Genomic DNA, 57,671 nt, shown 5'->3' on the forward strand with positions numbered 1-57,671 from the left:
AGCGACAACGGCGGGGATGTCGAGTCCGTCTTCACCAGGGACGATCTGCTGACCCACGCCACGATCTACTGGGTGAACAATTCCATCGCCACATCGATGCGGTACTACGCCAACGCCAACCGCTACCCGTGGGTCCCCGCCCACGACCGCACGCCGGTGGTGGAGGCGCCCGTGGGGGTGACGCTGGTGACGTACGAGAATCCGCCCGGGGTGCGTGGTGCCGCGGAGCGGGTCCGGGGGTTCCGGGGTGGCCCGCAGGGCGAGTACTTCCGTCATGTGAATGTCAACGCGCATGAGCGGGGTGGTCACTTCATTCCGTGGGAGATCCCGGACGCGTGGGTGAGCGATCTGCGCCGCACCTTCCGCACCCGCAGACCGTGAGCCCCGGGGCGGGGCGGTCCCGCGGCGCGCGGGGCCGGAGCTGCCTCGGGGAGGGGTGCCTCCGGGCAGGTCGGGTTCCTCCACCGGACGGGCCGAGGCAGAACCTCCGACCCGGCTGGCGGGCCGAGGCAGAACCTCCGGCCCGGCCGGCGGGCCGAGGCACGAGAGCCAGCCCCACCGCCGGGCCAAGGCACAAGAACCCAGCCCCACCGCCGGGCCAAGGCACAAGAACCCAGCCCCTCCGGCGACCTGAGCAAACCCAGCCCCTCCGGCGATTGAGGAGCGGGGGTTCGGGGGCAGGCCCCCGACCGTGGCCCGCACTGTGCGGGGTCCTGTGGCACAGGGGCCGTCCTCAAACTCCCCCAGAGCTGCCTCCGGGAGGTACCCCCAGACCGGCTGGGTTTGCCGGGCGGGCTGGGATTGTGCAGGTGTCCTGTGGCGCGGGGTCCGTCCTCAAGCGCCGGACGGGCTGGTGGTCGCAGGGTGCGGCACCCTGTGGTGCGGGTTCCATCCTCAAACTCCCCCAGAGCTCCCTCTGGAAGGTGCCCCCAGACGGGCTGCATCTTGCACGGTGCGGCCGTCCGTGACGCGGGGTCCGTCCTCAAGCGCCGGACGGGCTGGTGGTCGCAGGGTGCGGCACCCTGTGGTGCGGGTTCCGCCCTCAAACTCCCCCAGCCCGGGCAGGGCCGGCCGCACCGGGGGCGGGTGCGGGCTCATGTGGTGGCGGGGGTGGGCGCCTCCCCGTCGGCAGTCGGGCGGAGGTAGTGCCGGACCACCCCGCACACCTCGCGGCGCGTCACCCGCAGCAGCGCGCTCGGATAGCGCGCGCTCTCCTCCGGGTCCAGCCCTGCCACCGCGTACCCGCAGAGCCGCTCCGTGCACCCCCGGGCACGGTGCTCCGCCCCGAGGTACCGAACCATCAGCCGCTCCCTCGCGGCCGCGAGAAGCCCCCCGGCGAACTCCCCGCGCCCCAGCCCCCCGATCACCGCCACAGTCCGCGCCGCCACCTCCTCCCGCGCCCCTTCCGCGCAGGTGGCGACCGTCAGCCCGTACCCCCCGGCCGCGAACTCCCGGCTGAAGGCCGCCAGCGAGTACGTGAGGGCACGCTCACCGCGCAACTCCCGGTCGAGCAGCCCGTCACGGCCGCCCAGCAGCGCCCACGCCAGATGCACCGCCGCCTTGTCGGGGCTGCCCAGGCCCACCCCGGGGGTGGCGCGGAGCTGGTGGACGAGGCCGGTGCCCGCCGGGACCGAGACCGTCACGGGGCCCGCCACGCGCGCAGGCCCGGGGGCGGGGCGGGCCACCGGCCGCCGCCCGGTGGAGAGGGCCGTGAGCAGCCCCGGCAGGTCCGCCGGGTCGGCGTGGGAGAGCGCGAGCACGGGTGGCGCCGCCCCCAGCACCCGGCCGGAGAGCACGGCCGCCTCGTCGGGTCCGCAGCCGGCGAGCGCCCGGACGCGCTCGGCGTGGCCGATGCCGTACCGGTGCGCCGGGCCGAACAGCGCCCGCCGCACCCCGTCCGACCGCTGGTCCTCCGCCGCGAGGCGGGCCAGGCACGCGGCCCGCACCTCCTCGTACCCGGACTCCGGCACCCGCGCCGCCCCGGCGAACCACTCCGGCAGCGAGCGGAGGCACGGATGGTCGGCGCGCAGGCTCTCCACCGTGACGCCGGCCCAGTCCGGCGTGGTCACGGGGTCGGCCCGGACGGCCGCACCGGCCCGCCGGGCGGCCCGCGCCACCTCCCGCGCCCAGCACGCCGCGAGGAGCGGCGCCGCGACGGCGGCGGGCCGGTCGTCGGTGAGCGGCACGGCCAGGGTCGCGGCGGCCACCGCGCTCCCCCGCTCCCGGGCCGCGATCACCCTGCTCCCGCCGGCGTCGCCGACGACCACCGGCCCCTCGCTCACGGGATCTCCCCGATGTGCCGCTCCCACGACTCGGTCACCGCGGCGGCATCGGCCGCGCGCACCGTCTCGGGAGCGGCCACGGCCGCCCCGGCCGCGCCGGCCGCGACGGCGTCGGGGGCGTCGGCCGCCCGCAGGGCGGGTATCAGTGCCCCGGCCCGCAGCAGCCGCTCACCGTCCGGGCCGAGCAGCCGCTCCCGGGTCCGGAGCAGGGCCCGGCGCAGGGCCAGGGTGCCGGCTTCGGCGTCCGGCGCGGCGAGCATCGCCCACACGCACGCGTACCCCCCGAACTCCCCCACCTGGACGTCGAGTCCGCTCTCCGCCCGCACCGCGCGCCGGGCGAGGTCCTGGCAGGCACGCAGATACGGGTCGCGGGGCCCGGCCACGAAGGCCAGCCCCACCGTCCGGCGCCCCGCCGGACGGGACGGCGGGCGGGACGGCCTCGGACCGGGCGGCGCGGCGGGGAGGGCCAGGCGGACACCGCGCGCGGCGGGTCCCGCGCCCCGGGCCGCCGAGTCGGCGGGAGCGCCGTGCCCGGCCCGGTCGCCGGGCCACGCGCCGGCGGCGGCGGTCAGCACCTCGCCCGGCCGGTCCGCCACCACCACCGCCGTGGCGCGCGACGGGTGGTACCAGCGTGCGTGGAAGCGGCGCACTCTCTCCTCCGTGAGGGCGTTGAGCACGGCGGGGTCGCCGAGCGGCGAGTGGGCGTGGGAGGTGCCCGCCCAGAGAGCCCCCAGCAGGGCCTCCTGGAGTCGCCAGCGCGGGTCCGCGTGCCGCTGGGCGGTCTCCTGGCGGATTCCGGCGAGTTCCGCGCCGAGCGCCCCGGGCGGCAGCCGCAGTTCACCGAGGGCGGCGGCGAGGGTGACCAGGGCGGCCGGGGCGTCGGCGCGGCGGACCAGGGCACTGTACGCGGTGTGCTCGCGGCCCGTCCTGGCGTCGGCGAGCACACCCGGGCCGGTCCGTCCGCCGGCCGGCAGGGAGCGTACGACCAGGTGCTCCACCACATGGGCGAGACCGTGCTCACCGGGCCCCTCGTCGGCGCTGCCCACCCGCACCTGGAGCCGTACGGCCGCGAGCCGCGCCCCGGGGCGCTCGACGCCGATCGTTTCGGGGCGGCCCCGGCCGGTGGACCGGGGCCCGGCCGGGTATGCGCGCCCGGCCGCGCTCAGGACGGCCACGCGGCGGCCTCCGCGGGGGTCAGCGCCACCAGGGTCTGGGCGAGCAGCCGCCCCTTCTCGTCGGTGGCGATGACCACCCAGTCCCCGGGGGCGAGGCGGGGGTTGTCGTCGAGCGGCATGTCGTGGTGGACCCGGGGCCGCCCCGGGGTGCAGACCAGCTCGGTGGTGTGCACCAGCCCGGACGCCTCCCAGGCCACGGTGACCGGTTCCGGCGCGTCCAGCCCTTCGAGACCGACGCACCAGCGGGCCACCCGGCGCCCGGCGTTATCGCGGACCAGTCGCAGCTCGGCCCGGTCCACCCGCAGCGGTGAGACGTACTGCCCGGTGAAGGCGTACTGCACATGCCGGCCGCGCCGGTCGAAGACCACGGCGTGGGTGGCGAGCAGCCGGTTCTCCGCGTCGTAGACCGAGGCGTGGCAGTAGTCCCGCTCCTGCCCCTCGGGGAGCAGGACCAGCAGTTCCGTGGTGGCGGAGGGCTGCTGGGGGGTGAGTTCGTGCAGCCGGACCCGGCACTCCTCGCGGTCCACGAAGAAGAACTTGTGCGCCACGACCGTGCCCGGGGCGGGCGGCGCGGCGCCCACCGCGCTGGTGAAGGTCAGCCGTACCCCGCCGCCGACCGCCTCGGTGGCGATCGCGCACTCCAGCGGGGTCGCTCCCGGGGGCAGTTGCCGGCTCTCGGTGTGCGCGCCGAAGACGGCGGCGATGTCGGCGGTGCCGCCGAAGTCCGTGTTCCGTACGACGGACATCGCGGGGGTGAGGGTGAACGACGCGGACATGGCGGGCTCCTCCACAAACGGGGTGCGGGTGCTCACGGCAGCGGATGCGGATAGGGGTTGTCCGGCGCGGAGTCGTGGCCGAGCCGGGCCACGACCTCGCGCAGCCGGCGCCCGCCGAGCATCCGGCAGCCGTGGCTGCCCGCCAGATGCTGGAGGCCGGGCACCAGGACGCGTACGACGCGCACACCGAGCCGGCGGACGTCGGGGGTCGTCAGATCCACCGCGTACACGGAGTGCCCGGCGGCGCGCACCGCCTCGACCAGGGTGTCGAGCGGGTCGGCGGGCGCGGCGGACTCGTCGTACGGGGGGCGCGCGGGGCGGGTGCGGGGCGCCGGCGACGAGGGGTGGACGAGGTAGCCGGCCCGTTCGCGCAGGGCCGGGTGCTTCGTGTAGAGAACGGCGTGCTTGTTGAAGTCGTCGACATCGGAGAAGTCCTCCGCGACCTGCCAGTCCTCGTACCGCCGCAGCAGCCGGCGGACATAGGTGAGCCCCTGCGCGGCCTCCAGGAACGCCTTCTCCACCGCCTTCACGGGCGAGAGCCGGCAGGCGCTGCCGAAGGACATCACCCGGTCGGCACCGCTGCCGTGCTCCATCACCGCGACCACGGACGAGGGCGCGAGGTCCAGGGAGAGGTCGTGGAACCGCACGCGCCAGGCCGTGGCCTGCTCCAGCAGATACGAGACGCGGGAGGAGGCGGCGACGACCTCCGGGGCGACCGGGCGCGGGGGCAGCCGGTGCAGCCAGGAGATCGCCAGCGCGTCCCGCTCGATGATCTCGCAGAGGCCGCCCACCAGCGCCTGCCGGTAGGTGGGCGCGGCGGCGAGACCGGTGGAGACGGAGGGGGCGATGGGGCTCTCCCCGGGCAGCCGCCGGTAGTGCATATGGACCTGGGAGGCCGGTACGAGGACGGGGGCGCCGGTGGCCAGATCGGTCGCGGACGTCCAGCGGACCGGGGTGTCCTCGTCGAACGGGACGAAGGGGAAGCCGGGTTGGGCGTACTGCTCCGGGGCGAAGAGCGCGAACGCGTCCGGGGCGACCGCCGGGACGTCGAGTTCGCGCCGGCGGGCCAGCCGCAGCCGGGAGGGCCGGTAGAAACCGGCGGCGTACCGCTCCAGGGACTCCCCCAGGGTCGCCTCGACCGCCTCGCTCTTGGAGAATCCGGCTCCGCCGTTGCGGGTGACCCGCAGGGAGGGACGCAGCAGGGAGAGATCCGCGGATGTGCTGCCGCTGAGATAGACGGGCGGACCGCTCTCCGCGCGGCGCACGCTCGCCGCGTGGACGATGCCGACACGGTCGTCCTCGGCGTCCCGCAGGCCCGGGGACGCGGGACCGGAGGCGGAAGGGAAAGGGGAAGGGGAAGCGGAAGCGGAAGCCGGTGGTCCCGGGGGCTCCGGCGATTCCGGCGGCTCGGGCGATGGCGGCCCTCCGTCGCACACCGGGCAGTTGGGCACGATCGCCAGATGGCGTTCGACCCGGTCGGGGCTGCCGGGGTCCTGCCACAGGACGGTGTCGCGGGCCCGGGCCGGATCGGCGGCCCACTCGGCGATCCGGCCGGCGGCGGCACCCGCGAGCCGTGCCGATGTCCAGGGCCGCACCTCGTGCTCGTACGGCCGTCCCCCGGTCCGTGCCAGATGGCGGGTGTAGGCGCGCCAGGTCGTGCCGTGCGGCGAGTTGGAGCTGACCCGCAGGCGCAGGCACTCATGGCAGGCGACGGTCCGCCCCGGGGTCCACAGCGGTCCGGTGAAGGTCACATCGGCGCCGGCCGCTCCGTACACCAGATGCGGCAGGCCCGCGCGGACGCAGTGCTCGGCGGCGCGTGCCGTCCGGGGGTCGAAGAGCGAGAGGGTCGCGATGACGGCCAGCGGGGGACGCGGTCCGTCCCCCGGGGTGATGAGGGGTTCGGGTTCGCTGTCCTCGTCCGCGATCCGGGGGGACGGTCCCGGCACCTCCGCGAGGACCGCGCCGGCCTGGCGGGTCAGCGCGGCCGGGCCGAGGACCAGGACGCCGCCGCCGGGGCTCCCGGGTCCGGTGCTCGGCGGGGGCGGCGCGGCGGCGGACCGCCCGGCGAGCCGGAGCAGCCCGGTGCCCCTGATCCGGCGCACCTCGGCGGCCGTCTCGATGAAGCCGTTCTCGTCGTCCAGCGGGTGGAGCACGCGGGGCGCCTCGGTGGTCATACCGTCTCCTCGGTGCGGGAACGGGGGCCCGCGGGAGGGCCCAGCAGGGTGAGGTAGAGGACCGCGTCGTCGACGCCGTCCACGCCCACCAGGTCGTTGAAGTAGTCATCGATGAAGGCGATCATCGGGTGGGCGACCAGGCCGAGCGCGGTGGCCGTGAGGACGACGCTCTGCGCGAGATGGCCGCAGTCGAGCAGGACGGTGCGGTAGCCGCGCTCCCGGTACTTCCACTGGTTGCGGCGGAAGGCGCCGGTGTAGATGACCATCGCGGCGGCCTGGTCCGCCCGGTCCCGGTAGCCGGTCCGCGCCGTGACCTCGGACCAGGTCCGGTCGGAGCGGACGAGTTGCAGGCACTGGCGGCCGGGGTGCACGTAGTACAGCCCCGGCTCGATACCGGTGACCCGGTTGACCAGCAGGAAGAGATCGCAGGAGTAGAGCCCGCCCGCCGACGGGGTGGCCCGCAGCGGCAGTCGGACATCGGGCCCCGCGACCCCGCTGCCCGTGGTCCCGCAGGTGAGACTCACCAACCGGGCCAGTTGGTCCCGGGTCAGCGCGCCGCCGCCCATGGCCGCCCAGGAGCGGCGGCGGCGCACACACTCGTCCAGCGGCGCGAGAGCGGTGCTCCGCTCCCCGGTGGCCGTGGCGGTCGCGGGTGTGCCGGTGAGGTCGTAGGTGCGGGCGGTGTCGCGGAAGTCCCGGTGGGCCCGGCCGATGAGCCGGCGGGCGCCGGGGGCCATGCCAGCGATGTCGACGGCGGGCAGGGTGCCGAAGGCGGTGCGCATCTTGGAGTTCTCGTGGAAGATCCGGCTGAGCCGCACATCGCCGGGCCGGTAGGAGAGCGAGAGCTGGCGCGGGGCGCGCAGACCCGGGGGCGGCGGGGCGTCGGTGCCGGTGCCGGTCCGGGGCTCCTCGGCCGTCTCCGCGCGCGCGGGGGTGATGCGGCAGGCCACGACGGTGACACCCGCGCCGGCCGGGCTCAGGGTCCGGACCCGTGCGCGCAGCCCGTGGCGGGCCAGCGCGGAGCGGAGCAGCGCCGTTTCCGTCCCGGGGGCGGGCCCCTCGGGGAGATCCTCGTGGGCGATCACACCGGTCTCGATGATGTCCCCGGGCCCGGTGATCCCGCCGGTCCGGCCGGCACCGCCCGCCGGGGGGACGGAGCCCCGCACCGGGTCCGTCGGAGCCGTGGGGGCCGTCGGAGCCGTGGGGGCCGTGGGGCCGGCGAGCGCGGCCAGCTCCGCGAGGGCCAGCAGCCGCAGCACCGCGCGCACCGCGCGCCGGACGCCCCGGCGGGGGTCGAGATCGCAGACCTCGGCGCGCAGTGGACGGGCCAGCCGGGGAAGGCGGAGCACCGCTCCGATGACCGGCACCGAGGCCGTTTCCCCCAGCAGATGGCATTCGATACGGGCGCCGGTGCCGCGCAGGGCCGCCCGGGCGGGCTCGCAGCCCTCGATACGGATGCCTTCGACAGGGGTGCCCCCGACGGCGCCCGCGCGGTCCAGGCGGCGCGCGAGCCCGGTGGTCACCGCCCGGGCCAGGGCCTCGTCGCGGCCGGCCCCGGCTCCCGTGTCGGCGGGCTCCCCCGCCCGTGCGAGCCGTGCCCGGGCCGCCGCGGCGACGAGCAGGAGCGCGGCCCCCGCCCGGTCGGCGGCGACGGCGACATCGAGCACCGGAATGTCGGCGGCGGCGAGGTCGAGACGTTCGTCCGCGTGCCCGAGGGGGACGAGCGCGGCGGCGTGGGCCCGTACGTACAGCGGAAGGGGCAGGGCGCGGACGCCGTAGCCCAGCGAGGTCACGGCCGCTTCGGCCGGGAGGGCGAGAAGGTCGGCCATGGGTCAGAACTCCAGCCATTCCTGGGCGGTGGGGCCGGTGGCGGCACAGGAGGCGCAGTAGGGGTCGCGCCAGGCGTGCACGGTTGTCTGCTCGCAGGTGGCGGGGTCGAGGGTGACGATCCGTCCCCATGGGTGCTCGCTCCCCTGGGGCAGGAGGGCGCGCAGGGTGAGCTGTGCGGCGAGTCCGGCGGCCCAGTCGAGGCAGCCGGACTGGAGCGTGGGCCAGCTGTCGCGCGCGACCCCGCTGTCCCGTGCCGTGACGGTGGTGTCGTACGGCTCGGAGCAGCGCGGGCACGCGGACTCGCCGGGCATCGTCCAGGGACCGAGCCTGATCGTCGCCGGGGTGACCAGCACGGGGAGGAAGGAGCGCCCCGCCGCGCAGAGTTCATGGCAGGACCGCAGCAGTCCGGCCTCGTCCGCGAGGGAGACGACCGCGCTCAGGGCGCCCTCCTCGCCGTCGCCGGCCCGCACCCGCAGTCCCTGCCGCAGCAGCGCCGCGCCGAGCGCGTCGGTCACCCGGGCGGGGCCGGTGAGGCCGATGGCCCTGCGGACGGACGCGTACACCGCGTCGGGGGCGGTGGTGCGACGGGCGATGAAGGAGTAGAGGCGCAGCTCCGCCTCCGTGCCGATCGGCTCCTTCGGCCGGAGCAGTACGCCCATGGCGGTGAGCTTCTCCGCGTAGGGCAGCAGCCGTTCGATCTCGGCCGCCGAGAGCTGCTCGCGCAGGGTGGCGGTGCGGGTGAGCTTCGGCAGCACATCGGCTATCACGCGACGGAGGCCGGCCGCCTTCTCGCCGCTTGTCTCGACAACGAACTTCCGGGCACCCGCCAGGATTTCCCAGCGTGATTCACCCAGCTTCCTCCATTCGACATCGACCGCTCCGACAATGGAGTCCCCTGCCGCTTCGACTTGGGTCATGCTCCCAACCTAGCGACGATCGACCGGCCTCCCGATACCGATTTCCCGTAGTACGGAACCACGGAATTCCGGGGGTTCTCCACCGGCCCCACCGGCCGGCTGCCCCGGGGTGGGAACAGCACGGAAGCGCGCCCACGGTCCGCCAACGGGCGGATGGTGGGCGCGCTTTCGCCGAGATGGGTCCGACTACTCGAACTCGACCTCGGAGATGTCGAGCGAGGAGCTGCTGGACGAGGTGGAGCACCCCTCGTCGACACCGATCGACTCCAGGCTGGACACCTGTTCCTCGACAATCTCGAACGTGATGTCTTCCATGGCTCTTCCGTCCTTTCGTCCGGGAATTCCTTGGCGTACGGCAGAAGATTATGCGGAGCGGTACCGAGGTCACATCCCGGATAGCCGTAGTCTCCGTGTCTCCGCGGGGAACGCCGTTTCGGGGGAGGCCGGTCCGGGCGGGCGACGGCTCAGGGCGAGCGCCGGCTCGGGGCGGGACCGGCTCAGGCGCTCAGGAACTCAGGCGAGGCCGAGTGCGGTGGCCCGTTCCACGACCTCCACCCGGTTGCGCGCGCTGAACTTCGTGAGGAGATGGCGCATGTGGTATTCGACCGTGTTCTCGCTGAGAAAGAGCGCCCCGGCGATCTCCCGGTTGCGCAGCCCTCTCCGCAGCAGATCGAGAACGTCCCTCTCCCGGCGGGTGAGATGGGGCGCGGGCCCGGCGGCGCGGGCCCGCAGCGCCTCGGAGAAGACCCCGTCGATCACATTCACGCCGAGGGTGTGCGCGGCCCGCAGCGCGGCGATCGCGCGCTGCCCCGTGACGGTCTCGTCCAAATAGACACGGCACCCGCGCCGCATCCAGCGCTCGCACCGCCGCCAGTCCTGTCCCCGGCCGAGGATCGCCAGCCGGACGCTCTCGCGGACCGTGTTGGCCCGGGTGGAGAAGTACTGGATGTCCCCGTCGTCGAGTTCCGCCCCGGCCAGTATCCAGTCCGCCCGCCGGGCGTGCACGGTCGCCAGCAGGTCCTGGCGATCGGGACAGTGGTGGACACCCGCCCCCGCGCCCTCCTCGATTCTCGCGGCGGCATCGGCGGACCAGGGGCCGACCAGCACGATCGAGCAGGCACTCGGTGCGGTTCCGGTCGACGCGGGCAGGAATTCCCTCAGGGATGAGCGTGCCACAGAGACCCCTTCTCACGAATGCGGGACATCAGGAAACGGCCGAGCTGAGTTCATCCGCGCCTGGCCGGCGCCGCCTTGGCCCGAGCATAGGCAGGGGTCCGGCGCCGCTCCGGAATGCCCTGGTCTTCAACTGTCCCGCGCACGGCGGAGACCGGCCGGAGACCAGGGCGTGACCGGACGGGACCCGGCCGGCCCCGGCGCGGCCGGGAGGCCGGAGATCATCGCGTCCCGGGCGGGCGGCCGGCCACAGGGAGACGGCGGGGACGGGCGCCGTCCCCGCGGACACCCCCGGCACCGCTCTCGCGGGGCTCCCGGCTCTCGCGGCTCTCCCGGCTCGCCCGGTACCGGCGTTGCTGGCACGCGCGCGAGCAGTATGTGCGCCGCCGCCCCCGCGCCGCCCGGGCGACCGGCCCCGCACAGACGGCGCAGCGCGGCGGAGGCACCGGAATTTCCTCACGCTGCGGCGGCGTTTCATCACGCTGCCGGCGGCCCGCCGCACGGCGCGGGATCGACCGCGCCGCGGCGACGAGGCCATGGGTCGCGACGCGCCCGCGCGGGGTGTGGTCGACCAGTTCGAGATCGAGATCCGGGCAGAGCCCCACGATGTCGTCGTCGGGGCACTCCACCAGGTGCAGCAGATACGCGTGCGCGCTCCGCAGCTGTCCGATCTTCTCCTCGATCAGCCGTGCCTGGTCCCGCACCGTGCTCTGCCAGTGCTGTTCCCTGCCACCCGCGGTCACGACGGCGGCCTGTTCGAGCGGCATCGCCCCCACCACACAGCAGAGGTAGGCCAGGCCGACGCGGCGGAGTCCGGTCTCGGTGTAGACCCGTTGACCGTTGACCCGGGGCGGCTCGGGAAGCACCCGTTGGGACTCCCACCATCGCAGGGTGGACGGCGCGAGTCCGAAGAGAGCCGCTGCCTGGCCGATCGAGACACCAAGAGGATTGTTCATGGGGCCAGTTGACATCATGTCGCCTTGATGTCTCAACAGGAGATCGCGACCGGGCCCGCCGCGCCCCGGGACGCCGGTGGCGGCGGGTGTCGGGAGCAACGGGGCCGCGGTCCCGGCGACGCCGCCCGCCCCCGGGGGGAAGAGGAGGCATGGCCTCCGACACGACAGACGCCCGCGCGGCGGCGCACCACCGCCCCACCCGCCGGACGCGGACCGGCCGGCCGGACTCGCGAGTACCGGCGCCCTGTCGCGGCCGCTCGCCCCGGTCCGGACCCGCCTCGCGCTCTGCGCGCTCCTCTCGGCCCTGGGCGCGGCGGCGCGGGGATCGTGCCCTGTGGCGCCGCCGCCGAGATCGCGCGGCGGACGCTCGTCGACGCGGCGGCCTCCGCGCCCGGCCCCGAGAACGAGGCCGCCCTCGCGCGCGCCGTCGTCGGCCTCGGCGACGACCCGGAGCGCACCGTGATCGTGATCGCCCGCCCTCCCGCCACCCCGGCCGGCGCGGACCGGGTGGTCTCCCTCGGCGGCGGGCGGATCACCGGGTCCGGTACGCCCGGGGAGCTGCCGCGCGCGGGCGGGGCGTCCGCGCGGCTCAGCCGGCGGTACGAGCGGGCGCGGCACCGGCGTGTCGACAGCGCCGCCGGGGGGCGCCGCCGCTCCCCCCGGCGCCCGCGACCGCCCGCCCTTGTTGCACATGATTTGCAACTACCATGGCAGCGCAGTATGACCGTGTCGTGAGGGAGAGACCATGCCGCGAGGCCGGATCGTGCTCGGTATCGAGTCGTCGTGCGATGAGACCGGGGCCGGGATCGTGTCCGACGGGCGGCTGCTCGCGCACGCCGTGGCGTCGAGCATGGACGAGCACGCCCGGTTCGGCGGCGTGGTCCCCGAGATCGCCGCGCGGGCCCATCTGCACGCCTTCCGTCCGGTCGTGCGGGAGGCGCTGGACCAGGCGGGGCTGCGCCTCGCCGACCTCGACGCCGTCGCCGTCACCACCGGTCCGGGCCTGTCGGGAGCCCTCCAGGTAGGGCTCGCGGGGGCGAAGACCCTCGCCTACACGGCCGGGGTGCCGCTGTACGGGGTCCACCACCTGGCGGGCCATGTCGCGGCGGACACCCTGGAGCACGGCCCGCTGCCCGACCCGTGCGTGGTGCTGATCGTCTCCGGCGGCCACACCTCGCTGCTGCTGGTGCGCGATCTCGTCCGCGACCCCATCCTCCATCTGGGCGACACCGTCGACGACGCCGCCGGGGAGTGTTTCGACAAGGTGGCCCGGGTCTTCGGTCTGCCCTATCCGGGAGGTCCGGCGATCGACCGGGCGGCCCGGGGCGGCGATCCGTGCGCGGTGGCCTTCCCCCGCCCGCTGACCGGCGCGAAGGACGATCCGTACGCCTTCTCGTTCTCCGGCCTGAAGACGGCCGCGGCGCGCTGGGCCGAGGAGCGGCGCGTCCGGGGCGAGGAGCTGCCGCTGGCCGACGGCGCGGCCTCCCTCCAGGAGGCGGTCGCGGATGTGCTCACCCGCAAGGCGCTGGCCGCCTGCCGGGCGTACGGCGTGCGGACCCTGGTCGTGGTGGGCGGGGTGGCGGCGAACTCCCGGGTGCGGGCGCTCGCGGAGGAGCGGTGCGCCGCCGCCGGGGTGGAGCTGCGGGTGCCGCCGCTGTCGCTGTGCACCGACAACGGCGCGATGATCGCCGCGGTCGGCGACCTGCTGGTGCGCGCGGACGCCGACCCCGCCCAGCTCACTGTCTCCATCGACCCGTCCGCGCCGCTGGAGTACGCCGCGCTGCACCCGGTCGCGGAGCCCTCCGTACCGCGGGCCGCGTGACGGACCCGGCCGGCCCCGCCCGGAGGCGGGTCCGGCCGGAGGCGGGTCCGGCCGGAGGCGGGTCCGGCCGGGTCCGGGATCGGATTCGCGGGTCAGCGCAGGCGTTCGGGGTCGAAGGCCGAGATGTCCATCGACGAGCGGCCGTCGAGCGCGAGTTCCACGAGGATCTCGCCGATGCCCGGCGCGAACTTGAAACCGTGGCCGGAGCAGGCACTCGCGTAGACGACGCCCTCCCGTTCCCGGGACCGTCCGATGAGGAAGCTCTCGTCCCTGGACATGGTGTACACGCAGGAGGTGCCGCGCCCGGTGCTCCGGATGCCGGGCAGCAGCTCCTTGACGGCGTGCCACAGCTCCAGGCGCTCCGTGTCGGTGGGAGGGCGTCTGGCGCCGTCGATGTCGAGCGGCGAGAGCTGGCGGTTGTGGAAGCCCACCCGCAGGCCGCCCTCGGGGGAGCGCCACTTGGGGAGCCCGTAGACGAGGGTCCCTCCGGCGTCCTCGTGGAGGAAGACGGGAAACCTGCCGGGAAGGTGGTCGCGCTCGGCGGACTCCGCCACGTCGAACTCGTAGACGGGTATCCGCATCGGGGTGAGCAGGGCGCCGGTCTCCTCGGGCAGGAACCCGCTGATCCAGCCCCCTGCGGTGAGCACGACCGCGCCGGAGCTCACCCGCCATCCGTCACCGGTGACCGTGACAGCGCCGCCGCTCCCGGATTCCAGCGAGCGAACGGCCCGGCCGTGGACGAGGTGCGCGCCGGCGGACGCCGCCCGTGAGAGATAGCTGAGCCGTGCCCGTTCGGCGAAGAGCATCAGCGCGTCCGGCTCGTGGACGGCGACCATGCCGTGCCCGGGGCGGAAGGCGGGATAGCGGGCGGATATCTCCGCCCGGTCCAGACACTCGTGCGCGATCCCGTGCCCGGTCGCGGTCGTCCGGGCGCCGTGCACCAGCTTCGAATCGGACGGGCCGATGAAGAGACCGCCGGTCCTGAGGGCGACCGTGCCGTCGGTCGCGTCGTCCAGCTCCCACCAGCCGTCGTAGGAGCGGTCGAGGAGCGGGATGTACTGCCCGCCCTCCCAGTAGGCGCGGCGGAAGATCCGGCTCTGGCCGTGCGAGGAGCCCAGGTCGTGCATCGGGCCGCGGGCCTCGACTCCGAGGGCCCGCACCCCCCGGCGGCTGAGGTGGAAGAGCGCCGCCGCTCCCATGATGCCCAGCCCGACGACCACGGCGTCGTAGGTGGGGCGGAAGGGCCGGCCGCTGAGGCCGCTCATACGGGACGGGACGGTTGGAGGGGCTGGAGCGGGGGGCGGTCCGTTCCCAGGGCGTCCACGGTGACCTCCGTGATTTCGTAGAACCAGTGGATGGTCTCGCCCTTGGTGACATAGGTCGCCGCGTAGTCCCGACGCCCCTGCCGGAACTCGGCGAAGAGTAACTCGCGGGCCTCCAGCCACTCCTCGGTGTAGAAGAGCAGCGGGAATTCCAGACGTTCCAGGAGTTGCGAGCGGAGTGCGAGGCCGGCGCCCGGCGGACGGTCCGGCGGCTGCGAGGCCGCAAAGATGCTGGCGATGCCGAGCAGGGAGTTCAGGCCGACGATCGCGCGCCCGTGGGGCGCCAGATGGTCCGGGAGCTGCCGCAGGAATCGCAGCAGGACACTGTCCCCGTAGAACATCGCCTCCAGGTTGAGCGAGGGCTGTCTGCTCTCCAGTTGCGCCCGGAGGGCGTCCGACGGGGTGCGCCAGCCGGGCGGGTTGAAGACGATGAGGTCGTAGAGCTCCGGGGGCGCGGACGCGGGGCGCGGAAAGAGATCGCTCTGGTGGAAGTCGATGACCGAGTCGCCGAAGTTCACGCGTTCGTTGCGCCGGGCGGTGGAGACCGCCGCCGGGCAGACATCGGTGGCGACGACCGAGGTGAATCCCATGGCGCGCAGCAGCATGGCGATCGCACCGCTCCCGGTGCCGATCTCAAGAATCCGTACAGTGCTCTCGCTGCCGTCCAGGCCGCGGACGAGATGGTTGCCGAGTGCGATGCCCGCCCGGCTGACACGGAACGTTCCGGGGTCGTCGTACATCCGGAAGTGGCGTCCGCCGGCGAAGCGCACATCGTAGGTCTCGCGTCCCCGGGGTCCGGCGGCGCGGGGCGGCGCGACGGCGTCACCGCCGCCGTATGTTCTCTCAAACATCGGCGTCACCGGGACATCTGCCTCCGCTGAGGGCGGTGCCCAGCTCCGCCGAACGCTCCGCCGACGCGGTGAGCGCGTCGTGGATATGCTGTTTCATACCGACGTGGTCGAAGACATCCACCCCGCGCTCGGTGGTGCCGTTCGGTGTCATCACCTCGCGGCAGAGCTGCATCGGCGGCCTGCCGCTCCCCGCCACCAGGGCGGCGGTTCCGCTGAACACCTGGACCGCCATGTCCCGGCCGGCCTCCGGGGTGAATCCGCGCGAGACGGCGAACCGGCAGAAGGCGTCCATGATGTAGCTGACGAACGCCGGTCCTCCTCCGCAGAGCGCCGTGGCGTCGTCGACCAGTTTCTCCGATGCGACGCGCAGGGTCTTTCCGATGGAACCCAGCAGCAGATCGGCCTGCGCGATCGTTTCCTTCGACACCGCCGTGTCCGCGAAGTAGACGGACATTCCCTCGAATATCTCGGACGGCGTGTTGGGAATCGAGCGGACCACCTGTGAGGTGCCCAGGTCCCGAGCGATGGAGTCGGCGGTGAGACCGGCCATGACCGACAGCACGGGCGTCGTGGGGGTGAATGTGTGGCGCCGGCTCCTGACGAATGCCTCGAAGGCCTGCGGCGGGATGGCGAGGACGACGAAGTCGCCCTCGGCGATCTCCAGATCGGCGGAGACCGTCAGTCCGTCCCGCTCGGACAGGGTTGTGCGCCGCTCGGGACTGGTCTCGACGACGACGATTTCGGCCCACGGCGACCTGCCGTGAAGCCCTCGGACCATCGCATATCCCATGTGGCCGCAGCCGACCATGATCAAGCGCGCAGCACGCGTCATAGCTGAATTCCCCCAGTTGTCGACTTCCCGGGGGTGCCGCGAGCACGGTCGATCGAGCATCCCCCGGATATTGACGTGTCTTCTCGTCGGATGCGGACCGGCCTCTCGATCCCCTGGGCGAGGCGGTCGTTCACATCTCCGGCGGTGCCGGTTACACGAAAGCCGTCTCCACATCGGAGACCGTGGTGCGGTGCAGAACCCGGCGCTGCGCGAGGTCGTAGGGCCGGCCGCGGTGCATGGTGCAGCGGTTGTCCCACATCACCAGATCGCCGACCGTCCAGTCGTGCGTATAGACGAAACGTTCCTGCGTCGCGAACCGGATCAGCTCGTCGAGAAGCGCCTCCCCTTTCTCCACCGGCCAGCCGATCACATGGGAGGCATGGGAGGCGAGATAGAGGCTGGTGCGGCCCGAGGCCGCGTAGAAGTCGACGAGTCTCTGCGGAACCGGCGGCAGTTGTGCGGCGATGTCACCGTTGAAGTCATGGAATCCGGACTTCTTCCGGGAGGTGGCGATGCTGTGTTCCGCGACCAGCCCGGCGAGTTCTCTCTTGCGCTCGCCGGGAAGCGCGTCGTACGCCGCGCGCATATCCGCGTACTGCGTCTCCCCACCGGTCGGCGTGACCTCACGCGCGGAGAGCAGCGAGCACTTCGACCGGCGCGCCTTGAAGGAGCTATCGGTGTGCCACATCTGGTTGCCCAGGTTGTAGCGGTTCAGCCGGTCATCCGGGTCAAGGACGTTTCCGGCGTGGTCGAGGTTGGAGATGTCCGTGAACTCATTCCGCAGACGCAACTCCTTTCCGGCGTAGTTCGGTGCCGTCTCCAGCGGTCCGAAGCGCTTGCTGAATTCGATCTGCTGGTCGTCGGTGAGCGGCTGGTCCGGAAAGTACAGAACGGCGTACTTGGTGAAGGCCGCGTCTATTTCGGCGAAGACCTCATCCGAAAGCGGCCTGGCCAGGTCGCATCCCGTCACCTTGGCGACGAAGGACGACTGCACGGGTTCGATCACTGTTTTCACGCAGGTCTCCTAGAGCACCCTCGCTTGTGCACCACAGTTCACTGTTCGGCATTGCGTGATCGCTATTACCGCCGGGCCCGCTGATGCCGGAGTCCCGAAGACCGTTACAGACAGAGCGATTTGTGCAACCGGCGGTCGATATCTCCACAAGGTGCCATGTCCCTTCACCAACCGTCAAAGGGCATGTAAGGTGACACAGATCACTAGGGAGCCATCTTTCGGTTCTCTCCGCACAGAGGGCAAAATTTCCTGTTTGCGTTGAAGCGATTGATTTCCGTGTGCCCGGGGTTACTCGTCGTGACACGGCCGACGCGACGGGGATGTGCCGATCGGTATCGGAATTCTCCATTCCGCAGCAAGGGGGAACCTTTGATTCCTTGGCCGCGCGGCCTGCGGGAGAGCACGCGTGAAGATGAATGGGGTCGCCGGTGAACCCCGCGGAGTTCCTGTACGTGAAGAGAACGGAGGAGAAGAGATTGCGGTGGGTCGCGGGCTCGGCTGGAGGGGGAATGGGAGTTGCGTCAGAGCGCGGAGGGCGGCTCCGGTGCACGACGGGGGCCGGTCGCCGGGACGGGAGACCGGGCCCCCGGCACGGGGGAACCGTCACGGTGACGGGAGGGTCCGCATGACCGCGATCGAGCGGCACGGCGACCCCGGGTCCGCCGCCGGCTGGGATCGGCTGGCCGCCACCAGGTCCTTCTACCTCACCGCCAACTGGCTCCGCTTCGTGGACGCCGACGGCGGGGCGGAGCCGCACTATCTGTCCTCCCGCCGGGGGGACGGCCTCTCGGCGGGGCTGGTCGCGCACTGGAACCCGGACGAGGGGCACCAGGACTACCGGGCGCCGCGGGTCCTGGGGCAGCCCCGGGACGCCGGGCCCATGCTGCTCCTGGGCGGCAGGCGCGGCTTCCGCTCCGATGTGCTGCTGCCCGGCGTCCCCCAGGGGCGGAGCGCCGTCCCCGGACCGGGCCGTGCGACGGAGGAGCTGGCGGCGCTGCTGGGCGCAGCCGCCGGGGCCGTCCCGGAGGCCGGTGGCCGCTGGTGGTGGCCGAACCTCCCCACCGACGCGGCCACCGAGGTCATCGCCGCGGCCCGGACCCTCACCCCGGGCATCGCCCCCGGCCTCCATCTGCTGCGCGCCGACTGCACGGTGGAGACCGTCGGCGCGGGGCTGGACGACTTCGTCGGCGCGCTCTCCCCCAAGCAGCGGCGCACCAACGCCCGCCGCGAGATCCGCAGGTTCGCCGAGAGCGGCCTGGAAGTGCGGCGGATGAGCCTCTCCGACATCTGGGAGCGGGGTGCCCCGCTGCTCGGGCAGGTGCAGCGCAAATACGGACACGACATGTCGGACGAGCGGCTGCGCGGCTTCCTCGGACGGCAGGCCGAGCATCTGGACCGGGAGGCCGTGGTGTTCGCGGTCCACGACGGCGGCCGGCTGATCGGTTTCTCGCTGTGCTACGAGGCGGGCGACGAACTGGCGCTGCGGCTGATCGGATTCGACTACCCGCGTCTGCCCGGCGCGGACGAGTACGCGCAACTGCTGCTGTACGCGCCCCTGCGGTACTGCTACGAGCGCGGGCTGACCCGCCTCCACCTGGGCACCTCCTCGTACGACGCCAAGTGCCGCCGGGGCGCCCGGGTCCGGCCCCTGTGGGCGGTCACCTCCGGCGGTTCCGCGCCCCCGGGGCCGGACGGCGGCCCGTCCGACCGGATCGGGCGACAGCTCGCCGCGCTCACCGCGGGGCTGCCCGCCAGGGAGGCCGCGGCCCTCGCCGCCGAGGTCCACACCTCCCTCGCCGCCTGGAGCACACTCCCCGAGTCCAAGGAACGCCCATGACCACCCACACCGTTGTGCTCTGCTCACGCCGCCGCGCGCTGGCGGACCGGCTGTTCGACTCGCCGCTCCTGGACCGGGTCTCGGTCGTCACCGAGGAGGGCCACAGCCACACCTTCCCTCCCGGCGTGACCGTCCGCGAGATCGGCGACATCCAGGACCCCACCCAGGTGCTGCGCGCCGTGCTGGAGCTCGACCGCCGGCAGCCGGTCGGCCATGTCGTCGCCGCCGTGGAGTTCAGCCAGGCCACCGGCGGATACGTGCGGTCGGTGCTCGGTCTGCCGGGGACCGGGTTCGAGACGGCGCTGGCCTTCTCCCACAAGTACGTCATGAAGCGGCGGCTGGCCGACGCGGGGCTCCCCGTCACCCGGTTCGCCCAGGCCGCGGGGGTGGCCGAGGTGCCCGGCGCGGCCGAGCGCACCGGCTGGCCCTGCGTGGTCAAGCCCACCTTCGGCGGCGGGTGCATGAATGTGAAGGTGTTCCGCTCGCCCGAGGAGTTCGGCGCCTTCGCCTCCTCGCCCGCCGCGGACGGACTGCGCGCCGCCCGGTTCCCGCTGGCCGTGGAGCGCTTCGTCGAGATGGAGGGGGAGTACCACTGCGACGCCGTCGTGCACGAGGGCGCGGTCGTCTTCGCCGCCCCCTCCCGGTACTTCGCCCCGTCGCTGGGACAGCTCGACAACGTCAGCGGCTCCTACTGCCTCCCGGCCGCGCACCCCGATCACGATCCGGTGCTCAAGCTGAACTCCCGGGTCCTCCAGGCGCTCGGCCTGCGCTCCGGGGTCACCCATCTGGAGCTGTTCAAGACCTCTGAGGGGCTGCTGGTGGGCGAGGTGGCCTGCCGCCCGGCGGGCGCGGGCATCGTCGACGCCGTGCGGCTCCAGTACGGAGTGGATCTGCACGAGGCGTTCCTGGCCACATCCCTCGGCCGCGCGCCGGAGGTCACCCAGCGGCGGCGTCCCGACATCGTGGTCAACGCCAATCTGCCCATCCGTCCGGGGCGCATCACCCGCCTCGTCACCGGCGGGGAACTCGCCGCGCTCCCGGGCACGGTGGAGGTGCGCATGCTGAAGGCCGTCGGCGACACGGTCTCCACCGATCTCACCGCCGCGTCGGCCACCGGCCGGGTCTTCTACACCGCCGGTGACGAGGCGGAGGTCCTCGCCCGCCACCGGCTCCTCTCGGACGCCTTCTACCTGGAGACCTCCGAGGACGGAGCGGAGAGCGGATGACGGCGGGCACCGGCGCCGTCCCGCGCAGGACCGTCGTCGCGTTCCTCCTGGTACGCGGGTTCAGCTCGGCGGCCTACTTCACCCTGGTGCCCTTCCTCGGTCTCTGGCTCATCAGGACCCGGGACATGGACGGCGTGGAGGGCGGCACCGTGGTGGCCGCGTGCCTGCTGTTCGGCAAGGCCGGAGGGCTGCTGGTCTCCCGTCTGATCACCGCGCTCGGTCTGCGGCGCTCGGTGCTGGTCTCCTATGTCATCGCCACGGCGGCCCTGCTGCTGATGGTCGCCTACCAGGGGCGGGCGCTGCCGGTCTGGGTGGTTCTCGCCTCGCTGCTCGGGCTCTCCTTCTCGGCGGCGACGGCGGCCCTCAAGGCGCTGGTCGCGGCGGCCCACAGCGCGGAGGAGCGGCTGCGCGGCTTCTCCCATCTCAATCTGGCGGTGAACGCGGGTGCCGCTCTGGGCTCGGCGGCGGGAGGCGTCCTGCTGACCCACTTCCCGTCCACTCTGCCGGTGCTGGGCGTGGTGCTCTACCTCTGCGCCACCCTCGCCGCGCTGCGGCTCCCGCGCCCGGCCGCGCCCGGCACGGAGGACGCCGGGGCCGTGGAGGGGGCCGGCGGCGCGGGGCGGACGCGGCGGCCGTTCCTCGTCTTCCTCGGGGTCACCATGCTGACCTGGGTGGCGTACGCACAGGTCTTCGACGTCCTGCCCACCTACGCCGCCGACTCGCCGGGTCCGCAGCAGGTCTCCCTGCTCTTCGTGGCCAACGCGCTGCTGATCATCGTCCTCCAGACGCCGGTCACCTCGTTCGTCCAGCGGCTGGAGGCGCGCAGGCCCGGGGCGGTGGAGTTGTGGGTGGTGCCCGGTGCCCATCTGCTGATGGCGGTGAGCGTGGTGGTCTTCGCCCTGGTCGTCCGGTCGCCGGTCGTCGTGGGGTATGTCGCCGTGCTGCTGTTCACCCTCTCGGAGCTGGTGTGGGGGCCGATCTACCACACCAAGGTCGTCGAGGTGAAGGGCCGGATGACGAACGTGACCGCGTACAGTCTGGCCGGTCTGGCCTGGGGTGTCGCGGAGTCCGGGGGCACCTGGCTCGGGATGGCGCTGGTGACGGCCGCCGGGCTCTCCTGGCCGATGGCCACCGGTATGTACTGGATCTCGGCCCTGGCCATGGTCGCGGCCGCCCTCTACTTCGCCGTGCACGCCCGCGCGGCGGGCCGGCCCGCCGCCTCCGGGAAGCGGGCGACCGCCCCGGCCCACGCGCCGCCGGCCTCCGGCGGCGAGTCCTCCGGGACCAGGGCGGAGTAGCCGCCCGGGCGGCGCGGGCCGGGCCCCGCGCACACCCGCGGCCCGGGGAGTTTCTTTCGGATCGGGCCGGATCGGTGAGCGGGGTCCGGTGCCGTGGATCGCGAGGCGGAGGAGGGAGCCCACGCGGAGCGCCGGCGACGGACGACAACGCGGCGAGGCGCGGTGCCGGGGCTCGCGAGCCCGGCGAGAACCGAAGGAGACGACCTAGGGCGCCGCGCCCCCGGCGGCCCGGTCGCGGGCGGTGGCACAGACCCGCTCGACGGCGTCGCCGAAGAGCGCCAGCTCCGCCGGGGTGAGGCGGGAGAAGAAGGGGACGGTGATCGCCGAGGTGAGTTCCTCGGCCTCGACGCGCTGCTCCCGCACCTCCTCGGGATCACGGAACGGCCCCCGGTGCCCCATGCGTTCGGCGTATCCGGGGCCGGTGCGCGGGGGTGCGTGGGTGGCGGCGAGAATCGCGTCGAGCGGTGTCAGCCGGCAGGCCAGGATCGCGGCGATATGGGCTGCGCCCCGCAGTTCGCGCAGCACATGGAGGGTGAGCGCGGCCCGGCCGGGCAGCCCGTCGGGAGCCGGGAGCCGCCGCCAGCCGGTGAAGAGGGCGCCCAGCGCGTCGGGGGCCGCGCCGGCGATCCGGCGCCCCAGCCCGTCGACGGTACGGAGGGTTCCGGGGTCGACGGCCGCGAGAACCCGCTCCCCCCAGGCCGTGATGACATCCCGGTAGTGGAGCGCGACCTCGTAGTGGGTCAGCCCCGCCGGAACCCGGTCCCAGGCCTTCCGCACCTCCTCCAGGGGCTCGAAGGCGATCGCCGCCGCGGCGACCTCGGCCGGACAGCTGCCGAGGACACCGGCACGGCCCACGACCCAGAACTGCGCGCCGGTCGCGAAGCCCAGCCCCTTTCCGTACGCGTCGGTGGAGTCCGCCAGCATCCAGCCGCGGCTGTAGAGCTGGACCGGTTCCTTGAGCCGCTCGACTGTCTCCGCGGCCGTCGCGGTGGTGGCGGTCGCCATCTCTTCCCCTCTCGGTGGTCGGCCCGGCCGGTGCGGCGGGGCTCCTGTGGGCGCGGGGTCGTCCGCTCTCAGGCCGGCGAGAGCCAGGACCGGAGGATGCCGGCGAGGCGCACCAGATCGGCGACGGCGACCCGCTCGGTGGCCTGGTGGGCGTGGTCGATGGAGCCCGGGCCGAAGACGGCCAGCTCCCTGGCCAGGCCCGAGTACCGCAGGACGTTCGCGCCGAAGGGCGCGACAGCGGGCTCGGTGCCGGCGGCCCGGGCCAGGAACTGGACGAAGGCGGAGTCGGGGCGCTGGTAGAACGCCGGCGAGCCGGCCCGGCCGTCCGGCGTGGTGGGCAGCAGCGAGGTGATCTCGCAGGGGATGGGGCAGGCGGCGCGGGCGACGGCGGCCATCCGCTCCAGGACCTCGTCCGGGTCCTCGCCCGGGACAATCCGGCGGCCCACGGAGATCGAGCACCGGTCCGGGATCACATTGCTGCCGGTGCCACCCGAGATCTGGGTGACCGAGACGGTGCCGGTGCCCAGTTCGGTGGCGGCCGGGAGGGCCCGCAGCCGCGCGTTCTCGGCGACGAAGGCGTCGATCACGGGCGCCATCGCCTCGATGGCGTTCACCCCCGAGTCCGGCAGCGCCGAATGCGCCGCCGTGCCCAGCGCCGTCACCCGGACGAGGACGAGGCCCTTCAGACCGTGGACGGGGCGGAACCCGGTCGGTTCCGCCACCAGCAGCTGGTCGATCAGCAGCCCCTGCTGCTCGGCCCACGGCCTGAACCGGGTCGCGCCGAGCAGTCCCCCGACCTCCTCGCTGATCGAACCGACGAGCAGGAGGGTCGGGTCGGGGCGCAGCCCGTCGCGGTGCCACGCTTCGAGCAGCGCGAGCAGCACGCCCATGGTCGCCTTGGTGTCCAGCGCTCCGCGCCCCCACACGGAGCCGGACTCGATGCGTCCGTCGAAAGGCGGGTCGGTCATGTTCTCGACGGTGACGGTGTCGGTGTGGACGTCCACCACGACGAGCCGGCCGGACCGTCCGGGGAAGCGCCCGTACACATTGGGCCGGCCCGGCAGCACCTCGTCCAGGACGGTCTCGTCCGCGCCGCAGCCGTCGAAGCGTTCGGCGAGCCGGGCCGCGAGGGCGCCCTCGCCGACCGGGCCGTGCTCCTCGGCCCGGGGTCCGGCGTGGAGCGGGTTGACGCTCGGAATCCGGACCAGTTCGGCGACCGATTCCGCCAGCGTCCGGCTGTCTGTGTCCATTCCGGAACCTCACCACTCCACAGTCGTCGCACATGTCCGGGCCGGCTGAGCCCTCTGGGCGCGCGGGACCGGCCCGCCCCACGGGGTTGGCGCCGTCCGCGCGGCGCCGGTGAACCGCTGTCAGGATTCGGAGGCGACCCGGTAGAGACGGGCGGCGAAGTCGAACTGGGCCTGGGTGTCGATGTCGATGGTGAGGTTGGCGGCCTCGTACCACAGGGGACGCGCGCCCACGAGCCCGATGTTGGTCGCGGTGTGCCTGGTCATGATCGAGCAGGTGAATCCGAGCTGGTAGTAGGTCGGGAGCTCCTGCGAGGGGCGGTGCCAGGAACCGAATCCGAATCCCATCGGATTGAAGTTCCCATCGAGGAGGTACTCGCGCATCGGATAGACGACCGTGATCGAGTCGGCGTCCGGATTCTCGCGCTTCCGCCAGGCCTCGACAACGGCCGGGTGCTCGTCGAAGAACGGGTCCGTCGCGTGACACCACATGATGTCGTCGTCGTCCGGGAGCTGTCCGCACACCTCGTTGACGACCGATTGGAAAGGGTAGGAGTTCTCGGTGAGGTGCTTGGCCCTCGGCAGGAAGGAGACTCCGTGTCTGTCGGCCACTTCGCGTGCCGATTCGTCCTCGGAGGAGAGATGGACATCGCCCGGCTCCCCGAGCCGCACCAGCTTTTTCACCAGGATGTCCAGCAGCGATTCGCCCGGCGCGAATTCACGGAAGTTCTTATGGGGAACCCTGCTCGACGAACGCTTGGCGGGGATGACGAACTTCATGGGACTCTCCTTCTCCGAAGGGGGTTCGACCTGCCGGTGAGAGCGTGCGGGAAAGGGGCCGCGCGGTGGCGGTCCCGCCGGGGAGGCGCGGCCGGATTCGACACGGCGGAAGAGGTGTCACCGGCGGCCGGCGCGCACCGCCGAGCGGCGGGCGGCGGCGCGTCGCGCGGCGCGCCGTTGCCCGAGGACACGCTGCCGGGCGGGCCCGGGGGTTCTCACCCGCCCCGCCCGGGACACGGTCCGGAGATCCGGTCAACTCACCCCTACTCACCCACAGGTCATCTCGACCGCGGCGGTCGGGACGACCGCCGGGCCGAGTGGGAAGTTCTTGCGCCGTAGGCGGAGAATCCTGCACGATTCCCGGCCCCGACCAACAGAAAGCACAACTATGACCTACGTCACATCAGGGATTTATTGACACCCCGTCAATTCTTCTGAATAATTTCCGCCCAATCATGCATATCGGCCGATGAATACCGTTCTCGATTCACTTCACTGGGGTTCGACTGCGGCGCGGACAGCGCGGAGGAGCTGGGCGACCTTGGCATTCAGAAACCGGTCCGCCGGCCCGCTTCTCCCCTTACCCGCGTTCCATGAACGCGTTCTGGTCATCACCGCCCACCCCGACGACGCCGAGTTCGGCTTCGGCGGCACGGTGGGCCGGCTGAGCGCGGAGGGCAGCCGGGTGCACTACGCGATCTGCACGGACGGGTCCCAGGGGGGTGAGGACCCCGAGGAGCCGGCGGAGGAGCTGACGGCCACCCGGTACCGGGAACAGCGCGCGGCGGCGGCTCTCCTCGACGTCCACGAGGTGACCTTCCTCGGCTTTCCCGACGGGACGCTGACGCCGGATCTCACCCTCCGCCGCGCCCTGGTCGAGACCATCCGCCGGGTGCGCCCCCAGCTGGTCCTCACCCACCAGCCGCTGCGCTCACTGGAGTTCCCCATGGGCGCGTCCCACCCGGACCACCTCGCCGTGGGCGAGGCCGCGCTCAGCGCCGTCTACCCCGACGCCCGGAACCCCCGGGCCTTCCCCGAGCTCCTGGCGGCGGGGCTCGCGCCGCACCGGGTGGCGGAGGTCTGGGTTCCCGGGCACGAGCACACGGACTTCTTCGTCGACGTCGGTCCGCACGCCGAGCGCAAGGCCGAGGCCATCCTCTGCCACGCCAGCCAGTTCCGTGACTCCGCCGACCCGCGCGCCGACATCGCCTGGGTGTTCCAGCGGATGCGGGCCTTCGGCGAGCGGGCCGGCTGTGCCCACGCCGAGGGCTTCAAGCGCATCGTGGCCGACGCCACCGCGGCGGCGGTCCCGGCCGCCGCCCCGGCTCCCGCCCCCTGAGCCCGGGCGGTCCGCACACTCCGCGGCGCGCCCGGGCCGGTGCCCGCTGTCCGGCGTCCGCCGTCACGACAGCGAGCAGGCCGTGTACCTCCGGGAGGGCTCGGCGGCGGGTCCGGCCGGGGTGTGCCCGGCCCAGTCCAGGATCTGCACGGCCGCCCCGGCCGCCTCCAGCCCCCGGCAGTGCGCGTGGTGCCGGCGGGCGATGGCGTCCAGGTCGAGATGGCGGCCGAAGGCGGGGTGCGCCGCCAGTCGCCGGGCGTAGTGCCACAGCTGGGGATGGTCCGCGATCCGGTGGACCGCGGCGGCGTCGAGATGCAGCCGGTGCACGGTGTCCAGCCGCACCAGGGTCAACCACAGCTCCACATCCGCCGCCGTGATGTCGTCGCCGAGGAGAAAGCGCCGGCCGGCCAGGCGCTCCTCCAGCGAGCCCAGGGCACGGAGCAGGGAGCCGAGGGCGGTCCGGCGCGCCGGCGCGTCGGTGTCGGCCCGCCCGGCGTTCTGCGCGGCGCGGTTGACGCGGTCCTCGCAGAGACGGGTGACGGCCTCGATCTCCTCCGCCGAGCCGTGCGGCCGGAGGACGGGCCGGCCGGGGCCGTGGCCGCCGAAGTTCCGGGCGAGGTCGCGGAGGATGTCCGGGGTGTGCGTGCTGACGACCCGTCCCGTCCAGTCGTCGCTGAGCACGGGGGCGGTGGCCGGTCCGGGATGCCGGTGCGAACTGGCCTCGTACAGGGGGCGCAGAGCGGAGTGTCCGCCGTCGGGGCCGTCGGGCACCGGGGGCAGCTGCACGACCGGGAGGGTCTCGTCCAGACCGAGCAGGCTGTGGGTGATGGCGATGCGCAGACAGTGCGGGCAGGACGGCGAGAGATGGAGGCGGTAGCGGCGCGGGGCGGCGAAGTAGCCACTTCTCGCGTCACCGCCGATCCTGCCCCGCAGCGACGGCGGGGAGATGTGGGAGGGCACGGTGGACGGGGGCGCGGCGGGCATGGGTCTCCCTGGGTACGGGTCCGGCTTCCGGTCGAGAGGAGCGGCGGGCGGCACGCGTGAGGCGAGGGCCGCGGGTGTCCGCGTGCCCGGTGAGGTCACCGTGCCGGTGGGCGCCGCCGGTTCAGCGCAGGGGGCTCGCCGCGCTGCAGACGCGCAGAAGGTCGATATGGCGGCGGGAGGTCAGGAGAAGGGGCGGCCGGGCGCCGCACGCGGCCCGGCCGGCGGGCAACTCCAGGCGCTCCGTCATGTCCTGCCTGTCCGGTGGGGAATCCGTACTGGAGTGTCCGGCGGCCGGCGCGTTTCGTCAAGGGGGCCCGCGCCGGCCACGGGGTGATGGCGTGGTGGCGGATGCCGCGGGGGTGCGGCGCCCTCCGCGTCCGCCAGGGGCCGGGCCGGGCGGCCCGCTCCCCCGCGGCGGCGGACGCGGCTACCGCGCGCAGCCCGCCGCCGCCAGCAGGGCCGGGCGGCCGCCGAGGGCTTCGGAGAACCGGTCGACGACACGGGTGACGGCCTCGTCCGCGCCCCGGGCGATGGTCAGGGCGCCCTCGTCGCCCACCACGATGTCGGTGTCGAGGGTGAACCAGCCCTGGACGATGTGCGCGGCGCCCATGGAACTGAGCACCGGGCGCAGGGCGTAGTCGATCGCCAGGACATGCGCGGCGGTCCCGCCGGTCGCGAGCGGCAGAACCGTCTTGCCGGCCAGGGCGTGCTGCGGCAGCAGGTCCAGCAGGGACTTGAGCACCCCGGAGTAGGCGGCCTTGTAGACGGGCGTGCCGATGACGACTCCCTCGGCGCGCTCGAACAGCCCGGCCGCCTCGGCGATCGCCGGGTGCCGGAAGTCGGCGCCGAGCAGGGCGTCGGCGGGGAGGGCGCGGACGTCCAGGGGGATGACCTCGTGTCCCTGGGCCGTGAGCCGCCGGTCGAGATGGCGCAGCAGACGGGCGGTGCGGGAGGCGGCGGAGGGGCTTCCGGAGACGGACAGGACGGTGGCCATGGCGGCCCTTTCGGGAGCGTGGGATCGGCGGGGGATCGGGCCGGGGGCCGGCGTGGTGACGCGGGTGCCGCGTCACCGCTGTCCCGGCGGCGGCTACTGGTTGGTCCTGGGCAGTCCGGGCGGGTTGATCCGCGAGGTGGTCACGGCCTCGTCGGTCAGACCCCAGCGCTTCAGCACCTTGGTGTACGTACCGTTGCGGATGATCTCGTTGAGGGCGTCGGCGAGCGGCTTGACCAGGCCGTTGTCCTTCTTGGTCGTGGCCGCGATAAGACCCTGGAGGGTGGCCCCGGCTCCGGAGTGGACACCGACGACCTCGGTCTTGCCCGTGGTGGCGGCGTGGTGGGCGGCGGTCGGGTTGGGGCCGAGGTAGAGCTCGATCCGGCCGGACTGGAGGGCGAGGTAGGTGTCGCTCTCGTTCTGGTAGTACTTGATGTCCACCGGCGCGAGGCCGGCCTTCTCGGCCTCCTTGCTCCACTCGACCAGAAGCTTCTCCTGATTGGTGCCGCTGCTCACGGCGACGGTCCGGCCGGCGACGTCCTTGGGCCCGCTGATCTTCAGACCGCTGCCCTTCTTCGCCGCGAAGCCCAGGTTGTCCTTGCGGTAGGTGGCGAAGTCGTACTTCTCCTTGCGCTCCTCGGTGTCGGTGATGTTGCTGAAGCCGGCGTCGTACTTGCCGCTGTCGAGGCCGACGAAGATGTTCTCCCAGGAGACCGTGTTGATGCGCGGTTCGAGGCCGAGCACATCGGCGACCAGATGGGCGATGTCGGGCTCGGCGCCGATGACGGTCTTGTTGTCGGTGGCGTGGAAGCCCAGGGGCGCCTCGGAGCCGGAGGAGCTGGCGATCTCCAGGGTGCCTCTCTTGCGGATTCTCTCGGGAACCCCGGCGGCGATGGAGTCGACCTTCCCGGTGGTGACGCGGTTCTGGTCGGGGCTCAGATTGATCTTCGTACCCGTGTCCTTGGCCTCCCCCGTCCCGGTCGTGCCGTCCTCGGAGGGGTTGCCGCACGCGGCGAGGAGAAGGGCGGCGGTCATGCCGAGCGCGGCGGCGCCGGTGCGGCGGGAGAGGGAGAGGGAGAGGGACATGGCGGTGCTCCTTGCCTGTGGGAGGGGTGAGGCGCGGTCAGAGGACTTTGGAGAGGAAGGCACGGGTGCGCTCGTGGCGCGGGTCGTCCAGGACGGCGGCGGGTGAGCCCCGTTCCACGACGACTCCGTCGTCCATGAACACCACGGTGTCGGCGACCTCGCGGGCGAAGCCGATCTCATGGGTTACGACGATCATGGTCGTGCCGGTGCGGGCCAGGTCCTTGATGACGTCCAGGACCTCACCGACCAGCTCGGGGTCGAGCGCCGATGTGGGCTCGTCGAAGAGCAGCACCTTCGGTTCGAGGGCGAGCGCGCGGGCGATGGCCACGCGCTGCTGCTGGCCCCCGGAGAGCTGCCGCGGATAGGCGTCGGTCTTGTCGGCGAGCCCGACCCGGTCCAGCAGCCGCCGGGCCCGCTCCTGTGCCTCCCCGCGCCGCAGCCGCAGCGCGGAGACCGGGGCCTCCACCAGGTTCTCCAGCACGGTCAGATGCGGGAAGAGGTTGAAGTTCTGGAAGACGAACCCGATGTGGGTGCGCTGCTTCAGAACGTCCTTCTCCTTCAGCTCGTGCAGCTTGTCGCCGGAGCGGCGGTAGCCGATGAGTTCGCCGTCGATGCTGATCCAGCCCCGGTTGACCTTCTCCAGGTGGTTGATGGTGCGCAGCAGCGTGGACTTTCCGGAGCCGGACGGACCGAGGATCACGGTGACCTCCCCCGCGCGCACCCGCAGATCGACCCCGCGCAGCACCTCCAGGGCGCCGAAGCTCTTGTGGACACCGCGGATGTCCACCATCACCTCCTCCGCGTCGGGCGTCGCCTCGGCGGCCCGGGCCGCCGTTCTGCCGGCGTCCACCGTCACCTCGCTCATCGGCTGCCTCCGAGGGTCTTCAGGGGGATGACGGGCCGGTCGGGCCGGGAGGCCGCCGCGCGCAGATTCCGTACGAAACGGCGGGCGCGCTGGATCGGGGAGGGCGGCGGGGTGCGGTTGGCGCCCCGGGCGAAGTGCCGCTCCACGTAGTACTGGCCGACCGACAGCACCGAGGTGAGGACCACGTACCAGGCGGTCGCGACCAGGAGCAGCGGGATCACCCGGCCGTTGCGGCCGTAGATCACCTGGACCTGGTAGAACAGCTCGCCGATGGCCATCACGTACACCACCGACGTGCCCTTGAGCAGTCCGATGATCTCGTTCCCGGCGGTCGGCAGAATGGCGCGCATCGCCTGCGGCAGCACGATCCGGCGGATCTGGCGCAGCCGGGGGATGCCCAGCGCCGCGGCGGCCTCGGACTGGCCGTGGTCGACGGCGATGACGCCGCCGCGGACGATCTCGGCGGCGTACGCGGCCTGGTGCAGCGTCAGCCCGATGACGGCGGCGCCCATGGTGCCGATCAGACTGTTGCTGTCGACGGACCAGAAGACCGGGCCGAAGGGGATGCCGACGCCCAGACTCGCGTACAGGGCGCTGAGGTTGAACCAGAACACCAGCTGGACGATCATCGGAATGGAGCGGAAGATCCAGACATAGGTCCAGGCGACGGTCTGGAGCACCGGGCTGCGCGAGAGGCGCATGAAGGCCAGGACGGTGCCGAGGAGAAAGCCCAGCACCGTCGCGTAGGCGGTGAGCTGGAGGGTCACCCACACCGCGTCCACGATCGTCTCGGAGAGGATGTAGTCGCTGAAGACACCCCACTCCCAGACCGGGTTGGTGGCCATCCCGTGCGCGAACTGGACGACCAGCACGGTCACGGCCGCACCCGCCGCCCAGCGGGCGTAGTGGCGGGCGGGGACGACCCGGAGGCGGGCCGGATCACCGGGGCCCGGCGGGGTGCCGGGGCCGGGGCCCGGGGAGGCCGCGCCCGGTGGCGCGGCGGTGGAATCGGTGGTGAGTCCCATCGTGGCGTTCCTGCTCACTCGTCAGCCGTGCTCGGGCGGGTTGATGCGCGATGTCTCGATCGCGGAGGCGGATGTGCCCCATTTCTTGAGAATCCGGGCGTAGGTGCCACCGGCGATCAGCTCGTTGACCGCGGCCCGGAACGCCTTGGTGAGAGGTGAGCCCTTGTCGAAGGCGAAGCCGACATCGAGACGGTGGTACTCCCCGAGGAAGGTGGTCCCCGAGGCGGACCGGGACGCCTGGTGGCGCAGCCCGTTGATGGTCGACATGATCACGTCGGTCCGGCCCTGCTGGAGCGCGGTGAGGGTGGCCCCGTTCTCGGAGTAGACCTTGACCTCGTACGGCTTCTTCCCCGCCTTGGCGCAGACGCCCCGCTGGGCGGCGAGGGTCGCCTCGAAGGTGGTGCCCGCCCCGGTGCCGATGGTCAGTCCGCAGAGCTGGGTGAGGTCCGTGACCTTCGTGGTCAGCTCGGTGTTGCCCTTCTTCACCGCGAAGCCCTGGCCGTCGTTGATGTAGGTGACGAAGTCGATGGTCTTCAGCCGCTCGGCGGTGACACCGAAGTTCCCGGTGCCGAAGTCGTACTTGCCGCTGCCGAGGGCGGGCAGGATCGTCTCGAAGGAGGCGTCCTGCCGCTCCAGTTCGACACCGAGGACCTTGGCCACCGCGTTCGCGAGGTCGATGTCCAGACCCGCGGGCGGCTGGTTCGACCCGTTCGGGTAGTACGCCCCGGGCGGGGCGCCGATCGAGCTGCCGACCCGCAGCTTCCCCGACGCCCGGACGTCCGCGGGGAGCAGGGCGGCGGCGGACGCCACGGTGCGCACGGCGGCCACCGGGTCGTCGGCCGGCGCGCGGGACGCCCCGGCTCCCGCCGGGGCGGCGCCGGGGGTGTCGCCGGAGCCGCACGCGGTCAGCGCCAGTGCGGACAGCAGCGCGATGCCGGTGCCGGCGCGCAGTCGCGTTCCGATGCCGCGGATGGTCACAGGACCGCCGCCTCTCCGTGATGCGCGGGGGTGGGCAGGCGCTTCTCGAACGCCAGGAGGCCGATGGTCTCGGGGTCCGCGCCGGTGTCGAACAACGGCGTGTAGCCGGTGGTCAGATACAGTCCGCGGGCCTCGGGCTGGCGCGGCCCCGTGGTCAGACGGATGCGCCGGTAGCCGCGGGCGGCGGCCTCGCGTTCCAGCTCGGCGACGATCCGCCGGGCCAGACCGCGCCGCCGGTGCGCGGAGTGCGTCCAGATCCGCTTCAGCTCGGCCGTGGTCTCGTCGTACCGGCGGAACGCGCCGCCCGCGACGGGCTCGCCGTCCTCGACGAGGAGGAGCAGGACACCGCCGTGGGACGGGGTGAACTCCTCGTCGGGGTAGCGGGCGAGCTCGGCGTGGGCGTCCTTGCCGTAGCGCGCCGAGTACTCGTCGCCGAGTTCGCGCAGCAGGGGCCCGGTCCTCGGGTCGGAGACGGTGACATGGACGATGGCCCGGTCGGCCGGGGCGTGCCGGGGCCGGAGCCGGGGCCGGGTGGAGGAGGTCATCTGTTCACCGCCGCGGCGGTCCGGGAGCCGCCGTGCGCCGCCGCCGGCTCGGCGCCGGGCTCGGCGGACCCGGCGGGCTCGGCGGACCCGGCGGGCTCGGCGGACCCGGCGGGCTCGGCGGCATGCTGGTTCCGGCGTTCGGCGTCGCGCTTGGCGACCTCCTCGCGGACGATCGGAATGACGTGCCGGCCGAAGTCGATCGCGTCGCCCAGCAGGTCGTAGCCCCGGGCGGAGAGGATGTCGACGCCGAGGTCGTAGTAGTCCAGCAGCGCCTGGGCGACCGTCTCCGGCGTGCCGACCAGGGCGTTGGAGTTGCCCGCGCCACCGGTGGCAGCGGCTGTCGGGGTCCACAGGGCGCGGTCGTAGCGCTCCCCCGCCTCGGCGATGGCGATCAGCCGCTGCGAACCGGTGTTCTCGGGCTGATGGTGTCCGTTGTGCCGCCGGGTGACCAGATCGCCGCGCTCCTTGCGGTCCTTGATCGCGCCCACGGTGCGGTGGGCCTTCTCCCACGCCAGCTCCTCCGTGGGGGCGATGATGGGCCGGAACGCCACCTGGATACGGGGCACGTCGGCGCGGCCCGCCGCCTTCGCGGCGGCCTTCACGGCCTCGATCTGCTCGGCGGTCCTGGCCAGCGGCTCCCCCCACAGGCAGTAGATGTCGGCCTCGGCTCCCCCGGCCGCGTACGCCGCGGGCGAGGAACCGCCGAACGACACGTCCGGGCGCGGCTGCCGGACCGGGAAGACATCGCTGACGAAGTCGTGGAAGCGGTAGTGCTCCCCCTCGTGGTCGAAGGGCTCGTGGGTGGTCCAGATCCTCTTGACGATCCGGATGTACTCACGGGTGCGGGTGTAGCGCTCGTCCTTGGTGAGGGTGTCGCCCTCGCGGCCCTGCTCCCGGTCGTTGCCGCCGGTGATGAAGTGCACGGCCAGCCGGCCCTCGCTGATGCGGTCGAGGGTGGCGAAGGTCTTGGCGGCGTAGGTCGGGTACGAGACGTTGGGCCGGTGGGCGAGCAGGAGCTGGAGGCGGTCCAGCCTGCTCGCGATGTAGGCGGCGGCCGGTGCGGGATCGGGCGATCCGGAGCCGTACGCGAAGAGCACCCGGTCCCAGTCGTGGTCCTCGTGTGCCCGGGCGAGCCGGAGTGTGTACTCCTTGTCGAACGCGGCGCCGGAGCGCGGGGTGGTTTCGGAGCCGTTGTTGGTCGCGGCGATACCAAGGAACTCAACCGGCACGGGAGATGACCTTCCTCAAGTCCATGGGACCGTGCCCCGGTCGGTATCCGGGCACGGCGGTGCGGCAGCCTGCGGCCGTCGGAGGACGGCGCGTCAGGAGGCGGGGAACGAGATGGTGAGCGGATGGGACGACGCCGGGCACGGGCCAGGGGCACGGTCGGGCGGCGGCAGCGGTGTGCCGGCTCTCGCAGCGGTGTCCGCGCGCGGACTCAGCGGGTGCTCAGCGCGGGAGGACGACGGTGTGCGGAGAGGGATTCCGGCCCGCGACGGGGTCGCCGAGGGAGGGAGGGGCCGGTCGGGCCGCCCGCTGTCGCGTCAGGCGCAACACGCCGCGGACCACACCCGACCGAAGTCGATGTGATCACGCGTAACCAGGCGCAGACCGGCAATCATGCGACCAATTGAGCAGTACAACTCGCCGCTCGTCAACTGTGTTCCAGGTGATGTAACACCAATGAACGGTCCGCCACCGAGGTTGACACACAAGGGCGTTGGATACATACGATCGGGGCCGGACGGGCTCCGCCGGGCACGGCAGCCGCGCCGGCCGCGTTGAGGGACGCGGTGATCACGACGACGCCCGTGAGCCGGCCGCCATTCCACCGCCCGCCGCGCCGCTGTGCCCGCGCGGCGTCCACGCACACGCGCCGCCGGGTGGGTCACCGGCGCCCGCGCGTCCCTCCCCTGGAGTGCCTTCTGATGGTCCCGCCGTCCGATCTCACCGATCCCTCCCGCGTCAACGGTTCCGTCCCGCCGCCCCTCTCCTCCGCCCCCGGCCCCGCGCCCGCCCCCGGCCCGGACAGCCCGGACAGCCCGGAAAGGCCGGTCCACCGCGCGGCCCCCGGCGGGGAGCTGCCGAGGATCGTGCCGCGCCGGCACACCGGCCGGCGGCTGACGGCCGTCGTGGCGCTGCTGCTGCTCGCGATGGCGGTCAACTCCGTCGTCCGCAACCCCGCGTTCCAGTGGGATGTCGTGGGCCGGTACTTCACCACCGCCGCCGTGCTCGACGGGCTGCTGCTCACCCTCTGGCTGACCGGTGCGGTGATGGTGCTCGGCTTTCTGCTCGGCATTCCGCTCGCCGTGATGCGGCTCTCCGTCAATCCGGTGCTGCGCACCCTCAGCTGGGGCTACGTCTGGATCTTCCGGTCCACTCCCCTGCTGGTGCAGCTGCTGTTCTGGTTCAACATCGGCGCCCTCTACCCGACGCTCGGTCTCGGCATCCCCTTCGGACCGCAGTTCGTCACCGTCGAGACGGTGCATCTGCTCGGGCCCACCCTCACCGCCGTCATCGGACTGACCCTGCACGAAGCCGCCTACGCGGCCGAGGTGGTGCGCGGCGGCATCCTCTCCGTCGAGTCGGGCCAGACGGAGGCGGCCCAGGCCCTCGGTATCGGCAGAGCGCGCACCCTGCGCCGGATCGTCATCCCGCAGGCGATGCGCTCCATCGTCCCGACGGCGGGGAACATGCTGATCGGCACGTTGAAGGGCACCAGCATCGTCAGTGTGCTGGCCGTGCACGATCTGCTGTACTCGGTGCAGCTGGTCTACAACCAGACCTATCAGGTCATCCCGCTGCTGCTGGTCGCCACCGTCTGGTACATCGCCGTCACGACGGTGCTCAGCACGGGACAGTTCTACGTCGAACGGCACTACGCGCGCGGCTCCGCCCGCGCGCTGCCGCCCACACCGCTGCAAGGACTCAGGGCCCGGCTGGCCGCGCTCCGCACCCGGTGGGACAGGGCGACCGCGCCGGGCGCCTGAGGGCACGGACCGCGCCGCGGGGCGCGGGGCCGGCCGGGCCGAGGGGACCGCGCGGGAAGGGGGTACGCGGGTGGGGCGCGGCGCCCGACGCGGCGGGCGGCGCGGGGGCGGGGCAGGGCGGGGCACGACGGGCGGTGGCGCGGGCGGGGCGCTGCTCCGGTACCGGTGAGGAGCGGCGCCGTGCCGTACGGGACCTTGTCCGGACAGTTCGGGCACGGTCCGGCTCTCCGCGTCCAAGTCGCCTCCGTCAACCCCTTGTGCCGGCGACACGGCGTCTGCCAGATTCTCCGCAGCCACTTGTGTCATGGACGCAACAAGACACCCTCTGGTGCGTCCTGCCCTTCCTGCGCATCCCGGCAGGGCTCCACCCCCACACGATGGAGAAGACCACGTGCGTATCACCCGTCTCATACCCGCCCTCGCGACCGCCGCGCTCTCCGTAGTCGCCCTCGCCCCCACCGCCACGGCCCAGACACCGGCGCCCGCGCCGGCCCCGGCCGCCGCCCCGGCCGCGGAGAGAGCCTCCGGCGCCGCGGAAGGCCGGGCCGCCCTGCCGATCATCGGCGGGGGCTACGCGAGCAACGCCCCGTGGGCGGCACGGCTGTTCTCCAACGGCCGGCAGACGTGCAGCGCCTCGATCATCGCGCCCACCTGGATACTCACCGCCAAGCACTGTGTCACCGGCGGCGGGCTGTCGTTCCGTATCGGCAGCCTCGACCAGACCAGCGGCGGCATCTCGGCCAACGCCTCGGCTGTCCACAACCACTCCTCCTCCGACCTGTCCCTGGTCAAGCTCGACCGCTCGGTCACGGCGACCTATGCCCGCCTCGGACAGCCCGGCTCGGTCTCCGTGAACCAGACCGTGCAGGTGTACGGCTGGGGCGCCACCTCCCAGTGCGGCTCCGAGATCAACTGCCAGTCCCGCTATCTGAAGGTCGCCAACGTCATCGTGAGCGGAGCCTGCCGCGACGCCTACAACGGCACCGCGATCTGCGCCCGCCGCGGCGACGGCATCACCGCGGGCGGCGACTCGGGCGGTCCGATGATGGCCAACGGCATCCAGGTCGGTGTCGCCTCCACCAGCGACCGGCAGACCATCACCGCCTACACGAACGTGACCGCGTACCGTTCGTGGATTCAGTCCCTCGCCGGGGTCTGACCGGCGCGCCGTCCCGAAGAGGGGCCGGCCCGCGGCGAGCGCCGCGGGCCGGCCCCTTCCGGCCGTCGGCGCGAGGCCGTCAGCGCGCCGCCGCGACCAGGCCGCTGAGGGCGGGCAGTACGTCTCGCAGATCGCCGCCGTCCACCGTGACGGTCGCCGCCTCCCGTGCCGCCGCCGAGGCGTTGAACGCCACGCTCAGCCCGACGGAGGCGAACAGGGGCAGATCGGAACGGCTGTCCCCGACGGCCCCGCACACGCCGGGTGGCAACCCCAGCTCCCGGGCCAGCGCGAGGGCGAAGTCCCGTTTGCCGTACTCGTCGAGGTGGCGGGCGACACGGCCCGTGAACCGGCCGCCGGCCCTCTCCAGGCGGGGTCCGCTGAAGGCGTGGAAGCCGAAGCGGCCGGCCAGATATCCGCCGACCGGCGACCAGGCCAGCGTCGCCAGCACGGGCACCAGCCCGTTCCCCCGGCACCAGCGCACGGTCTCCGTGATGCCCGGGACCAGGGGAAGCCCGTCGAGCCGGCCGAGGATCTGCTCCTCGGACACGCCCGCCCAGCCCCGGGCATCCCGTTCGGACACCTGCCGGTTGTCCAGGTCGCCGCGGGCGTAGGCGTCCTCGGCCCGGGCCAACTCGTCCCGGTGGCCGAGGAACCCTGCGAGAAAGACCGACGAACTCGTCCCGGGGACGAGAGTTCCGTCGACGTCGAAGAACACAGCGCCCACAGGGCCGGAGGAGAACACCGGTCCAGGATGCCACGCGGCGCCGCCCATCCGACTCCCCGAGGGCGTCCAGCGCGTGCGGCGCCACGGCCCCATTGCCCCACGGCTCCACGGCTCCACTGCCGTCATCGCCCGCACCAGGACGGAGCGCGCCGCCCGGGTGCGGCCACCCCGCAGCCCTCACGCCGCCTCGCGGCCGTGCGGGCGCCCGCCCCGCCGGTCGCCGGCGAGCCCGGGCATGCTCTCCGGCTCCGCGTCCGGCCGCCCGCCAGGGGGCGAGCCGGTGCCGCTCGCCCCAGGCCACGGGTGGCGCGCCGGCCGCGGCCACCTCCTCCGCGGCGCGCCGTCCGGGCCGGCGGTGCCGGACGGGAACCCCGCGAGGGAGGGCGGCGCACGACGACCGGCGGCGCGGCCGGGGCTCGGCGGGACGCCCTCCCGGCGGGGGAGCGAGCGCACCGCCCGCTGGTGCCCACCCGGCGGCACGTGCCACCCTGTCCGATCCCGCTTCCTTCACCGGCCGCCTCACCGCCCCGCGATCGCGGCCGCCCGTTCCCGCTGAGGAGTCCGCCCATGTCCGACGAGGTCTTTCTGATCGACGGCGCCCGCACGCCCCAGGGCCGCTACGGCGGCGCGCTGGCGTCGGTGCGCCCCGACGACCTGGCGGCCCTGGTGGTCGGCGAGGCCGTGCGGCGGGCCGGCATCCCGGGCGAGGCCGTGGACGAGGTGATCCTCGGAGCCGCCAACCAGGCCGGCGAGGACAATCGGAACGTGGCCCGCATGGCGGTCCTGCTCGCCGGACTCCCCCACACCGTGCCCGGATACACCGTCAACCGGCTCTGCGCCTCCGGCCTGACCGCCGTGGCCTCCGCCGCCCAGGCCATCCGCGCCGGTGAGGCCGACCTCGTCGTGGCGGGCGGAGTGGAGTCGATGACCCGCGCGCCCTGGGTCATGGCCAAACCCGGCACTCCCTGGGCCAAACCGGGCGAGATCCACGACACCTCGCTCGGCTGGCGCTTCACCAGCCCCCGCTTCACCGCCGCCGACCGCTCGGTGCCCGCCGGAGCCGGCCCGGAGACGGCCCGGGTCACCCTGTCGATGGGCGAGACCGCCGAGGAGGTCGCCGCACTCGACGGCATCACCCGCGCCGACTCCGACGCCTTCGCCCTCCGCAGCCACCAGCGGGCCGTCGCGGCGCGGGAAGCCGGGCACTTCGACCGCGAGATCGTCGCGGTCCCCCTCAAGGACGGGGCCGTCACCCGCGACGAGGGTCCCCGCCCCACCACCACCCCCGAGAAACTGGGGAGTCTGCGGACCATCTTCCGTCCCGGCGGCATCGTCACCGCCGGCTCCTCCTCACCTCTCTCCGACGGCGCCTCCGCGCTGATCGTCGCCGGTGGCGCGGCCGTACGCCGCCACGGACTCACCCCCAGGGCCCGGATCATCACCTCCGCGTCCGCCGGGGTCCCGCCGCAGCTCATGGGGCTCGGCCCGGTTCCCGCCACCGAGAAGGCGCTCGCCCGGGCCGGCCGGTCACTCCGCGATCTGGACGCGGTCGAACTGAACGAAGCCTTCGCCGCCCAGGCACTGGCCGTGATCCGGCGGCTGGACCTCGACGAGGAGAAGGTCAACGCCGACGGTGGCGCCATCGCCCTCGGACACCCCCTCGGCTCCTCCGGCGCCCGCATCCTGCTCACCCTCCTCGGCCGCCTCGAACGCGAGGACGCCCGCCTCGGCCTCGCCACACTCTGCGTCGGCGTCGGCCAGGGCGTCGCCCTGCTCGTGGAGCGGGTCTGAGCGACCCGGCGCACCGGGCCTCCGCGTGGGGCCTCCGGGGCCACCGGGACCGCCAAGGGCTCCGGGGCCACCGGGGGGCTCCGGGGAGCGGTCGCCGCCCCGACCGGGCGGCGGCGCGGAAGACGGCCGGCGCCCGCGGGGTCCTTGCGCCGCACGCGATCCGCGACCCGCCGGAACGGACGCCGAAGCCGCGGCCGGTCACCGGGCACGGCGGTGTCGTCGCCGGGGGTGCCAAAACCGGGGAGCCGCTGGAGCCCGGCCGGGCCGCCCTGGGGCCGGGGCCGGCGCACCGGGCGGTGCCGGGCGGCACCGCCGGGAGGGCCCGCCCACCGGGAGGACCCGTCCGCCGGGAGGGGCATCCGCCGGGTGGTCCCGGCTCCCGCCACCGGGCCGGCCGGGAGGCGGTGCGGGCGTCCCTCGCCCGTGGACGGCCGCTGGTCCAGGGTGACCGGGGCCTGAAGCATTTCCGCACGTCAGCTCATTACGCATACATGACATGTGAGAGAGATCACTCCGCGGGGAACGCATGCTGCGTCACGGTGGAGGGGAACCCCTGAAGGCCATCATCAACCGGATACGCCGCCGGGCCCCGCGCACGCGCCCGCCGACGCGTCTCCGCCCGCTCCGAAGGGATTCCTCTCATGTCCAAGGTGTTCCGCAAGCTTCTCTTACCCGCGCTGCTCTCGCTGGCGGCCTTCGCTCTCCCCTCGTCCGCCACGGCCGCCACGGCCGACGCCGCACCGTCCGGCACGGTCGCCCCGCTCGTGGGCAACCAGTGTCTGGCCACGGCCTACCCCTCCTTCTACGCGGCCAGCGTGAAAGGGTGCAACGGGTCCTCGTCCGAACAGCGCTGGACCGTCGACGGTGAGCTGATCCGGCTGGCCGCCCACCCCGGCATGTGCCTGTCCACGAACTACCCGTCCTTCTACGCGGCCAGCGTCTCCGGGTGCAACGCCTCCTCGTCGAAGCAGCGCTGGACCTTCGACGGCGAGCTGATCCGGCTGGCCGCCCACCCCGGCATGTGCCTGTACACGAACTACCCCTCGTTCCTGGCGGCCAGTGTGTCCGGGTGCAACGCCTCCTCCTCACAGCAGCGCTGGACCAGAACGGGCGAGCTGATCAGCCTCACCGCGTACTGATCCCGCCCCGCCCCATCCTCCGGGCCGGTGGCACCGCTCGCCGGCGACGGGCGTCCGGGCGGCAACCGATGAACACTCCGGGCGGGTTCGTGCCCGAGCACCGGCGAACCCCGGTCCCGTGAAGCGCCCCGCGCGGACGGGACCGTCCGCCGAAGCCCTCACCGCAGGGCGGCGGCAGCCGTCCATGTCCCTCCGCCGTCCTCCGGAGTCCCGTGTTCCGGAGGGCGGCGGCAGGTGGAACGCGCGTGGTGCCCGCGCCCGTCGCGGAGCGCGGGGAGCGCGCGGAGCCAGGGCCTCCGCCTTCCGCGTCGTTCGCGACACGGGCCGCCCCGATTTCGTGAACCCCGATTGTCAGTGGTGGGTGAGACGGTGAGGACCATCGACTCGTCACGAGGGGGAGCTGCCCGTGTCCGGAAGCCAGAACTACATCAACCACGTCGCTCTTGTGCTGGATGCCAGTTCGTCGATGTCGCACCTGAGCCGCAAGGTCGTCGACGTCGCCGACCAGCAGATCGCCTATCTCGCGCGCCGGTCGGGGGAACTGGACCAGGAGACCCGTGTCACGGTGTACGTCTTCGCCGACGAGGTGGAGTGCGTCATCTATGACAAGGACGTGCTGCGGATGCCGTCCCTGAAGCAGCTGTACCGAACCGGTGGCATGACGGCCCTGCTGGCGGCGGCGCTGAAGTCGCAGCGGGAGCTGGCGCTGACGGCTCAGCTGTACGGCGACCACAGCTTCCTGACGTTCGTCCTCACCGACGGGCAGGAGAACGCGAGTCACCGCTGCCCCGACGCCCCCAGCAGGGACCCTCAGGAGCTGGTCCGGGCGGTGACGGGGATGATCGGGGCGCAGAACGACAACTGGACGCTGGCCGTCCTGGTGCCGGACCACGTGGGCAAGCGCGAGGCGATGCGGTGCGGTTTCCCGAAGGACAACATAGCCGTCTGGGACGCGACGACCACACAGGGGCTGGAGGAGGCCGGGCAGGTCATCCGGGAGGCCACCGAGAAGTTCATGGTGGGCCGCACCAAGGGCATCCGGGGATCGCGGGCGGTGTTCTCCACGGGTGCGGAGGCGGTCAACAGGGACACCATCCAGGCGGCCGGCCTCACCCCGGTCGACCCCTCGGCGTTCGCGCTGATCCCGGTGGACCGTGACACGGCGATCCGGAACTGGGTCGTCGAATCCGGTCACACCTACCGCACCGGTGGCGCTTTCTACCAGCTGAGCAAGACGGAGAAGATCCAGGCGCGGAAGCGGATCGCGGTGCTGGAGAAGAAGACGGACCGGGTGTACACGGGGCCCGAGGCCCGGGCCCTGCTCGGCCTGCCGGATGTGGAGGTCCGCATCAAGCCGGACCACAACGACGACTTCACCATCTTCGTGCAGAGCACCAGCGTGAACCGCAAACTCGTGCCGAACACACGGCTGCTGCTGATGCACTGACCCCGGGCCATCACCTCCGCTCACGGGCGGGAGTCACCAGGAAGCGGCCTCCTCCTGCAGGAGCGCCACCTCGGGATGAGAGCTGTGGGGGCGCAGTGCCCGGCGCATGGTGGTGAGAAAGGCGGTGGCGCGGGAGGAGCGCAGTCCCGGGTAGTCGGCCAGGAAGCGTTTCCAGGTGCTGACGGACTCTTCGAGGTTTCCCCGGAGGAGCTGCGACTCGGCCAGGTGCGCCGTGGTCAGCGCCCGGGCTCGGCGCGCCTGGGGGGCGCGGGCGCGGAGGGAGGCGTGGAAGGCGCGGCCGGCTGCCCGGTGGTCCCTCAGGGCAGCCAGGGTCCGGGCCCGCTGGAAGTGCAGGGCCGCGATCGGGTAGGTGTCGAACGGGTCGGAGGGGTCCTGGTCCGCCTGGCCGTGGAGGACCTCGGCCCTGCGCAGGGCGAGGAGAGCGCGGGGGCGGTCCTGGACTCGCGCGTGGGCGAGGGCCAGTTGGGCCTGGGTGAAGGCTTGGGTCAGCGGCGACGCGTGGCGGGCGGCGGTGGCGACCGCCTGTTCGGTCAGGGCGAGCGCGGGCCGGTGGTGTCCGAGTTCCAGCGCGTGGGCGGCGAGTGCCCGGACGGCGATGGTGTAGGTGTGGGGGTCTTCGGCCTCGGCGGCCAGGTGGGCGGCTGTGCGGTGGTGGCGCTGGGCGAGGGCGTCGGCGTCGTCGTCGGCACACATGTTGCCCAGGAGGATGGTGAGCTGGGCGGTGTGCGTGAGGAGTTGACGGTGTACGTGATCGCCGGCGCCGGCGAGGAGCCAGGGGGTGACGTCGTCGGCGAGGTAGGCCGCGAGAGCGGTGCGTGCGTGCCCGCCGCCGAATGCCCCGGTGGAGGTGGCGAAGTAGGCGGTCATGCTCTTCAGTGCTTCCACTTCCGCCCGGCCCACCCGCCGTCCGGCCATGGCGGCGGTCCGGTGGGCGGTCGTCCCTGAGAGCAGCTCCTCCCACTCCGGGACGGTGAGTGCGGTGAGGCTGAAGCCTTCCGCGCCGGGGCTTCTGTCTCCGTTGGGGACCAGTTGGGTGCGGGTGGGCTTGGTCAGACGGTGCACGGGGCCTGCCTTCCAGGATCAGTCCGGTCTGCGGGCGGGAGGGCGGCATGTGCGGGCCGGGGCACGTTCCACCGCGCCCCCTCAAGCACGCGCGAGCACTACTCCTGGTTACCAATGGGTCACATCCAGTTCCCGGCCCCGGCTAAGATGCCCCGGATGCGGCGTCCTTCACAAGGGCGCACAAGCGGCGTGTGCAGCGCGCATCCGCGCGCCAGCGGCTCGGCACCGGGCGGACCCGGGCCGGTGCTCCGACAGGGCGCCGGCACGCGTCGGTCGCCGCATGCCGGCGTACCACCCGAGAGGTGCCGATCGCAGGCCGGTCTCCGGCGGGGGCGAGGAGCGGAGGGCCGGGATTCACGGGCGGCCGTCAGCCCGTCGCCCCGGCCGCCCCGGCGATTCGTTCCTCGCCCGCCTCCTGCTCACCACCCGCCCCGGAGTCCTCCTCCCGCCACCTCGCAGCACCACCCGCGACGTCACCACCCCACCCGGCCCCGGCCACAGCCTTCACACCGTCTTCACCCTCACCGGCACGCCCGCGCACCTCCGGCAGCGGCCGCCAAGAGTCCGGACACCCAGCGCCTCTGAGCTCGCGCGGCAACCCCGGGCGCTTGTCAGGGACTGCCGGACGCAGGGTGCCGCGGTGACAGACGGGCTGTGCCCACGACTCGCGGATGCGTTGCCGGCACTGGCTGCCGAGATCGCCGAACTGCTCCGCGCCGAGGGCGATTCACTGGCCGAGGCGGTCGCTGACCTGCCCTGCCACGGCCCGTGCACCTGTACGGGATTCATACGAGGGCAAGGCTGACGGGCGTGGATCGGCCGTCGCCCTCCGCGGCCGGTCCGGCGGTTCGGCTTCTGCTGGTGCCGGGCCCGGACCGTTGCGAGGTTCGGCGGCCGGTTCTTCACGCCGGTGTGCCACCGCAGCCCTGGGACCCTTGTGTTTCCGCCAGTCGGTGTGGCCCGTTTCCGGATCTGTGTGTGGATATCTTGTGCGAATTCTCCTACCCTCCTACGCTGCCGTTCACTTGGCCCCTGGTCGGCTTCACGGAACCCGGTGGCTCCCGCTCCATGGTTCAGCGCCTCGACGTGCACGGTCTTCCCCGTGTCCTTGACCGGACAGTGAACCCCTGGTGGTGTGATGCCCATTTCCGTAAAATGGAATTCGAGTTATGGCGGCTCGCTGGTGACCTCGAAATACTCGCCGCTGGAGAATATTGAGGTCGGATCCGCATCATCCGCCTACTGGTCCGGTTTGCCGGTACTGCGGATGGAGACACTGCGCGGTCTGAGTCTGCTCCAAGGGATCGGGCTGGCGACGCCGAACTGGGAGGCCGTGGCGGCCGTGGAGTCCAGGGCGGGGCGCAGACCGCCGCTCGTGGTGGTCTCCAGCGGCCGGGCCGAATGGATCAGGGAAGGCGTGGCGGCGGCGCAGGAGTATCTGGACGGCAACCGCGTGGCTCTGGGGCAGGCGTACTGGGGTGTCGGGGACATGCGCGCCGTCGGCATAGGCGAGAAGGACCGCAGCGGCAGGCTCGTCCCGGGCACTCCGCCGCCGATCTACGCTCCGAGCAGGGTCGGGACACAACGGAGTGTCTATGTCGTGGTGCACATGATGGAGTACCACTACTACTCGGAGCAGTTGCGGAATACGGAAGTGAACGTCGTCGGATGGCAGTTCCGCGGTGCGGGGAATGTGGCGAAGCGCCAGATGGCGGGATTCGGCGCCAGCCGGTTCGCCGCGCTCCAGCTGTGCAAGACACTGCGCACCGGGATACCTCAGCCGGGACAGGCGAATCTCCCGGCGGCGGACTGGGGTTCCGCCTGGGTCTTCGACGACAATGTCGTCGCGCTCTCCAATTTCCCTGCCCCGGTGCCCGGGCCCAACCAGCACTCGGACGGTCTGAGCGATGTGGAGGACGATCTCACCGCCAACGTCGGTCCCGGCAACTGGGTGTGCGCGGGATTCCAGGCGGGCACCAAGGCGCTGGGCCTGAAGGATGTCCGGGATCAAGCCCAAACGGAGCTGGGGCAGCCTGCGGCGACCCTGCCCGCTCGGAAGGAGGTTCCGGGACTGGTGCAGCAAGCGGTCCTGTGGAACATCACTGAACTGGTACGCCGGAACATCAGTATCGGGCCGGGGTTCATCGCCTCGGCCGAGGACGTCAGCTTCGTCAACTATCTCAAACGCCTGGCCGGAAAGGGACCTGCCCTCTATCAGCAGTACACCCGGATCAGTGTGCGCAAGTACGCTCCGACGACGGGCCTGAGTGACCAGGCGAATAAGGGCGCCGCGCGTGTGAACTCCTACCGCGAGCAGCTGGAGGGGATCTGCGCCAGGGAGGAGAGCGACGGTGACCCGGCAGCGAATGTTCCGCCGCCGGTCATGCTGGACGCCGGGACCGGTGGGGTACCGGTGAGCGGTTTCGTCGAGGCGCATGCCGGGGGCGCGGGTGCGCAGGCGGTCGATGTGGGCAAGGCGGCGTGCCAGGCAGTCGAGCAGCTGATGGCGGAAGTGCTCGCTCCGGACAAGTCCGGAACGACCGTCCCTCTGACAGACGACGCTATCAACGCGCTGTTCACGATCCCCATGCCTCAAGACAGCGTGCAGTGCCGGAACGCGCCGCTAGCCGGGGGGCAGTGATGACGGACGCTTTCAGCGACCTCACCGCACTGGCCGGGTATCTGCGCACCGCCGCCGGCAAGGGCGCGACGCTCGTGCTGGACGCGGCCGTGGTGGGCCAGGAAACGGCCGCCGCGCTGGCCGCCGCGTTCGCCCTGCCGTCCGGGCAGAGCCTGACCCTGACCGGCGTCACCCCGGGGGACATCACCGGCCCGACCGGAGGCGTCCTGACCATCGGCGCCGGAACCGCGCCGGTTCTGAAACAGAGCGGCGTGGGCGTCACGGTCGCCTTCACCGTCACCGGCGGCACCCTGCAGACCACCGTCACCGCGACCATGCCCGCCGACTGGGCATTCAAAAAAAGTTTCCCCGACCTCAGCGTGTTCCCGTTCCACCTGCTGAAGGTCAGCGGCGCGCTGTTCGTGTACTCCACCACCACGCAGTCCGCGTTCACCTGGCCGGGAGAGAGCACCACGGCCGCTCTGGTGCCCGGGCTGAATCTGCTGTGCCGTCTCGGCTTCGGCGGCGTCTCCCTGGCCGGCGCCCTGCTGGGCGAGCTGTCCGGCACACAGACCTGGCCGGTCCACGGGCCCTTCGCACCGGCCGCCGGCGAGGTCCTGCCGGTGGGCGCGCTGTCCGCGCCGATCGGCGGCCAGGGATTCAGTATCGGCACCGACCCCTACACGCTCGCCCTCACCGATCCCCACGTGACCGTGAGGATCGGCACCAGCGACGATCTCAACCCCTTGCAGGAGATTGACCTGCTGGTCGGCGGCACCTTCCAGCAGAAGTTCGCCGTGTCGGTGTCCGTCCCGGTGACCGGCGACCTCTACACGCTCTCGGCCGCGCCGCTCACCCCCCAGGACGGCTCAGTGGCCTCCGTGATCGACCTTCTGCCGCTGCCGGGCGGCGCGCACCCCACCACTTTTCTTCCCTCGGAGCTCATCCAGCTCTTCTCCTCGGTCGGCCTGGAGTCCTTCCTGCTCGCGGTGAGCGCCGCGCCGGCGAAGGTCGCCTATGCCGGCGTGTCGGTCAGCACCCTGACAAAGTGGCCCCTGATTCCGGGCGTCCTGGAGCTGGACAGTCTGCGTCTGATGGTGGAGACCGTCGATCCGTCCGGACTGAACTGGACCACGGTCAGGGTCACCGCGGACGCCGGAATCCTGGCGACCGTGTTCCCCGACCCGTTCGAGTTCACCGTCGAGATCGACAAGCACCAGTCCTCCTGGGAGATAGCCTCGGTCTCCGGCGCCTATCCGGGCACGGTCAACCTCGGCAGCCTCGTGACCGCCCTGGGCGGCACCGGCCTTCCGCAGGAGCTGCACGACATCGTGCTCGACGACATCGGCGTCACCGCCACCCGCCCGGCCGCCGGCCAGCCGTTCTCGTACACCCTGCACGGCAGTGTCGAGGCAGCCCTGCCGCTCCACGGCACCCAGCTCACCGCCCGCCTCGACCTGACCGCCGACAAGACCGCCACCGGCCACCGTGTGGAGCTCACGGGCAGCCTGGTGATCGGTGAGGAGGTGTTCGGGTTCGACATCGCCCTCGGCACCGCCGGGGCGTCACTGACCGCCACCTGGACCAAGAGCGGCGATCCGCTGGGGTTCTCCGACATCGCCGAAGCGTTCGGCTGGACCGACCCGCCCGACCTTCCCGGCGGCCTGGACCTCGCTCTCCAAAGCGCCGGGTTCCGGTACGACTTCACCACCGGCGCCCTGGTCCTGACCGCCGACTCGGAGAACTACGGGCAGCTGGTCCTCGCCAGCACGAAGTCCGACTCGGGACGGGTGTTCCTGCTCGATCTGGCCGTGCAGTTGGACATCAAGCTGTCGGACCTGCCCGTCGCAGGGCCGCAGATCCCCGCCTCGGTGGACGCCGGCATCCAGCACCTGGAGATCGCCTACGCCTCGGCCGCCTGGTCCGCGGACGCGGTCACCGCGCTGAACACCACCCTCAGCACGCTGCATGGCAGCTCCCTGGGATATGACACGCTCGACACGGGCCTGATCCTCACCGCCGGTCTGACGCTGGGCGCCGACACCCGGCAGCTGGTTCTGCCGCTGGGCTCGTCCGGTACCACCCACCAGAACTCCTCCGCCGCCGCGGCGCCGGTCGCCACCACCACTGCCCTGCCCGCCGCGGGTGCTCCCGCAACGGCGGCCCCGGGCTCCGCACCCGCGGCGCGGAGCGGCGCCACCTGGATCACCGTGGGCCGGTCGTTCGGGCCGCTCCATATCGACCGTATCGGGGCTCAGTACACGAACGGTGTCCTGTTCTTCCTGCTGGACGCCGATATCGCGCTGGGGCCGCTGGCGCTGTCGCTGGACGGTCTCGGGGCCGGCTCGCCGCTGAAGAAGTTCGACCCGGAGTTCACCCTCACCGGTCTCGGTATCTCCTACGACGAGCCGCCGCTGTCGATTCTCGGCGCGGTCCTGCGCGTCCCGGACGCCCAGCTCGCCTCCGGGGTGACGTTCCAGTTCGACGGGGAACTCGTCGTCCAGTACCAGAAGTACAGCCTCGGCGCGCTCGGCTCGTACGCGGAGTTCACCGACGGTACGCCGTCGCTGTTCGTCTTCGTCCAGCTGGAGGCCCCCCTCGGCGGCCCGCCGCCGTTCTTCGTCACCGGGCTGATGGGCGGCTTCGGCTTCAACCGAACCCTGGTCATGCCCGGGCAGGACGAGGTGACCGACTTCCCGCTCCTGCTGCTGTCCACCCAGCCCCCCAGCAGCACGAGTGCCTCCGGGCAGGGCCCGGACGCGGTCCTGAAGATCATGGAAGGGCAGGCAGCCGGGCCCAGCGGCGTCACGAAGAAGTGGATCACCCCGCAGGCCGGGGAGTACTGGCTGGCCGCGGGCCTGGAGTTCACCACCTTCAAAGTGATCAAGTCCAAGGCGGTGCTGGCGGTCGACTTCGGCAATGATCTCAGCATCGCCCTGCTGGGAACGTCCACCCTTCAACTTCCGCTCGCCGATGAGTCCGGCGGTGAGGGGAAGCCGTTCGCCTTCGTGGAGCTGGGTATCCGGGTGATCGTGCAGCCCTCCCAGGGCCTGTTCGCGGCCACCGCGATCCTCAGCCCGAACAGCTACGTTCTCACCCCGGACTGCCATCTGACCGGAGGGTTCGCCTTCTACGTCTGGTACGGGAGCAATCCGAACGCCGGCCAGTTCGTCACCACCCTGGGCGGCTACCATCCCGCGTTCAAGGCCCCCGCCTACTTCCCGCAGGTGCCCCGCCTCGGCTTCAACTGGGCCGTCTCGGACGAGGTGTCCATCACCGGCGGCGCGTACTTCGCCCTCACCACGTCGTGCGCGATGGCCGGCGGCTCTCTCGACGCCGTCTTCCACGACGGGAGCCTGCGGGCCTGGTTCACCGCGTACGCGGACTTCCTGGTGAGCTGGCACCCCTTCTTCTACACCGGCGACATCGGTGTCTCCATCGGCGTGTCCCTGAAGATCCACCCGCTGTTCTTCACGATCACCATCAGCCTCTCCCTGGGCGCCTCGCTGGAGGTGTGGGGGCCTCCGACCGGCGGCGTCGTCACGGTCCATGTGGTGGTGGTCAGCTTCAGCGTCTCCTTCGGCTCCTCCCGGCCCACCGCCGCGACCCAGCCCCTGGACTGGACCGGGTTCACCGAACTGCTGCCCGCCCACACCGACATCTGCGGCATCACGGTGACCAGCGGACTGTCCAAGACCCGCGACGACACGGCCACGACCACGCCCAGCAGCAGCGGCAAGAAGTGGATCGTCCGCGCCAAGGGACTGGTCTTCGAGACCCGCTCGGCCATCCCCGCCAGCGTCCTCGCCTACGGCACCACCGTCCGGCACACCTCCGCCACCACGCCCGGCGGCATCTCCATCACCCCGATGGACAGGACCCACGTCGCCTCCACCCACAGCATCACCATCCACCGGGCCGAGTCGACCACACCCGTCGATGTCGCCGGCTGGGCACTGGATCCTCTGACGCAGACGATGCCCGCGACGCTCTGGGACGCCCCGCCCGTGCCGTTCACCCACATTCCCGCCGCGGCATCGGCGAAGACCCTCCCCGGGGAACTGGTCGGCTTCACGGTCACCGCACCGCCCCCCACCCCCGGCGCGACCCGGGGCGGGATTCCTCAGACAGTGCTGATGGAGGAGTACCTCTCCCCGGACGGACGGGCGCCCTGGCCGCTCGCGGCAACGCCGACCCAGGAGTACGTCCCCACGGCGGACCCGCACACGGTGGCGCTGCTGAAGGACGTGAACAGCGCCACGGTGAAGCAGGCCCGGACCAGCCTGTGCGCCCTTCTCGGCACGGTGACCGCCGAGGACGGCGGACCGGTGTTCACCGGCACGGACGGTGACCTGGCCGCCCTCGCCGCCGGCGCGGAGCATCTCTTCAGCGACGCACCCCTGCGACAGGGCTGAGAAGGCCCCGAGGAAACCGGAACGGAGCAGATGTGACCACCGATCTTCCCATCGGCGACCTGCGGTTCTACGACAACCAGGTGCCCGCGCTGGCCGCCGGGAACTGGCGGATCAACCTGACACACACCCTGGACGGCATCACCACCGGCACCATGGGCGCCACCCAGAACCTGGTCGTCAGCGCCCCCCAGTTCGCCATGGACCCCGCCCTGGTCCTCAACCGCTACCCTCCCGCCGACAGCACCGGCCCCTACGACACGGTGCTGCCCCACATCGTCCTCAACGACGCCCTGCTTCCGTGGGAACGCGCCATGGCCAACACGGCGGACACCCACCGCGCACCGTGGCTGGCCCTGCTCGTCCTCGGCGAGGACGAGATCACCGGCGGGAGCACGTCCCCGACCCGCACCCAGACCACCACCGTCACCGGCTTCCTCGCCACCGACCCCGCCGTGCTCAAACCGGCGGCCGTCCGCGAGGACGACGTGAACGGCACGGACCCGTGCACCTTCATCCAGCTCCCGGCCACGCTCTTCACCGCGCTCGTACCCCGGCTCAACGAGCTCAGGTTCCTCACGCACTGTCGCGAGTCCCACATCGGCGACAAGGCCGAACAGGGCCTGGAGACGGACGGCGTGTTCTCCGCCGTCATCGCCAACCGCTTCCCGGCCGCCCCCGCCACCGGCACGGGAGCCCAGAAGTCCATCGTCCACCTCGTCTCCCTGGAGGGCCTCGAGAAGTATCTGGTGGACCAGCCGCCTTTCGCCGAGGGCATCTCCTCCGTCGCGCTGGTGTCGCTGGCCTCCTGGACCTTCCACACCACCCCCGACAACCCGCAGGACTTCCGCGGCCTCGCGGCCAGCCTCGTCGGCCAGGAGCACGACGGCACCACCTACAGCCCCGGGAACCTGTGGCTGCGCTCCCGCCCCCGGAAACCGCTCGACACCAGCACCCCGGCCGGAGCCGAGGCCGACCGTCGGCTGAGGGACGGATTCACCCCCCTGGCATACCGGCTGCGCACCGGCGAGGAGACCCTCGCCTGGTACCGGGGCCCGTGCGCCCCGGTCCGCACCACCCCGCCGCCCGCGACCGGCCGCACCCCCTGCCCCAGCGCTGACGCGGCGCTCATCTACCAGAAGGACTTCGGCGTCTTCGACGCCTCCCTCGCGACCGCCTGGCAGGCCGGACGCTCCCTCGGGCTGGCCGACCGCGCCTTCGCCCAGGCCCTCCACGACTTCCGCCAGCGCGCCCACCAACTGGCCGGCCGTCTCCTGCAACAGCTCAACAGCGACGCCTTCACCGCCGATGACACCGGGGACCTCACGGTGGACGCCCGCGCCCAGGACACCGTCCTCGCCCGGCTCACCACCGACCTGCTGACCACCCTCAACACCAGCACCGCCCTCGTCCCGGTCACCGGCCCGCCCACCCCGCCCACCGTCACCACCCCGGTGAACCCGGCGCAGACGGCCAAGGGCTTTCTGGCCGACTCCGACGTGCAGGCGCTGATCACCGCCACGGGTCAGGAGGATCTGGCGCCCGTCGCCACCTGGCTCGCCCGGCTGCGGCTCCTCTACCCCCTGCCGTTCAACCTCCTCGTCCCCGACGAGCGCATGCTCCCTCCCGAGAGCCTGCGGTTCTTCCACCTCGACGAGAACTGGCTCACCGCTCTCGCCGACGGCGCCCTCAGCGTCGCGGTCCAGTGCTCCCGGGACACCCACCTCCACCATGCTCTGGACGACACCATCCAGCAGGCCACCCAGGCCGAGGCCCAAGCGCTCCGTGCTCAGAAGACCGGTGTCGCCTCACCGTCGACGGCCACCGGCGGTGACGGGCCCGTGAGCGGCTTCCTCCTGCGCTCGGCCCTGGTCTCCGGCTGGCCCAACCTCGCCGTCCGCGGCACCAGCGCCGACGGCGGCCTCCTGCCCCTCCTGCGCATGGACCACCTCGCGCCCACTCTCCTGCTGTGCCTGTTCGACGGCGTCCCGGACACCGTCGAACTCTCCGAACCCCAGGAAGGATTCCGGTTCGGCGTGGACGACGACAGGAAAGTCCCCCTTCGCCGCCCCACCGCATCCGGCGGCACCCTGGGCGAGCAGCTCCCGGGAACCGGACTCACCCTCGACAGCCCGCGCGCCGGCGGACACGGTGTCCTGGACATCAGCGCAACCGTCACAGCGATCCAGAACGCCCTCACCACCGCGAACGCCCCGGTGACGGAGCTCGGACCCGGCGACTTCGCCCTCCAGATGGTCAAGTCCCCCGAAGCCATCAAGTTCACCAGCCAGGCGAGCTGACCCTTCCGCCCCTCCCGACGGACAAGGACACCCCCTTATGGCCGCCCCGCCACCGCTCGCCGTACCCCTCCACCTGGACGTCCTGGTGGCGAATGAGGGCCTCCTGGGCCGCGACACCTTCCGCTGGTGGCAGTTCAACTACCAGGCACTGAACCACTGGCACAGCCCCCAGCCCACCGCGTTCGACCGCTCCGAGGGCGGCCCCGGGGAAGGAGTCCATCTGAGCTGGACCCTCCCCGACGCACTGCGCCACGCACCCGCCGACCAGCCCCAGGGCACCTATCCGCCGGTGCCCAACCGGTGGCTGATCGTCCGCATGCACGGCACCACGACCCGCAGCGCGGCAGCGTGGGTCCTGGAGAGCGACTGCCCCCTCACACCCAAGGCACCCGCGACCGCCGACCCCGGCTACACCAGCCAGTACCTGGCCGACCCCGCCCTGATCACCGCGTGGAAAGCGTCAGATGACGATGTCCGCAAGGCCGTCACCCTGGACGAGAACGCCACCACCGTGCAAGTCGCCCGCCTCGGCATACCCTTCCCACTCGCCGGATGGACCGAACGGGCTCCGGACCAGGACCTGTTCCTGACCGCCATGGCCCCGGGAAACCCCCTGTTCACCGGCTACGTCGCCCACCACGCCGGGGTGTTCTCCTTCCACGACCCCCTCACCGGCATCGACAGCGAGATCCTCAGCTACTCCGTCATCGGCTGGTACTCCAACCCCGCCCACGACATCCTCGCCCCCGCCGCAAGCGACGCCGCCGCCTACACGGCCCTGCTGGACAAGCTCGGCTGGACCCTGCCCGCCGGAGCGTCCACCACCCCCACCGGCCGGAGCGTCTACCACGCCGCCGCGTTCCACGTCGACTGGAACCGCACCGACCCCGCGCCCACCACCGACCCGCTCCAGGCCATCCGCGACAGCGGGGAACTCAACGTCGGCGTCGGCAACACCGCCACCGACGCCTTCACCGCCCTGGTCACCGACCGCCTCGACAACCCGTCCCAGGCCCGGCTCCTGCAGGCCTTCCAGTACGAACTGCTCCCCCAGCTCAATGAGGCCAACGGGGACGCCCTCCTCGACCACGCCATCCGCGACACCTGGTACGGGCCCAAACCCGGCGGCTACACCTGGACCATCGTGGAGAACACCTCCGCGGGCAGCACCGGCACCACACTCACCCCGGCCGAGCAGACCTGGCTCACTCAGCTCAACCAGGACCAGGCCGCCCTCGACGACGCCCTCATCACCCTGGGCAGTCTCCAGCAACAACTCCACGCACTCTGGTTCAAAAAAGGCCACCTGTCCGCGGCCGTGAACACCTGGCCCGCACCACCCCCCGACATCACCGACCCCACCGGCTTCAACACCCGCCTGGACACCGAGCTCGATCCCGCCCACAGCGGCAGCACCGCAGCCCGGCTCGTCGCCCAGTTCACCACCATCCAGAACCTGCTCACCAAGGTGCCGCGGCCGGACTCGAAGGCCGCCGACCCGCAGCAGGCACTCCAACAGGGCATCACCGCCTTCGCCACCACCAAGAAACTCGACACCGGCAAGACCCTCAAAGCCGTCAACGCGCCCCGCTACTGGCAGGGCAACAACCCCGTCGTCGTCCTCTCCGGCGTCGAACCCCCACCCGCCACCACCCCCGCCGACAGCCTCACCGTCCGCCCCTACAACACCCTGATCACCGGTGTCTTCCTGCCAGGCACCCACGATGCCTGGATGACGGGGGACGACATCCTGGCCGGCGTCGGCAATGTGGACGCCCTGCCGGACGGCGCCGTGAAGCCACTGCTGCGGGAATTCCTGCTCCTCGACCCCGCCAACGCGCATTCCCTGGCCCCCAGCAGCACAGCAGACTCTCTGGCAAGCCTCACCGCCCTCATGACCGATCACCACCCGGACTCCTACAAGGGCACCCTCCCCGATCCGTTCCCCACGACATGGCAGCAGCCCTGGACCCCCCTGTTCCTCGAATGGTCCGGCACCTACACCCACATCCCCCTCACCACGGACTCCCCGGACTCGACGGGGACGAGCGCGAACTGGGTCTTCGACGGCACCGACTACCGCCTGACCGCACCACCACCGGCCGCACCCGAACAGCGCACCCTGCAGGGCATCTCACCCCTCAGCCCCCACCCCTCCACCCTGTTCCGCACCCGCCTCGACGCGTTCGTCCGCCAGTACGGCACCACAAGCGACCTCGCCCGTATCGACGACCTGATCGGCAAGACCTACGCATGGAAGTTCCTCGCCCAGGAACTCACCGGCTTCCACCAGATCCTCGCCCTGCGCGACCCCCGCCCCTTCCGCCGCCCCACCCCCGCCGACAAGGCCGGAACCCTCCCCCTCGCCCCGCTCCTCGGCTACCCCGACCCCGCCACCCCGGCCGCGTACAGCCTCCCGGCCGCCGCGCAGGGCCAGGTCGACACCGCACCCCTGCTGCCCGCCGGGCCCTCGCTGCCCTTCCACGGTGCCCGGCACGGCGGCTTCCACTTCACCGACCTGCGCCTCTACGACGCCTTCGGCCGCACCCTCGACATCATGGAATCCGGCCCGTCCAGCGGCGTCCTGGACGAAACCAACTTCCCCCTCCAGCTCGACCCCCACCTCGCACCCGACCAGGTGATCGACCCCGCCATCGCCTCCGTGATGCAGCTCCCGCCCCGCCTCCTCCAGCACGCGCGCCTCGACATACGACTCCTCGACGCCCACGACGACCAGAAGGTCTACGGGCACGACGCCGATGCCACCCCGATATCCGGCTGGGTCCTTCCCAACCATCTCGACCACAGCATCCTGCTCTTCGCCCCCGACGGCACCGCCCTCGGCGACTACCGCCTCACCGCGCAGACCGACGGCACCCGCACCGGCACCTGGGCCCCGCCCCCGCACAGCCGGCTCACCCTCCACGACGTCCAGACCGCAGCCCCCCACCTGCACGCCATGATCACCTCCCAAAACCTGGCCACCGAGGCGGGCTTCAACGCCTTCCTGGACGTCATCGACGCCACCCTGTGGACCACCGACTCCCTCGGCAACCGCGCCGACACCCACCTCTCCATTCTCATCGGCCGCCCCCTCGCCCTCCTGCGCACCCGCCTCCAGTTCCGGCTCGACGGCGACCCGGCCACCGATCCCGGCTGGGCCACCACCTTCACCCCCACCCCGCCCGATGTCCTCACCCAGCAGTTCGCCATCCGCCTCGGCGACCAGGCCACCCACCAGGACGGCGTCATCGGCTACTTCACCGGCACCGACTACACCACCTTCAACAGCACCGCCACCCCACCAACCACCCCCGCACAGAGCTACGTGCGGGTGACCGGCCCCGTCGGCACCACGAGCGGCGGCACCCCCGGCAACTACCCGCACCTGACCCTCACCGCCGGCGACCACCTGAACGTGACCATCCTCGCCGACCCCCGCGCCGCCCTCCACGCCCACACCGGCATCCTCCCCGTCACCCGCCACGACATCCCCCAACAGCCCGTCGAAGAAGCCCTCGCCGCCATGGAGATCACCTTCCACACCGGCCCGCTCCTGACATCCCTCCAGCCCAGCCCGGCGCAGGGCACCACCCCGCCCGCCCATCCGCAGGCCATCGCCCATCCCACCCCCGCCGAACAGAACGGCACCTGGTCCTGGTGGGAACCCGCCACAACCGGCACCTGGACCGCCTACGACCTCACCCAACCCCCCAGCGCCCCCACCGGCACCCCCAGCACCCTGCGCGAGGGCCAACTCCAGTTCATCACCGACCTCAACACCCCCACACCCTCCGGGGAAACATCCACGCGGGAAGGACCCTGACACCCCCGACGCGAAGGAGCTCCTGATGTCCCCCGACCCCTCTCCCCTGCTCACCTACACACCCGCCGGCGACCCCCAGAACATCCCCACCGGCACCCCCCGGACCGGCCTCGGCATCGACATCACCCCGCCCGCCACCGGCGCCGTCCACTGCAGCCAGATCCTCATCTCCGTACCCGTCGGCCCCGGCGCCCCCAGCCTCTTCTCCGCACCCCCCACCACCTCCGTCAGCACCAACACCTGGGCACCCACCACCACCCCCCGCCGCAGCGCCGACCCCTACAGCACCCCCGACACAGCCTCGGACTACACCACCACCGTCATCTACGACCACCTGACCGGAACCCCCCAGCCCATCGGGACCGACCTTTCCCTCTCCCTGGAAGGCGCGGTGAACAACACCGCCGGGGACGTGGACATCCGCATCCGGGAAACCTCCGGAACCACCCCGGACCCCGCCACCTTCACCACCAAGGAGACCACGATCATGGTCCGCAAAACCCCCGCCGACTTCTACATCAGGAACTTCATCGCCACAGCCCCGGACAGTCCCACAGTCCCGTGCACCGACTTCACCAACGGCGCACCCATCCGGCTCTCCTGGGAGAGCAACGGAACGAACTTCCAGCTGACACTTCCCGACCAGGCCTCACCCATAGACCTCAGCACCGCGACCGACTACACCATCCAGAATGGCGTCACCCGCGACACCACTCTCATCCTCACCGCAACCCTCACCGGCACCGACGGCACACCGGCCCGCCTCTACGACAAACTCACCCTCACCATCAACAACCCCGACCTCACACCCGTCAGCGTCCAAGTCGCCAATACTCTCGACGTCACAGGAAACACCACCCTCACCACCGCCACCGCCGGCGACCTCACCGCCAACGGCGTCATCAGCGCCGCCACCATCCAGTCCGACGGCGCCCAAATCGGTCAAGCCGGGATCATCCTCAAGGGCCCCGCGCAAGCTTTTGGCGCAAGGGAAACAATTCACGAGGATCGATTTCCCGCGTCCGACTCGTTCACGGCACCGACCGACGGGTTCATTGTTGCGCAGTTCTCCTTGAACACCTCGCGAGTGGGTCCCTGGATAGGCGGTATGGCCATTACACTGGATTACAATGTCTATTACCTTAATTCTCAACAGGGAATGCCCGGCGAACCGGATTCAAAGCCCGCGAGCATTTCAATCCCTATTGCGATGGGCGTTCAGTGGAGTTACGAAGTCAACTATGGGCCACCACATGAAGGCGCCATTGCTCAAATCTACTGGTTCCCTCTGGGTCTGTAGGAAAATCCCTCCGGGAATTGATCAAAACCGCCGCGGCCGCACCATGCCGGCGAGCACCAGAAAAGCCCCCCGCCACGCTCGTGCAGGAGCCCGGGAGTCAGGACAGCGATCTCGGCACGAAGAGCGGCGCGGGACTGCCGGAGGCGTCAGGTGGCCCGGAGGGGTCACACAGAGGCGGTCGGTGTACTGCTGGAGGCCGGCGGCCGATCCAGACGCCGGGCGGCACACCGCACTGACCCTCCCGTTCAGCCGCAACGGACCGCCCGCCGCGAAGGAGCACCTGATGCCCCCGGACACCACCCTGCTCACCTACACCGCCTCCGCCCCCCAGGGACTCCCCACCGGTGACCCGCAGGCCGGCCTCGACATCGCCGTCACCGCGAACACCGCCGGCCCCGTGTACTGCGGCCAGATCCATGTCGCGGTCCCGGTCGGCCCCGGCGCCGCCAGCGTCTTCACCGCACCCCCGATCGCCTCCGTCACGACCAACACCTGGGTCCCGACAAGCGCCCCCCGTCGCAGCAGCGACCCCTACAGCACCCCCGACAC

General features: G+C 72.3%; 45 protein-coding genes (2 of these 45 cut by a window edge). 18 read left to right on the forward strand and 27 right to left on the reverse strand.

Annotation, left to right across the window (positions count from 1 at the left end; genetic code table 11):
* Positions 1 to 381, forward strand: the end of a protein-coding gene (locus ACWCRA_RS21020) for an epoxide hydrolase family protein (protein WP_351555861.1). Its footprint begins 855 nt before the window's first position; the window shows 381 of its 1,236 coding nt (coding positions 856-1,236); its start codon lies beyond the left edge, outside the window; it ends in the stop codon at positions 379 to 381.
* A 713-nt stretch (positions 382 to 1,094) separates the two neighbouring features.
* Here ACWCRA_RS21020 and ACWCRA_RS21025 read toward each other — a convergent pair.
* From ACWCRA_RS21025 to ACWCRA_RS21065, 9 genes are all read right to left on the reverse strand, one after another.
* The gene (locus ACWCRA_RS21025) at positions 1,095 to 2,282 is read right to left on the reverse strand and encodes a hypothetical protein (RefSeq protein WP_451068295.1); all 1,188 of its coding nucleotides are present in this window, start codon (positions 2,280 to 2,282) and stop codon (positions 1,095 to 1,097) included.
* Complete coding sequence (locus ACWCRA_RS21030; protein WP_451068296.1) at positions 2,279 to 3,457, reverse strand: M16 family metallopeptidase; 1,179 nt, start codon at positions 3,455 to 3,457, stop codon at positions 2,279 to 2,281. The genes ACWCRA_RS21025 and ACWCRA_RS21030 overlap by 4 nt, the downstream gene beginning before the upstream one ends.
* On the reverse strand, positions 3,445 to 4,233 hold the full coding sequence (locus ACWCRA_RS21035; RefSeq protein WP_351555870.1) for a DUF5944 family protein: 789 nt from the start codon (positions 4,231 to 4,233) through the stop codon (positions 3,445 to 3,447). Before ACWCRA_RS21035 ends, ACWCRA_RS21030 begins: the two co-directional genes overlap by 13 nt.
* A 32-nt stretch (positions 4,234 to 4,265) precedes the next feature.
* Positions 4,266 to 6,407, reverse strand: coding sequence for a YcaO-like family protein (locus tag ACWCRA_RS21040; protein WP_451068297.1), 2,142 nt, complete (start codon positions 6,405 to 6,407; stop codon positions 4,266 to 4,268).
* Entirely contained in the window at positions 6,404 to 8,236 is a 1,833-nt protein-coding gene (locus ACWCRA_RS21045; RefSeq protein WP_451068298.1) for a SagB family peptide dehydrogenase, read from the reverse strand. Before ACWCRA_RS21045 ends, ACWCRA_RS21040 begins: the two co-directional genes overlap by 4 nt.
* 3 nt (positions 8,237 to 8,239) lie before the next feature.
* On the reverse strand, positions 8,240 to 9,154 hold the full coding sequence (locus ACWCRA_RS21050; RefSeq protein ID WP_451068299.1) for a hypothetical protein: 915 nt from the start codon (positions 9,152 to 9,154) through the stop codon (positions 8,240 to 8,242).
* A 186-nt stretch (positions 9,155 to 9,340) separates the two neighbouring features.
* A complete protein-coding gene (locus ACWCRA_RS21055) occupies positions 9,341 to 9,469 on the reverse strand; it encodes a hypothetical protein (RefSeq protein WP_351555879.1) in 129 nt (42 codons plus the stop codon).
* A 198-nt stretch (positions 9,470 to 9,667) separates the two neighbouring features.
* Entirely contained in the window at positions 9,668 to 10,330 is a 663-nt protein-coding gene (locus ACWCRA_RS21060; RefSeq protein WP_351555881.1) for a response regulator transcription factor, read from the reverse strand.
* A 218-nt stretch (positions 10,331 to 10,548) separates the two neighbouring features.
* Positions 10,549 to 11,283 (reverse strand): MerR family DNA-binding transcriptional regulator, encoded by a 735-nt coding sequence (locus ACWCRA_RS21065; RefSeq protein WP_451068300.1) that lies wholly within the window; start codon positions 11,281 to 11,283, stop codon positions 10,549 to 10,551.
* 327 nt (positions 11,284 to 11,610) lie between these two features.
* Between ACWCRA_RS21065 and ACWCRA_RS21070 the strand changes: the two genes are divergently transcribed.
* Both ACWCRA_RS21070 and tsaD read left to right on the forward strand, forming a co-directional pair.
* Positions 11,611 to 12,018, forward strand: coding sequence for a hypothetical protein (locus ACWCRA_RS21070; RefSeq protein ID WP_451068301.1), 408 nt, complete (start codon positions 11,611 to 11,613; stop codon positions 12,016 to 12,018).
* Positions 12,019 to 12,028: 10 nt separating this feature from the next.
* Complete coding sequence (tsaD, locus tag ACWCRA_RS21075) at positions 12,029 to 13,105, forward strand: tRNA (adenosine(37)-N6)-threonylcarbamoyltransferase complex transferase subunit TsaD (protein WP_451068302.1); 1,077 nt, start codon at positions 12,029 to 12,031, stop codon at positions 13,103 to 13,105.
* A gap of 92 nt (positions 13,106 to 13,197) precedes the next feature.
* Here the strand turns inward: tsaD and solA are convergent, their stop codons facing one another.
* The 4 genes from solA to ACWCRA_RS21095 form a co-directional block, all read right to left on the reverse strand.
* On the reverse strand, positions 13,198 to 14,370 hold the full coding sequence (solA, locus tag ACWCRA_RS21080) for an N-methyl-L-tryptophan oxidase (protein WP_351555889.1): 1,173 nt from the start codon (positions 14,368 to 14,370) through the stop codon (positions 13,198 to 13,200).
* The gene (locus ACWCRA_RS21085; protein WP_351555892.1) at positions 14,367 to 15,278 is read right to left on the reverse strand and encodes a class I SAM-dependent methyltransferase; all 912 of its coding nucleotides are present in this window, start codon (positions 15,276 to 15,278) and stop codon (positions 14,367 to 14,369) included. The genes solA and ACWCRA_RS21085 overlap by 4 nt, the downstream gene beginning before the upstream one ends.
* The gene (proC, locus tag ACWCRA_RS21090) at positions 15,271 to 16,110 is read right to left on the reverse strand and encodes a pyrroline-5-carboxylate reductase (RefSeq protein WP_351555894.1); all 840 of its coding nucleotides are present in this window, start codon (positions 16,108 to 16,110) and stop codon (positions 15,271 to 15,273) included. Before proC ends, ACWCRA_RS21085 begins: the two co-directional genes overlap by 8 nt.
* A gap of 151 nt (positions 16,111 to 16,261) precedes the next feature.
* Positions 16,262 to 17,125: a TauD/TfdA dioxygenase family protein gene (locus tag ACWCRA_RS21095; protein ID WP_351555897.1), complete on the reverse strand. Its 864-nt coding sequence runs from the start codon at positions 17,123 to 17,125 to the stop codon at positions 16,262 to 16,264.
* A 625-nt stretch (positions 17,126 to 17,750) separates the two neighbouring features.
* Here ACWCRA_RS21095 and ACWCRA_RS21100 point away from each other — a divergent pair.
* Genes ACWCRA_RS21100 through ACWCRA_RS21110 form a run of 3 tightly spaced genes read left to right on the forward strand, consistent with a single transcriptional unit; the run spans position 17,751 to position 21,486 of the window.
* Complete coding sequence (locus ACWCRA_RS21100; protein ID WP_451068303.1) at positions 17,751 to 18,962, forward strand: GNAT family N-acetyltransferase; 1,212 nt, start codon at positions 17,751 to 17,753, stop codon at positions 18,960 to 18,962.
* Positions 18,959 to 20,188 (forward strand): ATP-grasp domain-containing protein, encoded by a 1,230-nt coding sequence (locus ACWCRA_RS21105; RefSeq protein WP_351555903.1) that lies wholly within the window; start codon positions 18,959 to 18,961, stop codon positions 20,186 to 20,188. The genes ACWCRA_RS21100 and ACWCRA_RS21105 overlap by 4 nt, the downstream gene beginning before the upstream one ends.
* Positions 20,185 to 21,486: an MFS transporter gene (locus ACWCRA_RS21110; RefSeq protein ID WP_451068304.1), complete on the forward strand. Its 1,302-nt coding sequence runs from the start codon at positions 20,185 to 20,187 to the stop codon at positions 21,484 to 21,486. The genes ACWCRA_RS21105 and ACWCRA_RS21110 overlap by 4 nt, the downstream gene beginning before the upstream one ends.
* Positions 21,487 to 21,690: 204 nt before the next feature.
* Here ACWCRA_RS21110 and ACWCRA_RS21115 read toward each other — a convergent pair whose 3' ends face one another.
* The 3 genes from ACWCRA_RS21115 to ACWCRA_RS21125 all read right to left on the reverse strand — a co-directional run bounded on the left by ACWCRA_RS21115 (position 21,691) and on the right by ACWCRA_RS21125 (position 24,518).
* Complete coding sequence (locus tag ACWCRA_RS21115) at positions 21,691 to 22,491, reverse strand: helix-turn-helix domain-containing protein (RefSeq protein ID WP_351555909.1); 801 nt, start codon at positions 22,489 to 22,491, stop codon at positions 21,691 to 21,693.
* A gap of 68 nt (positions 22,492 to 22,559) precedes the next feature.
* Positions 22,560 to 23,741 carry a M20 family metallopeptidase gene (locus tag ACWCRA_RS21120; RefSeq protein ID WP_451068305.1) on the reverse strand — a complete coding sequence of 394 codons (1,182 nt, stop codon included), beginning with the start codon at positions 23,739 to 23,741 and terminating at the stop codon, positions 22,560 to 22,562.
* 120 nt (positions 23,742 to 23,861) lie between these two features.
* Positions 23,862 to 24,518, reverse strand: a complete 657-nt coding sequence (locus ACWCRA_RS21125) for a cytidylyltransferase domain-containing protein (protein WP_451068306.1) — start codon at positions 24,516 to 24,518, stop codon at positions 23,862 to 23,864.
* Between the two features lie 541 nt (positions 24,519 to 25,059).
* On the opposite strand from ACWCRA_RS21125, the gene ACWCRA_RS21130 reads away from it, so the two are divergent.
* Positions 25,060 to 25,857 carry a PIG-L deacetylase family protein gene (locus ACWCRA_RS21130; RefSeq protein ID WP_351555918.1) on the forward strand — a complete coding sequence of 266 codons (798 nt, stop codon included), beginning with the start codon at positions 25,060 to 25,062 and terminating at the stop codon, positions 25,855 to 25,857.
* A 63-nt stretch (positions 25,858 to 25,920) separates the two neighbouring features.
* On the opposite strand, the gene ACWCRA_RS21135 is transcribed toward ACWCRA_RS21130, so the two are convergent.
* The 9 genes from ACWCRA_RS21135 to ACWCRA_RS21175 form a co-directional block, all read right to left on the reverse strand.
* Positions 25,921 to 26,841, reverse strand: coding sequence for a glutathione S-transferase C-terminal domain-containing protein (locus tag ACWCRA_RS21135; RefSeq protein WP_451068307.1), 921 nt, complete (start codon positions 26,839 to 26,841; stop codon positions 25,921 to 25,923).
* A gap of 121 nt (positions 26,842 to 26,962) precedes the next feature.
* Entirely contained in the window at positions 26,963 to 27,088 is a 126-nt protein-coding gene (locus ACWCRA_RS21140; RefSeq protein WP_451068308.1) for a hypothetical protein, read from the reverse strand.
* Positions 27,089 to 27,268: 180 nt separating this feature from the next.
* A complete protein-coding gene (ssuE, locus tag ACWCRA_RS21145; RefSeq protein ID WP_351555924.1) occupies positions 27,269 to 27,835 on the reverse strand; it encodes an NADPH-dependent FMN reductase in 567 nt (188 codons plus the stop codon).
* A gap of 93 nt (positions 27,836 to 27,928) precedes the next feature.
* Positions 27,929 to 28,918 (reverse strand): ABC transporter substrate-binding protein, encoded by a 990-nt coding sequence (locus ACWCRA_RS21150; protein WP_351555927.1) that lies wholly within the window; start codon positions 28,916 to 28,918, stop codon positions 27,929 to 27,931.
* A 37-nt stretch (positions 28,919 to 28,955) separates the two neighbouring features.
* Positions 28,956 to 29,708, reverse strand: coding sequence for an amino acid ABC transporter ATP-binding protein (locus ACWCRA_RS21155; protein ID WP_351555948.1), 753 nt, complete (start codon positions 29,706 to 29,708; stop codon positions 28,956 to 28,958).
* 71 nt (positions 29,709 to 29,779) lie between these two features.
* Positions 29,780 to 30,808, reverse strand: a complete 1,029-nt coding sequence (locus ACWCRA_RS21160) for an amino acid ABC transporter permease (RefSeq protein ID WP_351555930.1) — start codon at positions 30,806 to 30,808, stop codon at positions 29,780 to 29,782.
* 21 nt (positions 30,809 to 30,829) lie between these two features.
* Complete coding sequence (locus ACWCRA_RS21165; RefSeq protein WP_451068336.1) at positions 30,830 to 31,780, reverse strand: ABC transporter substrate-binding protein; 951 nt, start codon at positions 31,778 to 31,780, stop codon at positions 30,830 to 30,832.
* Between the two features lie 2 nt (positions 31,781 to 31,782).
* Positions 31,783 to 32,331: a GNAT family N-acetyltransferase gene (locus ACWCRA_RS21170; RefSeq protein ID WP_351555936.1), complete on the reverse strand. Its 549-nt coding sequence runs from the start codon at positions 32,329 to 32,331 to the stop codon at positions 31,783 to 31,785.
* Positions 32,328 to 33,560, reverse strand: a complete 1,233-nt coding sequence (locus ACWCRA_RS21175; RefSeq protein ID WP_451068309.1) for an LLM class flavin-dependent oxidoreductase — start codon at positions 33,558 to 33,560, stop codon at positions 32,328 to 32,330. The genes ACWCRA_RS21170 and ACWCRA_RS21175 overlap by 4 nt, the downstream gene beginning before the upstream one ends.
* 699 nt (positions 33,561 to 34,259) lie before the next feature.
* Here ACWCRA_RS21175 and ACWCRA_RS21180 point away from each other — a divergent pair.
* The gene (locus ACWCRA_RS21180; RefSeq protein ID WP_451068310.1) at positions 34,260 to 35,321 is read left to right on the forward strand and encodes an amino acid ABC transporter permease; all 1,062 of its coding nucleotides are present in this window, start codon (positions 34,260 to 34,262) and stop codon (positions 35,319 to 35,321) included.
* Positions 35,322 to 35,712: 391 nt separating this feature from the next.
* Positions 35,713 to 36,480 carry a S1 family peptidase gene (locus ACWCRA_RS21185; RefSeq protein ID WP_351555945.1) on the forward strand — a complete coding sequence of 256 codons (768 nt, stop codon included), beginning with the start codon at positions 35,713 to 35,715 and terminating at the stop codon, positions 36,478 to 36,480.
* Between the two features lie 79 nt (positions 36,481 to 36,559).
* On the opposite strand, the gene ACWCRA_RS21190 is transcribed toward ACWCRA_RS21185, so the two are convergent.
* Positions 36,560 to 37,195, reverse strand: a complete 636-nt coding sequence (locus tag ACWCRA_RS21190) for an HAD family hydrolase (protein ID WP_351555951.1) — start codon at positions 37,193 to 37,195, stop codon at positions 36,560 to 36,562.
* Between the two features lie 576 nt (positions 37,196 to 37,771).
* Here ACWCRA_RS21190 and ACWCRA_RS21195 point away from each other — a divergent pair.
* The 3 genes from ACWCRA_RS21195 (at position 37,772) to ACWCRA_RS21205 (ending at position 41,581) form a co-directional block, all read left to right on the forward strand.
* The gene (locus ACWCRA_RS21195; protein WP_451068311.1) at positions 37,772 to 38,995 is read left to right on the forward strand and encodes a thiolase family protein; all 1,224 of its coding nucleotides are present in this window, start codon (positions 37,772 to 37,774) and stop codon (positions 38,993 to 38,995) included.
* A 641-nt stretch (positions 38,996 to 39,636) separates the two neighbouring features.
* Entirely contained in the window at positions 39,637 to 40,134 is a 498-nt protein-coding gene (locus tag ACWCRA_RS21200) for a ricin-type beta-trefoil lectin domain protein (RefSeq protein WP_351559766.1), read from the forward strand.
* A 406-nt stretch (positions 40,135 to 40,540) separates the two neighbouring features.
* Positions 40,541 to 41,581, forward strand: coding sequence for a vWA domain-containing protein (locus ACWCRA_RS21205; protein ID WP_451068312.1), 1,041 nt, complete (start codon positions 40,541 to 40,543; stop codon positions 41,579 to 41,581).
* A gap of 33 nt (positions 41,582 to 41,614) precedes the next feature.
* On the opposite strand, the gene ACWCRA_RS21210 is transcribed toward ACWCRA_RS21205, so the two are convergent.
* Positions 41,615 to 42,664 carry a hypothetical protein gene (locus ACWCRA_RS21210; protein ID WP_351559762.1) on the reverse strand — a complete coding sequence of 350 codons (1,050 nt, stop codon included), beginning with the start codon at positions 42,662 to 42,664 and terminating at the stop codon, positions 41,615 to 41,617.
* A gap of 1,138 nt (positions 42,665 to 43,802) precedes the next feature.
* Here ACWCRA_RS21210 and ACWCRA_RS21215 point away from each other — a divergent pair.
* The 6 genes from ACWCRA_RS21215 to ACWCRA_RS21240 form a co-directional block, all read left to right on the forward strand.
* On the forward strand, positions 43,803 to 45,305 hold the full coding sequence (locus tag ACWCRA_RS21215; RefSeq protein ID WP_451068313.1) for a hypothetical protein: 1,503 nt from the start codon (positions 43,803 to 43,805) through the stop codon (positions 45,303 to 45,305).
* On the forward strand, positions 45,305 to 49,699 hold the full coding sequence (locus ACWCRA_RS21220) for a DUF6603 domain-containing protein (RefSeq protein WP_451068314.1): 4,395 nt from the start codon (positions 45,305 to 45,307) through the stop codon (positions 49,697 to 49,699). The genes ACWCRA_RS21215 and ACWCRA_RS21220 overlap by 1 nt, the downstream gene beginning before the upstream one ends.
* A gap of 32 nt (positions 49,700 to 49,731) precedes the next feature.
* On the forward strand, positions 49,732 to 51,996 hold the full coding sequence (locus ACWCRA_RS21225) for a hypothetical protein (RefSeq protein ID WP_451068315.1): 2,265 nt from the start codon (positions 49,732 to 49,734) through the stop codon (positions 51,994 to 51,996).
* A 37-nt stretch (positions 51,997 to 52,033) separates the two neighbouring features.
* Complete coding sequence (locus tag ACWCRA_RS21230; protein ID WP_451068316.1) at positions 52,034 to 55,822, forward strand: hypothetical protein; 3,789 nt, start codon at positions 52,034 to 52,036, stop codon at positions 55,820 to 55,822.
* A 25-nt stretch (positions 55,823 to 55,847) separates the two neighbouring features.
* Positions 55,848 to 57,122 (forward strand): hypothetical protein, encoded by a 1,275-nt coding sequence (locus ACWCRA_RS21235; RefSeq protein WP_451068317.1) that lies wholly within the window; start codon positions 55,848 to 55,850, stop codon positions 57,120 to 57,122.
* 283 nt (positions 57,123 to 57,405) lie between these two features.
* On the forward strand, positions 57,406 to 57,671 hold the start of the coding sequence (locus ACWCRA_RS21240) for a hypothetical protein (protein ID WP_451068318.1). The gene runs 1,042 nt beyond the window's last position; 266 of the gene's 1,308 nt are visible here — the first part of the coding sequence; its start codon is at positions 57,406 to 57,408; the stop codon falls past the right edge of the window.

The sequence above is a fragment of the Streptomyces sp. NPDC001889 genome, assembly GCF_053594535.1.

What these genes read in the sequence shown, in the direction of transcription:
- ACWCRA_RS21065 (WP_451068300.1), bottom strand. Translation starts at nt 11,283, where the DNA reads ATGAACAATCCTCTTGGTGTCTCGATCGGCCAGGCAGCGGCTCTCTTC.
- ACWCRA_RS21110 (WP_451068304.1), top strand. Translation starts at nt 20,185, where the DNA reads ATGACGGCGGGCACCGGCGCCGTCCCGCGCAGGACCGTCGTCGCGTTC.
- ACWCRA_RS21180 (WP_451068310.1), top strand. Translation starts at nt 34,260, where the DNA reads ATGGTCCCGCCGTCCGATCTCACCGATCCCTCCCGCGTCAACGGTTCC.
- ACWCRA_RS21140 (WP_451068308.1), bottom strand. Translation starts at nt 27,088, where the DNA reads ATGACGGAGCGCCTGGAGTTGCCCGCCGGCCGGGCCGCGTGCGGCGCC.
- ACWCRA_RS21120 (WP_451068305.1), bottom strand. Translation starts at nt 23,741, where the DNA reads ATGGACACAGACAGCCGGACGCTGGCGGAATCGGTCGCCGAACTGGTC.
- ACWCRA_RS21115 (WP_351555909.1), bottom strand. Translation starts at nt 22,491, where the DNA reads ATGGCGACCGCCACCACCGCGACGGCCGCGGAGACAGTCGAGCGGCTC.
- ACWCRA_RS21105 (WP_351555903.1), top strand. Translation starts at nt 18,959, where the DNA reads ATGACCACCCACACCGTTGTGCTCTGCTCACGCCGCCGCGCGCTGGCG.
- ACWCRA_RS21170 (WP_351555936.1), bottom strand. Translation starts at nt 32,331, where the DNA reads ATGACCTCCTCCACCCGGCCCCGGCTCCGGCCCCGGCACGCCCCGGCC.
- solA (WP_351555889.1), bottom strand. Translation starts at nt 14,370, where the DNA reads ATGAGCGGCCTCAGCGGCCGGCCCTTCCGCCCCACCTACGACGCCGTG.
- proC (WP_351555894.1), bottom strand. Translation starts at nt 16,110, where the DNA reads ATGACGCGTGCTGCGCGCTTGATCATGGTCGGCTGCGGCCACATGGGA.
- ACWCRA_RS21195 (WP_451068311.1), top strand. Translation starts at nt 37,772, where the DNA reads ATGTCCGACGAGGTCTTTCTGATCGACGGCGCCCGCACGCCCCAGGGC.
- ACWCRA_RS21135 (WP_451068307.1), bottom strand. Translation starts at nt 26,841, where the DNA reads ATGCCCGCCGCGCCCCCGTCCACCGTGCCCTCCCACATCTCCCCGCCG.
- ACWCRA_RS21215 (WP_451068313.1), top strand. Translation starts at nt 43,803, where the DNA reads ATGCCCATTTCCGTAAAATGGAATTCGAGTTATGGCGGCTCGCTGGTG.
- ACWCRA_RS21160 (WP_351555930.1), bottom strand. Translation starts at nt 30,808, where the DNA reads ATGGGACTCACCACCGATTCCACCGCCGCGCCACCGGGCGCGGCCTCC.
- ACWCRA_RS21035 (WP_351555870.1), bottom strand. Translation starts at nt 4,233, where the DNA reads ATGTCCGCGTCGTTCACCCTCACCCCCGCGATGTCCGTCGTACGGAAC.
- ACWCRA_RS21150 (WP_351555927.1), bottom strand. Translation starts at nt 28,918, where the DNA reads ATGTCCCTCTCCCTCTCCCTCTCCCGCCGCACCGGCGCCGCCGCGCTC.
- ACWCRA_RS21220 (WP_451068314.1), top strand. Translation starts at nt 45,305, where the DNA reads ATGACGGACGCTTTCAGCGACCTCACCGCACTGGCCGGGTATCTGCGC.
- ACWCRA_RS21085 (WP_351555892.1), bottom strand. Translation starts at nt 15,278, where the DNA reads ATGTTTGAGAGAACATACGGCGGCGGTGACGCCGTCGCGCCGCCCCGC.
- ACWCRA_RS21155 (WP_351555948.1), bottom strand. Translation starts at nt 29,708, where the DNA reads ATGGTGGACATCCGCGGTGTCCACAAGAGCTTCGGCGCCCTGGAGGTG.
- ACWCRA_RS21050 (WP_451068299.1), bottom strand. Translation starts at nt 9,154, where the DNA reads ATGACCCAAGTCGAAGCGGCAGGGGACTCCATTGTCGGAGCGGTCGAT.
- tsaD (WP_451068302.1), top strand. Translation starts at nt 12,029, where the DNA reads ATGCCGCGAGGCCGGATCGTGCTCGGTATCGAGTCGTCGTGCGATGAG.
- ACWCRA_RS21230 (WP_451068316.1), top strand. Translation starts at nt 52,034, where the DNA reads ATGGCCGCCCCGCCACCGCTCGCCGTACCCCTCCACCTGGACGTCCTG.
- ACWCRA_RS21200 (WP_351559766.1), top strand. Translation starts at nt 39,637, where the DNA reads ATGTCCAAGGTGTTCCGCAAGCTTCTCTTACCCGCGCTGCTCTCGCTG.
- ACWCRA_RS21125 (WP_451068306.1), bottom strand. Translation starts at nt 24,518, where the DNA reads ATGAAGTTCGTCATCCCCGCCAAGCGTTCGTCGAGCAGGGTTCCCCAT.
- ACWCRA_RS21055 (WP_351555879.1), bottom strand. Translation starts at nt 9,469, where the DNA reads ATGGAAGACATCACGTTCGAGATTGTCGAGGAACAGGTGTCCAGCCTG.
- ACWCRA_RS21040 (WP_451068297.1), bottom strand. Translation starts at nt 6,407, where the DNA reads ATGACCACCGAGGCGCCCCGCGTGCTCCACCCGCTGGACGACGAGAAC.
- ssuE (WP_351555924.1), bottom strand. Translation starts at nt 27,835, where the DNA reads ATGGCCACCGTCCTGTCCGTCTCCGGAAGCCCCTCCGCCGCCTCCCGC.
- ACWCRA_RS21045 (WP_451068298.1), bottom strand. Translation starts at nt 8,236, where the DNA reads ATGGCCGACCTTCTCGCCCTCCCGGCCGAAGCGGCCGTGACCTCGCTG.
- ACWCRA_RS21100 (WP_451068303.1), top strand. Translation starts at nt 17,751, where the DNA reads ATGACCGCGATCGAGCGGCACGGCGACCCCGGGTCCGCCGCCGGCTGG.
- ACWCRA_RS21235 (WP_451068317.1), top strand. Translation starts at nt 55,848, where the DNA reads ATGTCCCCCGACCCCTCTCCCCTGCTCACCTACACACCCGCCGGCGAC.